Annotated in this window: 65 protein-coding genes and 1 riboswitch; of the genes, 55 read left to right on the plus strand and 10 right to left on the minus strand. The window is 71.3% G+C overall.

Annotation, left to right across the window (positions count from 1 at the left end; all coding sequences use genetic code 11):
* Window positions 1-59: 59 nt before the first annotated feature.
* The 38 genes from AC2CHG_RS07030 (at window position 60) to truA (ending at window position 24,156) form a co-directional block, all read left to right on the plus strand.
* On the plus strand, window positions 60-497 hold the full coding sequence (locus AC2CHG_RS07030; protein WP_484524406.1) for a hypothetical protein: 438 nt from the start codon (window positions 60-62) through the stop codon (window positions 495-497).
* 500 nt (window positions 498-997) lie between these two features.
* The gene (gene rpsL, locus AC2CHG_RS07035; RefSeq protein WP_007465318.1) at window positions 998-1,372 is read left to right on the plus strand and encodes a 30S ribosomal protein S12; all 375 of its coding nucleotides are present in this window, start codon (window positions 998-1,000) and stop codon (window positions 1,370-1,372) included.
* Window position 1,373: 1 nt separating this feature from the next.
* Window positions 1,374-1,844 carry a 30S ribosomal protein S7 gene (gene rpsG / locus AC2CHG_RS07040; protein WP_013288637.1) on the plus strand — a complete coding sequence of 157 codons (471 nt, stop codon included), beginning with the start codon at window positions 1,374-1,376 and terminating at the stop codon, window positions 1,842-1,844.
* Between the two features lie 75 nt (window positions 1,845-1,919).
* Window positions 1,920-4,016, plus strand: a complete 2,097-nt coding sequence (fusA, locus tag AC2CHG_RS07045) for an elongation factor G (protein ID WP_194801425.1) — start codon at window positions 1,920-1,922, stop codon at window positions 4,014-4,016.
* Between the two features lie 223 nt (window positions 4,017-4,239).
* Complete coding sequence (tuf, locus tag AC2CHG_RS07050; protein ID WP_013288635.1) at window positions 4,240-5,433, plus strand: elongation factor Tu; 1,194 nt, start codon at window positions 4,240-4,242, stop codon at window positions 5,431-5,433.
* Window positions 5,434-5,788: 355 nt separating this feature from the next.
* Window positions 5,789-6,097, plus strand: coding sequence for a 30S ribosomal protein S10 (gene rpsJ / locus AC2CHG_RS07055; protein WP_007073037.1), 309 nt, complete (start codon window positions 5,789-5,791; stop codon window positions 6,095-6,097).
* 11 nt (window positions 6,098-6,108) lie between these two features.
* On the plus strand, window positions 6,109-6,774 hold the full coding sequence (rplC, locus tag AC2CHG_RS07060) for a 50S ribosomal protein L3 (protein WP_120573086.1): 666 nt from the start codon (window positions 6,109-6,111) through the stop codon (window positions 6,772-6,774).
* Window positions 6,771-7,436, plus strand: a complete 666-nt coding sequence (gene rplD, locus AC2CHG_RS07065; protein WP_135242074.1) for a 50S ribosomal protein L4 — start codon at window positions 6,771-6,773, stop codon at window positions 7,434-7,436. The genes rplC and rplD overlap by 4 nt, the downstream gene beginning before the upstream one ends.
* Window positions 7,433-7,735: a 50S ribosomal protein L23 gene (gene rplW / locus AC2CHG_RS07070; protein WP_013288632.1), complete on the plus strand. Its 303-nt coding sequence runs from the start codon at window positions 7,433-7,435 to the stop codon at window positions 7,733-7,735. Before rplD ends, rplW begins: the two co-directional genes overlap by 4 nt.
* Before the next feature lie 12 nt (window positions 7,736-7,747).
* A complete protein-coding gene (rplB, locus tag AC2CHG_RS07075; protein WP_013288631.1) occupies window positions 7,748-8,587 on the plus strand; it encodes a 50S ribosomal protein L2 in 840 nt (279 codons plus the stop codon).
* A 12-nt stretch (window positions 8,588-8,599) separates the two neighbouring features.
* Window positions 8,600-8,881, plus strand: coding sequence for a 30S ribosomal protein S19 (rpsS, locus tag AC2CHG_RS07080; RefSeq protein WP_007073032.1), 282 nt, complete (start codon window positions 8,600-8,602; stop codon window positions 8,879-8,881).
* A gap of 40 nt (window positions 8,882-8,921) precedes the next feature.
* Window positions 8,922-9,371, plus strand: a complete 450-nt coding sequence (gene rplV / locus AC2CHG_RS07085) for a 50S ribosomal protein L22 (protein WP_013288630.1) — start codon at window positions 8,922-8,924, stop codon at window positions 9,369-9,371.
* A complete protein-coding gene (gene rpsC / locus AC2CHG_RS07090; protein WP_194801424.1) occupies window positions 9,371-10,243 on the plus strand; it encodes a 30S ribosomal protein S3 in 873 nt (290 codons plus the stop codon). Before rplV ends, rpsC begins: the two co-directional genes overlap by 1 nt.
* 3 nt (window positions 10,244-10,246) lie before the next feature.
* Window positions 10,247-10,672 (plus strand): 50S ribosomal protein L16, encoded by a 426-nt coding sequence (gene rplP / locus AC2CHG_RS07095; protein WP_007465292.1) that lies wholly within the window; start codon window positions 10,247-10,249, stop codon window positions 10,670-10,672.
* Window positions 10,672-10,908: a 50S ribosomal protein L29 gene (gene rpmC / locus AC2CHG_RS07100; RefSeq protein WP_013288628.1), complete on the plus strand. Its 237-nt coding sequence runs from the start codon at window positions 10,672-10,674 to the stop codon at window positions 10,906-10,908. The genes rplP and rpmC overlap by 1 nt, the downstream gene beginning before the upstream one ends.
* Window positions 10,905-11,180 carry a 30S ribosomal protein S17 gene (gene rpsQ, locus AC2CHG_RS07105; RefSeq protein ID WP_128137051.1) on the plus strand — a complete coding sequence of 92 codons (276 nt, stop codon included), beginning with the start codon at window positions 10,905-10,907 and terminating at the stop codon, window positions 11,178-11,180. Before rpmC ends, rpsQ begins: the two co-directional genes overlap by 4 nt.
* Before the next feature lie 98 nt (window positions 11,181-11,278).
* Window positions 11,279-11,647 carry a 50S ribosomal protein L14 gene (gene rplN, locus AC2CHG_RS07110; RefSeq protein ID WP_007073026.1) on the plus strand — a complete coding sequence of 123 codons (369 nt, stop codon included), beginning with the start codon at window positions 11,279-11,281 and terminating at the stop codon, window positions 11,645-11,647.
* Entirely contained in the window at window positions 11,644-11,964 is a 321-nt protein-coding gene (gene rplX / locus AC2CHG_RS07115; protein WP_013288626.1) for a 50S ribosomal protein L24, read from the plus strand. Before rplN ends, rplX begins: the two co-directional genes overlap by 4 nt.
* Entirely contained in the window at window positions 11,964-12,533 is a 570-nt protein-coding gene (gene rplE, locus AC2CHG_RS07120) for a 50S ribosomal protein L5 (RefSeq protein WP_013288625.1), read from the plus strand. The genes rplX and rplE overlap by 1 nt, the downstream gene beginning before the upstream one ends.
* 1 nt (window position 12,534) lies before the next feature.
* On the plus strand, window positions 12,535-12,720 hold the full coding sequence (locus AC2CHG_RS07125; protein WP_007073023.1) for a type Z 30S ribosomal protein S14: 186 nt from the start codon (window positions 12,535-12,537) through the stop codon (window positions 12,718-12,720).
* A gap of 98 nt (window positions 12,721-12,818) precedes the next feature.
* Window positions 12,819-13,226 (plus strand): 30S ribosomal protein S8, encoded by a 408-nt coding sequence (gene rpsH, locus AC2CHG_RS07130; protein WP_013288624.1) that lies wholly within the window; start codon window positions 12,819-12,821, stop codon window positions 13,224-13,226.
* Window positions 13,227-13,242: 16 nt separating this feature from the next.
* Complete coding sequence (rplF, locus tag AC2CHG_RS07135) at window positions 13,243-13,785, plus strand: 50S ribosomal protein L6 (protein ID WP_013288623.1); 543 nt, start codon at window positions 13,243-13,245, stop codon at window positions 13,783-13,785.
* Window positions 13,782-14,171: a 50S ribosomal protein L18 gene (gene rplR / locus AC2CHG_RS07140; RefSeq protein WP_013288622.1), complete on the plus strand. Its 390-nt coding sequence runs from the start codon at window positions 13,782-13,784 to the stop codon at window positions 14,169-14,171. Before rplF ends, rplR begins: the two co-directional genes overlap by 4 nt.
* A 33-nt stretch (window positions 14,172-14,204) precedes the next feature.
* Complete coding sequence (rpsE, locus tag AC2CHG_RS07145; protein ID WP_135242070.1) at window positions 14,205-14,819, plus strand: 30S ribosomal protein S5; 615 nt, start codon at window positions 14,205-14,207, stop codon at window positions 14,817-14,819.
* Window positions 14,819-15,001 (plus strand): 50S ribosomal protein L30, encoded by a 183-nt coding sequence (rpmD, locus tag AC2CHG_RS07150; protein WP_013473693.1) that lies wholly within the window; start codon window positions 14,819-14,821, stop codon window positions 14,999-15,001. Before rpsE ends, rpmD begins: the two co-directional genes overlap by 1 nt.
* Complete coding sequence (gene rplO / locus AC2CHG_RS07155) at window positions 15,001-15,444, plus strand: 50S ribosomal protein L15 (protein WP_018784561.1); 444 nt, start codon at window positions 15,001-15,003, stop codon at window positions 15,442-15,444. The genes rpmD and rplO overlap by 1 nt, the downstream gene beginning before the upstream one ends.
* A 237-nt stretch (window positions 15,445-15,681) precedes the next feature.
* On the plus strand, window positions 15,682-17,010 hold the full coding sequence (secY, locus tag AC2CHG_RS07160; RefSeq protein ID WP_194801423.1) for a preprotein translocase subunit SecY: 1,329 nt from the start codon (window positions 15,682-15,684) through the stop codon (window positions 17,008-17,010).
* The gene (locus tag AC2CHG_RS07165) at window positions 17,011-17,664 is read left to right on the plus strand and encodes an adenylate kinase (RefSeq protein ID WP_013288618.1); all 654 of its coding nucleotides are present in this window, start codon (window positions 17,011-17,013) and stop codon (window positions 17,662-17,664) included.
* Between the two features lie 97 nt (window positions 17,665-17,761).
* On the plus strand, window positions 17,762-18,616 hold the full coding sequence (map, locus tag AC2CHG_RS07170) for a type I methionyl aminopeptidase (RefSeq protein WP_484524407.1): 855 nt from the start codon (window positions 17,762-17,764) through the stop codon (window positions 18,614-18,616).
* Between the two features lie 82 nt (window positions 18,617-18,698).
* Entirely contained in the window at window positions 18,699-19,223 is a 525-nt protein-coding gene (locus AC2CHG_RS07175) for a DUF1707 SHOCT-like domain-containing protein (protein ID WP_484524417.1), read from the plus strand.
* Window positions 19,224-19,455: 232 nt separating this feature from the next.
* Window positions 19,456-19,677 carry a translation initiation factor IF-1 gene (gene infA, locus AC2CHG_RS07180; RefSeq protein WP_007073013.1) on the plus strand — a complete coding sequence of 74 codons (222 nt, stop codon included), beginning with the start codon at window positions 19,456-19,458 and terminating at the stop codon, window positions 19,675-19,677.
* A 90-nt stretch (window positions 19,678-19,767) separates the two neighbouring features.
* A complete protein-coding gene (rpmJ, locus tag AC2CHG_RS07185; protein WP_012184307.1) occupies window positions 19,768-19,881 on the plus strand; it encodes a 50S ribosomal protein L36 in 114 nt (37 codons plus the stop codon).
* A gap of 210 nt (window positions 19,882-20,091) precedes the next feature.
* Entirely contained in the window at window positions 20,092-20,472 is a 381-nt protein-coding gene (gene rpsM / locus AC2CHG_RS07190) for a 30S ribosomal protein S13 (RefSeq protein WP_013288614.1), read from the plus strand.
* A gap of 18 nt (window positions 20,473-20,490) precedes the next feature.
* Complete coding sequence (gene rpsK / locus AC2CHG_RS07195; RefSeq protein WP_013288613.1) at window positions 20,491-20,898, plus strand: 30S ribosomal protein S11; 408 nt, start codon at window positions 20,491-20,493, stop codon at window positions 20,896-20,898.
* Between the two features lie 14 nt (window positions 20,899-20,912).
* A complete protein-coding gene (gene rpsD / locus AC2CHG_RS07200; protein ID WP_018784565.1) occupies window positions 20,913-21,539 on the plus strand; it encodes a 30S ribosomal protein S4 in 627 nt (208 codons plus the stop codon).
* Window positions 21,540-21,634: 95 nt separating this feature from the next.
* A complete protein-coding gene (locus AC2CHG_RS07205; protein WP_007073009.1) occupies window positions 21,635-22,657 on the plus strand; it encodes a DNA-directed RNA polymerase subunit alpha in 1,023 nt (340 codons plus the stop codon).
* Between the two features lie 34 nt (window positions 22,658-22,691).
* Window positions 22,692-23,252 carry a 50S ribosomal protein L17 gene (gene rplQ, locus AC2CHG_RS07210; RefSeq protein WP_013288611.1) on the plus strand — a complete coding sequence of 187 codons (561 nt, stop codon included), beginning with the start codon at window positions 22,692-22,694 and terminating at the stop codon, window positions 23,250-23,252.
* A gap of 70 nt (window positions 23,253-23,322) precedes the next feature.
* Window positions 23,323-24,156 (plus strand): tRNA pseudouridine(38-40) synthase TruA, encoded by an 834-nt coding sequence (truA, locus tag AC2CHG_RS07215; protein WP_194801421.1) that lies wholly within the window; start codon window positions 23,323-23,325, stop codon window positions 24,154-24,156.
* 7 nt (window positions 24,157-24,163) lie between these two features.
* Here the strand turns inward: truA and AC2CHG_RS07220 are convergent, their stop codons facing one another.
* A complete protein-coding gene (locus tag AC2CHG_RS07220; protein WP_228532304.1) occupies window positions 24,164-25,372 on the minus strand; it encodes a hypothetical protein in 1,209 nt (402 codons plus the stop codon).
* 125 nt (window positions 25,373-25,497) lie between these two features.
* On the opposite strand from AC2CHG_RS07220, the gene AC2CHG_RS07225 reads away from it, so the two are divergent.
* From AC2CHG_RS07225 to AC2CHG_RS07240, 4 genes are read left to right on the plus strand one after another with little or no spacing between them, the layout of a single operon-like run.
* Window positions 25,498-26,103, plus strand: a complete 606-nt coding sequence (locus tag AC2CHG_RS07225; protein ID WP_194801420.1) for a class I SAM-dependent methyltransferase — start codon at window positions 25,498-25,500, stop codon at window positions 26,101-26,103.
* A 41-nt stretch (window positions 26,104-26,144) separates the two neighbouring features.
* Window positions 26,145-27,824 (plus strand): ABC-F family ATP-binding cassette domain-containing protein, encoded by a 1,680-nt coding sequence (locus AC2CHG_RS07230; protein WP_484524408.1) that lies wholly within the window; start codon window positions 26,145-26,147, stop codon window positions 27,822-27,824.
* Complete coding sequence (locus tag AC2CHG_RS07235) at window positions 27,821-28,627, plus strand: nucleotidyltransferase family protein (protein ID WP_484524409.1); 807 nt, start codon at window positions 27,821-27,823, stop codon at window positions 28,625-28,627. The genes AC2CHG_RS07230 and AC2CHG_RS07235 overlap by 4 nt, the downstream gene beginning before the upstream one ends.
* Before the next feature lie 21 nt (window positions 28,628-28,648).
* Window positions 28,649-29,611, plus strand: a complete 963-nt coding sequence (locus tag AC2CHG_RS07240; protein WP_484524410.1) for an aldo/keto reductase — start codon at window positions 28,649-28,651, stop codon at window positions 29,609-29,611.
* Between the two features lie 206 nt (window positions 29,612-29,817).
* Here AC2CHG_RS07240 and AC2CHG_RS07245 read toward each other — a convergent pair whose 3' ends face one another.
* On the minus strand, window positions 29,818-30,729 hold the full coding sequence (locus AC2CHG_RS07245) for a DUF559 domain-containing protein (protein ID WP_484524411.1): 912 nt from the start codon (window positions 30,727-30,729) through the stop codon (window positions 29,818-29,820).
* A gap of 118 nt (window positions 30,730-30,847) precedes the next feature.
* A riboswitch (TPP riboswitch) is annotated at window positions 30,848-30,959 on the plus strand.
* Here AC2CHG_RS07245 and thiE point away from each other — a divergent pair.
* The 7 genes from thiE to thiC all read left to right on the plus strand — a co-directional run bounded on the left by thiE (window position 30,957) and on the right by thiC (window position 36,829).
* Window positions 30,957-31,580 carry a thiamine phosphate synthase gene (gene thiE, locus AC2CHG_RS07250; protein ID WP_463839384.1) on the plus strand — a complete coding sequence of 208 codons (624 nt, stop codon included), beginning with the start codon at window positions 30,957-30,959 and terminating at the stop codon, window positions 31,578-31,580. Its footprint overlaps the riboswitch before it by 3 nt.
* The gene (thiO, locus tag AC2CHG_RS07255; protein ID WP_484524412.1) at window positions 31,577-32,662 is read left to right on the plus strand and encodes a glycine oxidase ThiO; all 1,086 of its coding nucleotides are present in this window, start codon (window positions 31,577-31,579) and stop codon (window positions 32,660-32,662) included. Before thiE ends, thiO begins: the two co-directional genes overlap by 4 nt.
* Complete coding sequence (thiS, locus tag AC2CHG_RS07260) at window positions 32,653-32,853, plus strand: sulfur carrier protein ThiS (RefSeq protein ID WP_013288601.1); 201 nt, start codon at window positions 32,653-32,655, stop codon at window positions 32,851-32,853. Before thiO ends, thiS begins: the two co-directional genes overlap by 10 nt.
* Before the next feature lie 5 nt (window positions 32,854-32,858).
* Complete coding sequence (locus AC2CHG_RS07265) at window positions 32,859-33,632, plus strand: thiazole synthase (RefSeq protein ID WP_484524413.1); 774 nt, start codon at window positions 32,859-32,861, stop codon at window positions 33,630-33,632.
* 38 nt (window positions 33,633-33,670) lie between these two features.
* Window positions 33,671-34,360 (plus strand): thiamine phosphate synthase, encoded by a 690-nt coding sequence (locus AC2CHG_RS07270; RefSeq protein WP_315985919.1) that lies wholly within the window; start codon window positions 33,671-33,673, stop codon window positions 34,358-34,360.
* A 79-nt stretch (window positions 34,361-34,439) separates the two neighbouring features.
* Entirely contained in the window at window positions 34,440-35,228 is a 789-nt protein-coding gene (gene thiD, locus AC2CHG_RS07275; protein WP_269697659.1) for a bifunctional hydroxymethylpyrimidine kinase/phosphomethylpyrimidine kinase, read from the plus strand.
* Window positions 35,229-35,245: 17 nt separating this feature from the next.
* Complete coding sequence (gene thiC, locus AC2CHG_RS07280; protein ID WP_269697658.1) at window positions 35,246-36,829, plus strand: phosphomethylpyrimidine synthase ThiC; 1,584 nt, start codon at window positions 35,246-35,248, stop codon at window positions 36,827-36,829.
* Window positions 36,830-36,876: 47 nt separating this feature from the next.
* On the opposite strand, the gene AC2CHG_RS07285 is transcribed toward thiC, so the two are convergent.
* The 4 genes from AC2CHG_RS07285 to AC2CHG_RS07300 all read right to left on the minus strand — a co-directional run bounded on the left by AC2CHG_RS07285 (window position 36,877) and on the right by AC2CHG_RS07300 (window position 41,844).
* The gene (locus tag AC2CHG_RS07285) at window positions 36,877-39,729 is read right to left on the minus strand and encodes a hypothetical protein (protein ID WP_484524414.1); all 2,853 of its coding nucleotides are present in this window, start codon (window positions 39,727-39,729) and stop codon (window positions 36,877-36,879) included.
* Window positions 39,730-39,803: 74 nt separating this feature from the next.
* Entirely contained in the window at window positions 39,804-40,112 is a 309-nt protein-coding gene (locus AC2CHG_RS07290) for a cupin domain-containing protein (RefSeq protein ID WP_013288595.1), read from the minus strand.
* On the minus strand, window positions 40,109-41,059 hold the full coding sequence (locus tag AC2CHG_RS07295; protein ID WP_262013266.1) for an LLM class F420-dependent oxidoreductase: 951 nt from the start codon (window positions 41,057-41,059) through the stop codon (window positions 40,109-40,111). The genes AC2CHG_RS07290 and AC2CHG_RS07295 overlap by 4 nt, the downstream gene beginning before the upstream one ends.
* Before the next feature lie 2 nt (window positions 41,060-41,061).
* Window positions 41,062-41,844: an ABC transporter ATP-binding protein gene (locus AC2CHG_RS07300; protein ID WP_194801410.1), complete on the minus strand. Its 783-nt coding sequence runs from the start codon at window positions 41,842-41,844 to the stop codon at window positions 41,062-41,064.
* Between the two features lie 284 nt (window positions 41,845-42,128).
* Here AC2CHG_RS07300 and AC2CHG_RS07305 point away from each other — a divergent pair, with 284 nt between their 5' ends.
* The gene (locus AC2CHG_RS07305) at window positions 42,129-43,157 is read left to right on the plus strand and encodes an ABC transporter substrate-binding protein (RefSeq protein ID WP_194801409.1); all 1,029 of its coding nucleotides are present in this window, start codon (window positions 42,129-42,131) and stop codon (window positions 43,155-43,157) included.
* Window positions 43,158-43,260: 103 nt separating this feature from the next.
* Window positions 43,261-44,091, plus strand: a complete 831-nt coding sequence (locus tag AC2CHG_RS07310; RefSeq protein ID WP_194801408.1) for an ABC transporter permease — start codon at window positions 43,261-43,263, stop codon at window positions 44,089-44,091.
* Window positions 44,092-44,263: 172 nt separating this feature from the next.
* Here AC2CHG_RS07310 and AC2CHG_RS07315 read toward each other — a convergent pair whose 3' ends face one another.
* Window positions 44,264-45,445 carry an ABC transporter substrate-binding protein gene (locus AC2CHG_RS07315; protein WP_194801407.1) on the minus strand — a complete coding sequence of 394 codons (1,182 nt, stop codon included), beginning with the start codon at window positions 45,443-45,445 and terminating at the stop codon, window positions 44,264-44,266.
* 447 nt (window positions 45,446-45,892) lie between these two features.
* Between AC2CHG_RS07315 and AC2CHG_RS07320 the strand changes: the two genes are divergently transcribed.
* From AC2CHG_RS07320 to AC2CHG_RS07335, 4 genes are all read left to right on the plus strand, one after another.
* A complete protein-coding gene (locus tag AC2CHG_RS07320; RefSeq protein ID WP_194801406.1) occupies window positions 45,893-48,946 on the plus strand; it encodes a sensor histidine kinase in 3,054 nt (1,017 codons plus the stop codon).
* Window positions 48,943-49,350 (plus strand): roadblock/LC7 domain-containing protein, encoded by a 408-nt coding sequence (locus tag AC2CHG_RS07325; RefSeq protein WP_013288588.1) that lies wholly within the window; start codon window positions 48,943-48,945, stop codon window positions 49,348-49,350. Before AC2CHG_RS07320 ends, AC2CHG_RS07325 begins: the two co-directional genes overlap by 4 nt.
* Window positions 49,351-49,412: 62 nt before the next feature.
* The gene (locus tag AC2CHG_RS07330) at window positions 49,413-49,775 is read left to right on the plus strand and encodes a DUF742 domain-containing protein (protein WP_013288587.1); all 363 of its coding nucleotides are present in this window, start codon (window positions 49,413-49,415) and stop codon (window positions 49,773-49,775) included.
* The gene (locus tag AC2CHG_RS07335; RefSeq protein ID WP_013288586.1) at window positions 49,756-50,373 is read left to right on the plus strand and encodes a GTP-binding protein; all 618 of its coding nucleotides are present in this window, start codon (window positions 49,756-49,758) and stop codon (window positions 50,371-50,373) included. The genes AC2CHG_RS07330 and AC2CHG_RS07335 overlap by 20 nt, the downstream gene beginning before the upstream one ends.
* An 11-nt stretch (window positions 50,374-50,384) precedes the next feature.
* On the opposite strand, the gene AC2CHG_RS07340 is transcribed toward AC2CHG_RS07335, so the two are convergent.
* The 3 genes from AC2CHG_RS07340 to AC2CHG_RS07350 form a co-directional block, all read right to left on the minus strand.
* Complete coding sequence (locus tag AC2CHG_RS07340) at window positions 50,385-51,473, minus strand: uroporphyrinogen-III synthase (RefSeq protein WP_194801405.1); 1,089 nt, start codon at window positions 51,471-51,473, stop codon at window positions 50,385-50,387.
* Window positions 51,473-51,820: a nitrite reductase small subunit NirD gene (nirD, locus tag AC2CHG_RS07345; RefSeq protein WP_484524415.1), complete on the minus strand. Its 348-nt coding sequence runs from the start codon at window positions 51,818-51,820 to the stop codon at window positions 51,473-51,475. The genes AC2CHG_RS07340 and nirD overlap by 1 nt, the downstream gene beginning before the upstream one ends.
* Window positions 51,817-53,207, minus strand: a 1,391-nt coding sequence (locus AC2CHG_RS07350; RefSeq protein ID WP_484524416.1) for a (2Fe-2S)-binding protein, incomplete at its 5' end; no start/stop codon positions are given. The genes nirD and AC2CHG_RS07350, both read right to left, overlap by 4 nt.

Consider the following 53,207-nt stretch of genomic DNA (forward strand, 5'->3'; position numbering starts at 1 on the left):
AGGCCGGACCGAGCGGAACGGCGAGCACGACGAGGGAGGCCCGTTCGAGGACGACGCGGATGTCGGCGGCGAAGGCCCCCCGCACGCCGGCCGAGACGCCGCGGCCGCCGAAGCGGGTCGACGCGGTGCCCGGTACGCCGTTCGGCGTGGTCCACCTCGACGTGCCGCCGGTCACCTCGGGCCTGGCGATCGGGTCGCTCGTCGCAGGCATCGCCGCGATCGGGGTGTCGCTGCTGGTGTTGTGCTTCGGCCTGGCCGGCCGCAACGTCGGCGGCGCCTGGGCGGCGGGCGCGTTCACCGTGCTGGGCGGGCTGATCGGCGTCGGCGCGATGGTGGCCGGGCTGCTCGCCCGGCGGCAGATCCGGCGGCCGGCGCCGCCGCCGTCGGTGCGCTTCACCGGCGCCGGCCTGGCCGTGGCGGGGATCTCCTGCGGGGCGGCGGGCCTGCTGTTCGGCCTGATCGGGCTCGCGCTGGCCCTGGTGGTGCAGATCACGTGACGCCGCGTCTGCGACGCCTGCGGCCGGTGACCTGCCTTGTGCGGTATGTCCGGGTGCCCGAAGGCCGGGCGGTGTCGGGGCCGCCGGGTCGCGCGGCGGACGAGCCGGTACACTTGTCACTGTAGGTGCCCATCACCGGCGCATCGGCGACCCGGAGACCGGGCGGCGGGCCGCACAGCGGTCCTTCCCGACCCATCCGTTTTGACCGGCGCGGCTGTGGTAGGTACTCTTTCCCCTTGTGCCCGGGCTCGCCCGGGCAATGCGTGCGTGCGCTGGAACCGGTCAGCCGGTGATCGCGCGGTCGCACCACCAAGACCAGAAGATCCGGTACGACGCGTCAGCGGCCGGCACCGGAACCGTGACTCGGGCGACACGCCCGACCGCGGGTGCTGGGGAGCCGTCAGGCGGCCCTGGTTGGAATGTAGGAGAGCCGCCCATCCGGACGGCTGGAGCAGACGGCGCGGTCGCCTCGCAGCGGCCGAAGGGAGCGGAGAAACCCGGTGCCCACCATTCAGCAGTTGGTCCGAAAGGGCCGTCAGGCCAAGACGACCAAGACCAAGACCCCGGCGCTCAAGGGGTCTCCCCAGCGGCGCGGCGTGTGCACCCGTGTGTACACCACCACCCCGAAGAAGCCGAACTCGGCGCTGCGCAAGGTCGCTCGTGTCAAGCTCAGCAGCCAGATCGAGGTGACCGCCTACATCCCGGGCGTCGGCCACAACCTCCAGGAGCACTCGATCGTGCTCGTGCGCGGCGGTCGTGTGAAGGACCTCCCGGGCGTGCGGTACAAGATCGTGCGCGGTTCGCTGGACACCCAGGGTGTCCGCAACCGCAAGCAGGCTCGCAGCCGCTACGGCGCGAAGAAGGAGAAGAGCTGACATGCCGCGTAAGGGACCCGCTCCGCGGAAGCCGCTGGTCGCTGACCCGGTGTACAACTCGCCCCTGGTCACCCAGCTGGTGAACAAGATCCTGCTGCGCGGCAAGCGTCAGCTCGCCGAGCGCATCGTGTACGCCGCCCTGGAGGGCTGCCGCGAGAAGTCCGGCACCGACCCCGTCGTCACGCTCAAGCGCGCGATGGACAACGTCAAGCCGACCCTCGAGGTGCGCAGCCGCCGTGTCGGTGGCGCCACCTACCAGGTTCCGGTCGAGGTCCGGCCGTCCCGTGCGACCACGCTCGGTCTGCGCTGGCTGGTGACCTACTCCCGCGCCCGTCGCGAGAAGACCATGGTCGAGCGGCTGATGAACGAGCTGCTGGACGCGAGCAACGGCCTCGGCGCCGCCGTCAAGCGGCGTGAGGACACGCACAAGATGGCCGAGTCGAACAAGGCCTTCGCGCACTACCGCTGGTAACACCTGAGGTTCCGGCGCCCACCGGCGCCGGAACCGCCACCAGTTGTGTCGAGACGACGATAAGTAGGGATTGAAGTGGCCGCCGCAGACGCGCTCGCCAACGTACGCAACATCGGCATCATGGCCCACATCGATGCCGGTAAGACCACTACCACCGAGCGAATCCTGTTCTACACCGGCATCACGTACAAGATCGGTGAGGTCCACGAGGGCGCCGCCGTCATGGACTGGATGGAGCAGGAGCAGGAGCGCGGTATCACCATCACTTCCGCCGCCACCAAGTGCGAGTGGAAGGGCCACACGATCCAGATCATCGACACGCCCGGCCACGTCGACTTCACGGTCGAGGTCGAGCGGTCGCTGCGTGTTCTGGACGGTGCGGTCGCGGTCTACGACGGCGTGGCCGGCGTGGAGCCCCAGACGGAGAACGTCTGGCGGCAGGCGGACAAGTACAACGTCCCCCGGATGTGCTTCGTCAACAAGCTCGACCGGACCGGCGCCGACTTCTTCCGCTGCGTGCAGATGATGATCGACCGGCTCAACGCCACCCCGCTGGTCCTCCAGATCCCGATCGGCGCCGAGTCCGACTTCATCGGCGTGGTCGACCTGGTCGAGATGCGTGCGCTGACCTGGCGCGGCGAGACCCAGAAGGGTGAGGACTACGCGGTCGAGGACATCCCGGCCGACCTCGCCGACTCGGCCGCCGAGTGGCGCGAGAAGCTGATGGAGACCCTCGCCGACGTCGACGACTCGGTGATGGAGAAGTACCTCGAGGGCGAGGAGATCTCGGTCGACGAGATCAAGGCCGCCATCCGCCGGGCCACCATCGCCGGCAAGGCCAACCCGGTCCTCACCGGTACCGCCTTCAAGAACAAGGGCATCCAGCCGATGCTGGACGCGGTCGTCGCGTACCTGCCCTCGCCGCTGGACATCCCGGCGATCGAGGGTACGGCCACCGACGGCGAGACCCCGCTGCAGCGGAAGCCCTCGGTCTCCGAGCCGTTCTCCGGCCTGGCCTTCAAGATCCAGACCGACAAGCACCTCGGCAAGCTGACGTACGTCCGGATCTACTCCGGCACGCTCGAGTCCGGTTCTCAGGTGATCAACTCCACCAAGGACCGCAAGGAGCGGATCGGCAAGATCTACCAGATGCACGCCAACAAGCGGGAGGAGCGCAGCTCCGCCCAGGCCGGCGACATCATCGCGGTGCAGGGTCTGAAGCAGACCACCACCGGTGACACGCTGTGCGACCCGGCGAACCCGGTCATCCTGGAGTCGATGACCTTCCCGGAGCCGGTCATCGAGGTGGCCATCGAGCCGAAGACCAAGGCCGACCAGGAGAAGCTCAGCACCGCCATCCAGCGGCTGGCCGAGGAGGACCCGACCTTCCGCGTCAAGCTGGACGACCAGACCGGTCAGACGGTCATCTCCGGCATGGGCGAGCTTCACCTGGACATCCTGGTCGACCGGATGCGCCGCGAGTTCAACGTCGAGGCGAACATCGGTAAGCCGCAGGTGGCGTACCGCGAGACCATCCGCCGCAAGGTGGAGAAGGTCGAGTACACCCACAAGAAGCAGACCGGTGGTTCCGGCCAGTACGCTCGCGTGATCATCAGCGTGGAGCCGCTGCCGCTGGGCAACGACGCCCCGACGTACGAGTTCGCCAACGCGGTGACCGGTGGCCGCATCCCCCGGGAGTTCATCCCCTCGGTGGACGCGGGTGCGCAGGACGCCATGCAGTACGGCATCCTCGCCGGCTTCCCCCTGGTGGGCGTCAAGCTCACCTTGGTGGACGGCCAGTACCACGAGGTCGACTCGTCGGAGATGGCGTTCAAGATCGCCGGCTCGATGGCGATGAAGGAGGCGGCCCGCAAGGCCGACCCCGCTCTCCTCGAGCCGATGATGGCCGTTGAGGTCACCACTCCTGAGGAGAACATGGGTGACGTCATCGGCGACCTCAACTCCCGGCGTGGCATCATCCAGGCGATGGAGGAGCGCAGCGGCGCTCGCGTCGTCCGGGCTCTGGTGCCGCTGTCGGAGATGTTCGGCTACGTCGGCGACCTGCGGTCGAAGACCCAGGGCCGGGCTAGCTACAGCATGCAGTTCGACTCCTACGCCGAGGTTCCGGCCTCGGTGGCCAAGGAGATCATCGCCAAGTCGACGGGTGAGTGACACTCACCCTCGGCTGATCCGATGACGCGAGGGCGGTCGCGGGAGGGTTCTCCCGCCCGCGGCCACCTCGATCGGGTTGCGTGAGACCGGGCCTGTAGGCTTCATCGCCGCAGAACCCACAAAAGCTCTCCGGCCTTCCGGCCGGAAAGGCTGTCGACAGAGTCCTAAGCGCCGAACGGCGCGCCGGGGCGAACGAACCAAGAAAGTCCACAGGAGGACACCAGTGGCGAAGGCGAAGTTCGAGCGGACTAAGCCGCACGTCAACATCGGCACCATTGGTCACATCGACCACGGTAAGACGACGCTGACGGCGGCCATCACCAAGGTCCTGCACGACCAGTACCCGGACCTGAACCCGTACACGCCGTTCGACGAGATCGACAAGGCGCCGGAGGAGAAGGCCCGCGGCATCACGATCTCCATCGCGCACGTCGAGTACCAGACCGAGGCGCGTCACTACGCGCACGTCGACTGCCCCGGTCACGCCGACTACATCAAGAACATGATCACCGGTGCCGCGCAGATGGACGGCGCGATCCTGGTGGTGGCGGCGACCGACGGCCCGATGCCGCAGACCCGCGAGCACGTGCTGCTGGCCCGTCAGGTCGGTGTGCCGTACATCGTCGTGGCGCTCAACAAGAGCGACATGGTCGACGACGAGGAGCTCCTGGAGCTCGTCGAGCTCGAGGTCCGTGAGCTGCTCTCCTCGCAGGAGTACCCGGGTGACGACCTGCCGGTCGTCCGGGTCTCGGCGCTGAAGGCCCTCGAGGGCGACCCGGAGTGGACCGGGAAGCTCCTGGACCTGATGAACGCCGTGGACACCGCGATCCCGCAGCCGGAGCGCGAGACCGAGAAGCCGTTCCTCATGCCCATCGAGGACGTCTTCACGATCACCGGTCGCGGCACCGTGGTCACCGGTCGCGCCGAGCGCGGCATCCTCAAGCCGAACGAGGAGGTGGAGATCGTCGGCATCCGTGAGAAGTCGATGAAGACCACCTGCACCGGCATCGAGATGTTCCGCAAGCTGCTCGACGAGGCCCGCGCGGGTGAGAACGTCGGTCTGCTGCTGCGCGGCATCAAGCGCGAGGACGTCGAGCGCGGCATGGTCGTCATCAAGCCGGGCACCACGACCCCGCACACGGAGTTCGAGGCGACGGTCTACATCCTCTCCAAGGAGGAGGGCGGCCGGCACACCCCGTTCTTCCAGAACTACCGCCCGCAGTTCTACTTCCGGACCACGGACGTCACCGGCGTCGTCACGCTGCCCGAGGGCACCGAGATGGTCATGCCGGGCGACAACACCTCGATGACGGTGAAGCTGATCCAGCCCATCGCCATGGAGGAGAACCTGAAGTTCGCGATCCGCGAGGGTGGTCGTACGGTCGGCGCGGGTCGCGTCACCAAGATCATCAAGTGAGCTGGGTAACCCCGATTAGCGTCGCCGCCGGTCGTGCGGCATACTAGTCAGGTTGCGTAACGACAGTCGGTCGCCTGCGTCCGGTTAACGCTGGACCTCCGGGAGTCAGACTGTCTCGCGTAGGGTGGTTGATCGCCATCGGCGGTCAACCACCCTCGCGCGGCGTCCAGGTCGCGGCCCCCGCGATCGGCGCCATGACCCACCGCGTGGTCAGAGAATCGCTCCGGAGTCCCCGGGCGGAGCCTGGCCCACGGGCGCGACACGCCCGACCGCGGGGGTCGGCGGAAGTGGGCCTGTGCCAGCCGGTACAGGCGCCCGCAACACAGCGGCATCGAGAGAAGGAACAGAAGCCACCATGGCGGGACAGAAGATCCGCATCCGGCTCAAGGCCTATGACCACGAGGTCGTCGACTCCTCGGCTCGGAAGATCGTCGAGACGGTGACGCGTACCGGGGCGCAGGTCGCTGGCCCGGTGCCGCTGCCCACGGAGATCAACCGTTTCTGCGTCATCCGCTCGCCGCACAAGTACAAGGACTCGCGCGAGCACTTCGAGATGCGTACGCACAAGCGTCTGATCGACATCATCGACCCGACCCCGAAGACGGTCGACTCGCTCATGCGCCTCGACCTGCCGGCTGGCGTCGACATCGAGATCAAGCTGTAGGGACCGGACAAATGGACAGGCAAGTCAAGGGGATCCTGGGCGCCAAGCTCGGCATGACCCAGGTCTGGGACAACAACAAGGTTGTGCCCGTGACCGTGGTTCAGGCCGGCCCGTGCGTCGTGAGCCAGGTTCGTAGCGCCGACAAGGACGGCTACTCCGCGGTCCAGCTGGCGTACGGGGTCATCGACCCGCGCAAGGTCAAGAAGCCGGTCGCCGGCCACTACGCCAAGGCGGACGTCGCGCCGCGCCGGCACATCGTCGAGCTGCGCACCTCCGACGCCGCGGACTACGCGCCGGGCCAGGAGGTCACGGTCGAGGAGTTCCCGGCCGGCGTCGTGATCGACGTGACCGGCAAGACCAAGGGCAAGGGCTACGCCGGCCCGATGAAGCGGCACGGCTTCCACGGTCTGCGTGCCAGCCACGGTGTCGAGCGCAAGCACCGCTCGCCCGGCTCGATCGGCGCCTGCGCGACCCCGGGTCGCGTCTTCAAGGGCACCCGGATGGCGGGCCGGATGGGTGGCGTGCGCTACACCGTCCAGAACCTGACCGTCCAGGCGGTCGACACCGAGAACAACCTCCTGCTCGTCCGCGGCGCCATCCCCGGCCCGAAGGGCGCGCTGGTCCTGGTCCGCACTGCGGCCAAGGCGAAGGTGAAGAAGGGCGGTGCGGCCAAGTGACCACCGTTGACGTCATCAACGTCGAAGGCGCCAAGAGCGGCTCCGTCGAGCTGCCGGCCGACATCTTCGACGCGCAGGCCAACATCGCCCTGATGCACCAGGTCGTGGTGGCCCAGCTCGCGGCGGCCCGTCAGGGTACGCACAAGACGAAGACCCGCGGCGAGGTCTCCGGTGGAGGCAAGAAGCCATACAAGCAGAAGGGCACCGGTCGTGCCCGCCAGGGCTCGACCCGCGCGCCGCAGTTCGCCGGCGGTGGCGTGGTCCACGGCCCGGTGCCGCGCGACTACAGCCAGCGCACCCCGAAGAAGATGAAGGCCGCCGCCCTGCGTGGCGCCCTCTCCGACCGGGCCCGCGCCGGCCAGGTGCACGTCGTCGAGGCGTTCGTCTCCGGCGAGAAGCCGTCCACCAAGGCGGCCCTGGCCACGCTGACCAAGCTCACCGAGGCCCGTCGGGTCCTGGTCGTGCTGAGCAGCACCGACGAGCTGAACTGGGTGTCGCTGCGGAACCTGCGCAACGCGCGGGACAGCCGGGTGCACCTGATCGAGGCCGGCCAGCTCAACACCTACGACGTGCTGGTGGCCGACGACGTGGTCTTCACCAAGGAGGCCCTGGACGAGTTCCTGGGCGTTCCCGCCGAGACCACCGAGGAGGATGGCAAGTGAGCACGATCGCCGATCCGCGTGACGTCATCGTCGCGCCGGTCGTCTCGGAGAAGAGCTACAGCGAGCTGAACCGCAACTGGTACACCTTCCTGGTGCACCCGGACGCCAACAAGACCGAGATCAAGATCGCTATCCAGCAGATCTTCAACGTCCGCGTCCTGACGGTCAACACGCTCAACCGCGAGGGCAAGCGCAAGCGGACCCGTACCGGGTTCGGCAAGCGCAAGGACACCAAGCGCGCGATGGTGAAGCTGGCTGACGGTGACCGTATCGAGGCCTTCGGCGGCCCGGTCAGCTGAGGGGTGTAGACAATGGCTATCCGTAAGTACAAGCCGACGACGCCGGGCCGGCGTGGCTCGAGCGTTGCCGACTTCGCCGAGATCACCCGGTCGACGCCCGAGAAGTCGCTGCTGGCTCCGCTGCCGAAGAAGGGCGGACGCAACGCCCACGGCCGGATCACCACGCGGCACCACGGTGGCGGCCACAAGCGCCAGTACCGTCTGATCGACTTCAAGCGGGTCGACAAGGACGGCGTGCCGGCGAAGGTCGCCCACATCGAGTACGACCCGAACCGCACCGCGCGCATCGCGCTGCTGCACTACGCCGACGGCGAGAAGCGCTACATCATCGCGCCGAAGGACCTGAAGCAGGGCGACCGCGTCGAGTCCGGTCCGGGCGCCGACATCAAGCCGGGCAACAACCTGCCGCTGCGCAACATCCCGGTCGGTACCACCATCCACAACGTGGAGCTGCGTCCGGGTGGCGGCGCCAAGCTGGCCCGCTCGGCCGGCGTCGGCATCCAGCTGCTCGGCCGTGAGGGCGCGTACGCGACCCTCCGCATGCCGTCCGGTGAGATCCGGCGCGTGGACGTGCGCTGCCGCGCCAGCATCGGCGAGATCGGCAACGCCGACCAGTCGAACATCAACTGGGGTAAGGCCGGCCGTATGCGGTGGAAGGGCAAGCGCCCGACCGTCCGTGGTGTCGCGATGAACCCGGTCGACCACCCGCACGGTGGTGGTGAGGGTAAGACCTCCGGTGGTCGTCACCCGGTCAACCCGCAGGGTAAGCCCGAGGGCCGCACCCGTCGTAAGGGCCAGCCGAGCGACCGGCTGATCGTCCGCCGCCGCTACGCCACGCGTAAGCGCGGCTGAGGGAGATAAGACATGCCTCGCAGCCTGAAGAAGGGCCCGTTCGTCGACGACCACCTGCTCAAGAAGGTGGAGACGCAGAACGACAAGGGCTCGAAGAACGTCATCAAGACCTGGTCGCGCCGCTCGACGATCATCCCGGAGATGCTGGGTCACACGATCGCCGTGCACGACGGACGTAAGCACGTCCCGGTCTTCGTGACCGAGGCCATGGTCGGGCACAAGCTCGGCGAGTTCGCGCTGACCCGCACGTTCAAGGGTCACGAGAAGGACGACCGGAAGAGCCGCCGGCGCTGACGCCGCGGGCATACGGATAGAGGAACAAGGGGTTACAGCGATGCCAGGAAAGGGCGACGCTCCGGTGCTTCCGGGCGCGCGGGCGGTTGCGCGGCACGTGCGCATCTCGCCGATGAAGGCGCGCCGGGTGGTCAACCTCGTCCGCGGCCTGCCCGCGAAGGAGGCGCTCACGGTGCTGCAGTTCGCGCCGCAGGCTGCGAGCGAGCAGGTGTACAAGGTGCTCGCGAGCGCGATCGCCAACGCGGAGAACAACGAGCGGCTGGACCCCGACGCGCTGCTCGTCAGCGAGGCGTTCGTCGACGAGGGCCCGACCATGAAGCGGTTCCGGCCGCGGGCGCAGGGCCGGGCGTACCGGATCCGCAAGCGCACGTGCCACATCACCGTGGCGGTCGAGGCGGTCGCGGCGGCCACGCCGAAGAAGTCGGCGAAGAAGGCCGCTCCGGCCAAGCCGGCCGCTGAGGAGCAGAGCACGACGGAGGGTGCCGAGTAATGGGTCAGAAGGTTCACCCGACCGGGTTCCGGCTCGGCATCTCGACCGACTGGAAGTCCCGCTGGTTCGCGGACAAGCTCTACAAGGACTACATCGGCGAGGACGTCAAGATCCGCCGCATGATGTCCAAGGGCCTCGAGCGCGCCGGCATCTCCAAGGTCGACATCGAGCGCACCCGTGACCGGGTCCGCGTCGACATCCACACCGCCCGGCCGGGCATCGTCATCGGCCGTAAGGGTGCGGAGGCCGACCGGATCCGTGGCGAGCTGGAGAAGCTCACCGGCAAGCAGGTCCAGCTGAACATCATCGAGGTGAAGAACCCCGAGTCGGACGCGCAGCTGGTCGCCCAGGGCGTCGCCGAGCAGCTGTCCAGCCGGGTCAGCTTCCGTCGGGCCATGCGCAAGGCGATGCAGTCCGCCATGAAGAACCCCGCCTGCAAGGGCATCCGGGTTCAGGTCTCGGGCCGTCTGGGCGGCGCCGAGATGAGCCGGACCGAGTTCTACCGCGAGGGCCGGGTTCCGCTGCACACGCTGCGGGCCAACATCGAGTACGGCTTCTTCGAGGCCCGTACCACCTTCGGCCGGATCGGCGTGAAGGTCTGGATCTACAAGGGCGACGCCGTCCCGGGCCGCGAGGCCCCGGCCGAGGCTGCCCCGTCGCGCGGCCCGCGCCGTGACCGTGGCGACCGGCCGGACCGGCCGCGCCGTGGCCGCTCGGGCTCGTCCGGTACGACCGCCGGTGGCACCGAGGCCGGCCGCGCTGCCGCGACCACCATCGCGCAGCAGGCGGAGACGCCGGCCGGTGAGCCGGTCGACAGCAGCGCTGTCGCCGCAGCCGCGACCCAGCCGGCAGAACAGCAGCAGGAGGGCTGACAGATGCTGATGCCGCGCAAGCCCCCGAAGGGCTTCCGCAAGCCGCACCACCCGGACCGCAGTGGCGCGTCCAAGGGTGGTAACCGGGTGGTGTTCGGCGAGTTCGGGATCCAGGCTCTCGAGCCGGCGTACGTGACCAACCGCCAGATCGAGTCGGCGCGTATCGCGATGACCCGCCACATCAAGCGTGGCGGCAAGGTCTGGATCACGATCTTCCCGGACCAGGCCCTCACCAAGAAGCCGGCCGAGACCCGGATGGGTTCCGGTAAGGGTTCGCCCGAGTGGTGGGTCGCCAACGTGAAGCCGGGGCGGGTTCTCTTCGAGATGTCCTTCCCCAACGAGCAGATCGCGCGAGAGGCGATGCGTCGCGCGATCCACAAGCTCCCGATGAAGTGCCGCATTGTTACGCGCGAAGTGGGTGAATCCTGATGGCAGCGGGCGTCAAGCCCTCCGAGCTGCGTGAGCTCTCCGAGGAGGAGCTGGTCACGAAGTTGCGCGAGGCGAAGGCGGAGCTGTTCAACCTCCGCGTGCAGGCCGCAACCGGGCAGCTGGACAACAACCGGCGGCTGCAGGTCATCCGCCGGGAGATCGCCCGGATCTACACGATCATGCGTGAGCGTGAGCTGGGTCTCTCGGCCGCGCCGACTGAGGTGACTGCATCATGAGTGAGAACACCACCGCCCCCGCGCGGTCCCGCCGCAAGGTTCGCGAGGGCCTCGTGGTCAGCGACAAGATGGACAAGACCGTCGTGGTCGAGGTCGAGGACCGCGTCAAGCACGCGCTGTACGGCAAGATCATGCGCCGTACGCGCAAGCTGAAGGTGCACGACGAGCAGAACTCGGCCGGCATCGGCGACCGGGTCCTGATCATGGAGACCCGGCCGCTGTCCGCCACCAAGCGCTGGCGGCTCGTGGAGATCCTCGAGAAGGCCAAGTAGCGAAGGCTCGAGCTCGGCCGGGTCTCGGTCGGGCGCAGGTTCCGCCAGGCTCCGGCCGCCCCGAGCGGCCGGAGAACCGGCAGACATAGGAGATAGACGTGATTCAGCAGGAGTCGCGACTGCGCGTCGCCGACAACACGGGTGCCCGGGAGATCCTGTGCATCCGGGTGCTCGGCGGCTCCGGTCGGCGCTACGCGAGCATCGGCGACGTCATCGTGGCGACCGTCAAGGACGCGATCCCCGGTGCCGGTGTGAAGAAGGGCGACGTCGTCAAGGCCGTCGTCGTTCGGACCGCCAAGGAGAAGCGGCGGCCGGACGGGTCGTACATCCGCTTCGACGAGAACGCCGCCGTCATCATCAAGGACGGTGGGGACCCGCGCGGTACCCGCATCTTCGGCCCGGTGGGCCGGGAGCTGCGGGACAAGCGGTTCATGAAGATCATCTCTCTCGCGCCGGAGGTGTTGTGACCGTGAAGGTCAAGAAGGGCGACACGGTCGTCGTCATCGCCGGCAAGGACAAGGGTGCCAAGGGCAAGGTCATCGCGGCCTACCCGCGGCAGGACAAGGTCCTGGTCGAGGGCGTGAACCGGGTCAAGAAGCACACCCGCATCAGCACCACCCAGCGTGGCGCCAAGACCGGTGGCATCGTCACCCAGGAGGCCCCGATCCACGTCTCGAACGTGATGGTCCTGGACTCCGACGGCAAGCCGACCCGCGTCGGCTACCGGATCGACGACAACGGCCAGAAGGTCCGCATCGCGCGTAGCACCGGTAAGGACCTCTGATGACCACGGCTACCGAAACCAAGACCCTGCCGCGCCTCAAGGAGCGGTACCGCAACGAGATCGTGGGCGAGCTGCAGAAGCAGTTCGAGTTCGCCAACCCGATGCAGGTGCCGCGGCTGGTCAAGATCGTCGTCAACATGGGTGTCGGCGAGGCCGCTCGCGACGCCAAGCTGATCGACGGGGCCGTCCGCGACCTGGCCACCATCACCGGCCAGAAGCCGCAGGTCCGGCGGGCCACCAAGTCCATCGCGCAGTTCAAGCTCCGCGAGGGCATGCCGATCGGCGCGAAGGTCACCCTGCGCGGCGACCGGATGTGGGAGTTCCTGGACCGGCTGCTCTCGATCGCGCTGCCGCGTATCCGTGACTTCCGCGGCCTGGACGGGCGCAAGCTCGACGGGCACGGCAACTACACGTTCGGCCTGACCGAGCAGTCGGTGTTCCACGAGATCGACCAGGACAAGATCGATCGCCAGCGGGGCATGGACATCACGGTGGTCACGACCGCCACGACCGACGACGAGGGCCGGGCGCTGCTCAAGCTCCTGGGCTTCCCGTTCAAGGAGAACTGAGATGGCCAAGAAGGCGCTGATCCTCAAGGCGGCCGCGAAGCCGAAGTTCTCGGTTCGCGCGTACACCCGCTGCCAGCGGTGCGGGCGTCCGAAGGCGGTCTACCGCAAGTTCGGTCTCTGCCGGGTGTGCATCCGGGAGATGGCCCACCGCGGTGAGCTGCCCGGCGTGTCCAAGGCTTCCTGGTAATAGCCCGGCGCGCTCCGGCGCGTCAGCTGAACTGTCTCTTCGCCGTAGGCCCCGGGCCTGGCCCGGGGAACCCCGGCGAGAAAGGTTGACGAGTTTTCATGACGATGACCGACCCGATCGCAGACATGCTCACGCGTCTGCGTAACGCCAACCAGGCGTACCACGACCGGGTGACGATGCCCTACTCGAAGATCAAGGCGAACATCGCCGAGGTCCTCAAGGCCGAGGGTTACATCGCCACCTGGTCGGTCGAGGAGCCCGAGGAGGGCGCCGTCGGCAAGCGACTGGTCGTCGAGCTGAAGTACGGCCAGAACCGCGAGCGGAGCCTGGCCGGCATCAAGCGCGTGTCCAAGCCCGGTCTCCGGGTGTACGCCAAGTCGGACGGGCTCCCGCGGGTGCTCGGCGGGCTGGGCGTGGCGATCATTTCGACGTCCCAGGGGCTGCTCACCGACCGGCAGGCCCGCAAGCGGAGCGTTGGCGGGGAAGTCCTCGCCTTCGTCTGGTAACGGGAGACAGGTAGAAATGTCGCGTATTGGACGTAAGTCGATCCCGGTGCCTGCCGGCGTCGACATCACGATCGACGGCCGGACCGTCAAGGTCAAGGGCCCCAAGGGCGAACTGAGCCACGTGCTGGCCGAGCCGATCACGGCGGAGCGGGGCGAGGACGGCGAGCTGCACGTCAACCGGCCCAACGACGAGCGCAAGGCCAAGGAGCTGCACGGCCTGAGCCGTACGCTGGTGGCCAACATGATCGTCGGTGTCACCGAGGGCTACCGCAAGAGCCTGGAGATCGCCGGTACCGGTTACCGCGTGACCGCCAAGGGCAAGGACCTGGAGTTCGCGCTCGGGTTCTCGCACCCGGTCCTGGTGCCGGCGCCGGAGGGCATCACCTTCACGGTCGAGAAGCCGACGCTGTTCCACGTGGCCGGCATCGACAAGCAGCAGGTCGGCGAGGTCGCCGCCAACATCCGGAAGATCCGTCCGCCGGAGCCCTACAAGGGCAAGGGCGTGAAGTACCAGGGCGAGGTCATCCGCCGCAAGGCTGGAAAGGCAGGTAAGAAGTGAGCGCCACGCTGCTCAAGCGCCGCCGCGGCGTCGCCGCCAAGCGTGCCGTCGGGCGTGCGCGTCGGCACTTCCGGGTCCGCAAGAACGTCAGCGGCACCGCCGAGCGTCCCCGCCTGGTCGTCACCCGCTCCCTGCGCCACGTGGTGGCCCAGGTCGTGGACGACACCAAGGGTCACACCCTGGCGTCGGCCTCGACCATGGACGCCTCGCTGCGCGGCGCCGAGGGCGACAAGAGCGCCCTGGCCGGCAAGGTCGGCGCCCTGCTCGCCGAGCGCGCCAAGGCCGCCGGCGTCTCGAAGGTCGTCTTCGACCGCGGTGGCAACCGGTACGCGGGGCGTGTCGCCGCGCTTGCCGACGCCGCCCGCGAAGCCGGGCTCGAGTTCTAGAAACCCCGTCACGAGAGAGAAGGAAGGCTGCTGATGCCAGGTCAACAGCGCCGTGGCGGCGGGTCCGGTGGCAACGAGGGTGGTCGCCGCGACAACCGCCGTGAGGGCGGCCGCGGAAACGCGCCCGTCGAGAAGACCCCGCACCTCGAGCGGGTCGTCGCGATCAACCGCGTCGCCAAGGTCGTGAAGGGTGGTCGTCGCTTCAGCTTCACCGCCCTGGTGATCGTGGGCGACGGCGACGGCACCGTCGGTGTGGGCTACGGAAAGGCCAAGGAGGTGCCCGCGGCGATCGCCAAGGGTGTCGAGGAGGCCAAGAAGCACTTCTTCAAGGTGCCGCGCATCGCGTCCTCGATCCCGCACCCGGTGACGGGTGAGGCGGCGGCCGGTGTGGTGCTGCTCAAGCCGGCCTCCGCCGGTACGGGCGTCATCGCCGGTGGCCCGGTGCGTGCCGTGCTGGAGTGCGCGGGCATCCACGACGTGCTCTCCAAGAGCCTCGGCTCGTCCAACCCGATCAACATCGTGCACGCCACGGTGGCGGCCCTGAAGGGGCTCGAGTCCCCGGAGCAGGTCGCGGCTCGTCGTGGTCTGCCGGTCGAGGACGTCGCGCCGGCCGCCATGCTGGCGTCGCGGGCGGGGGTGGCGTCCTGATGGCACGCCTGAAGGTCACCCAGGTCCGGTCCGAGATCGGGACCAAGAAGAACCAGCGTGACTCGCTGCGTTCGCTCGGTCTCAAGCGGATCAACGACGTGGTGGTCAAGGAGGACCGGCCGGAGATCCGCGGCATGATCTTCACGGTCAACCACCTCGTGAAGGTCGAGGAGGTCGAGTAATGACGATCAAGGTGCACCACCTGCGTCCGGCTCCCGGCGCCAAGACCGACAAGACCCGCGTGGGTCGCGGTGAGGGCTCCAAGGGCAAGACCGCCGGTCGCGGTACCAAGGGTTCCAAGGCCCGGAAGAACATCTCGCCGGCGTTCGAGGGTGGGCAGATGCCCATCCACATGCGCCTGCCGAAGATGAAGGGCTTCAAGAACAAGTTCAAGGTCGTGTTCCAGGTGGTCAACCTGGACCGGCTGGCCGAGCTGTTCCCGAACGGCGGCCAGGTCGGCCCGGTCGAGCTGGTCGAGGCCGGCGCGGTCCGCAAGGGTCACCCGGTCAAGGTGCTCGGCACCGGCGACCTCGGTGGCGTGTCTCTCCAGGTCTCGGCGCACGCGTTCAGCGCGTCGGCCAAGGAGAAGATCACCGCCGCCGGTGGCTCGGTCACCGAGCTGTAAGGCGATGTCCATGGCGCCCGTTCAGTTGTTCGCAACTGGGCGGGCGCCATGGTCTACCGGCCACATGTGCGCCGGGTAACATCGGATTCGGTTTATGTAGCCGGGCACATCTGCCCGGACCGGGGCCGGGCTGTTAGAGTCCGTTCCCAGCCATGGATACCGGACACTCCGTCCGGCACCACCCCGCCCCGCCAGGGACTCGTTCACCGGCGGCCCGCGTCGCGCAGGAGGAAGAAGTTGCTGTCCGCCTTTCTCAGTGCGTTCCGTACGCCTGACCTGCGCAAGAAGCTGCTGTTCACAGTAGGCATCATCGCGGTCTACCGGCTGGGCGCCACGCTGCCCAGCCCGGGCGTCTCGTACGGCAACGTGCAGAAGTGCCTCGACACGATCCAGGGTGGAAGCACCGGTGTGCTCAACCTGCTGGATCTCTTCTCCGGTGGCGCGCTGCTCCAGCTCTCGGTCTTCGCGCTGGGCATCATGCCCTACATCACCGCGTCGATCATCCTGCAGCTGCTGACGGTGGTGATCCCGCGCCTGGAGCAGCTCCGCAAGGAGGGCCAGGCCGGGCAGGCCAAGATCACGCAGTACACCCGCTACCTGACGCTGGGCCTGGGCATCCTCCAGTCCTCGGCGTTCGTGGCGCTGGCCCGCTCCGGGCAGTTGTTCAACAACCAGTGCGACCAGTTCCCGATCGTGCCCCAGGGCACCGGCATCCCGGACTGGCTGACCCTGACCATCCTGGTCATGACCATGACCGCCGGCACCGGCGTGGTGATGTGGCTCGGTGAGCTGATCACCGACCGGGGCGTCGGCAACGGCATGTCCGTGCTGATCTTCACCTCGATCGCGGCCCGGCTCCCCAGCGAGGGCTGGAAGATCAAGACCACTAAGGGCTGGGGGATGTTCCTCCTCGTCATCGCCCTGGTGCTGCTGGTCATCACCGCTGTCACCTTCATCGAGCAGGCGCAGCGCCGCATCCCGGTGCAGTACGCCAAGCGCATGATCGGCCGGCGGATGTACGGCGGTACGTCGACCTACATCCCGCTGAAGGTGAACCAGGCGGGTGTCATCCCGGTCATCTTCGCCTCGTCGCTGCTCTACCTGCCGCAGCTCGCGCTCCAGTTCTTCGATCAGAACGACCCGGGCAAGGTCCAGGCGTGGATCCAGAACCACATCGTGAAGGCGAGCGCGCCGGAGCACATCGCGATCTACTTCCTGCTGATCATCTTCTTCACGTACTTCTACGTGTCGATCACGTTCAACCCGACCGAGGTCGCGGACAACATGAAGAAGTACGGCGGCTTCGTGCCGGGCATCCGCCCCGGCAAGCCGACCGCCGAGTACCTCGACTTCATCCTCAGCCGGATCACCCTGCCGGGCGCGCTCTACCTGGGCATCGTCGCGATCCTGCCGAACTTCTTCTTCATCTGGCTCGACAACCAGCAGTTCCAGAACTTTCCGTTCGGCGGCACCGCTGTGCTCATCATGGTCGGCGTCGGTCTGGAGACCGTGAAGCAGATCGAGAGCCAACTCATGCAGCGGAACTACGAAGGGTTCCTGCGGTAGATGCGACTCGTTCTGGTTGGCCCGCCGGGCGCGGGCAAGGGCACACAGGCGGAGTTCGTCGCCGCGCACCTCTCGGTGCCGAAGATCTCGACCGGTGATATCTTCCGGGCGAACGTCTCCCAGGGCACGCCGCTGGGCGTCGAGGCCAAGCGGTACATGGACGCCGGCAAGCTGGTCCCGGACGAGGTCACCATCAACATGGTTCGGGACCGGCTCGCCGAGCCGGACGCGAGCGAGGGCTTCCTGCTCGACGGCTTCCCGCGGACCACTCCGCAGGCCGCCGCGCTGGACAAGCTCCTCGCCGACCTCGGCACCGCGCTGGACCTGGTGCTGGAGCTGGTCGTCGACGACGACGAGGTGATCCGGCGGTTGTCCGGCCGGCGCACCTGCCGCGGCTGCGGCAAGATCTGGCACGTCGAGTTCGACTCGCCGAGCCGGGAGGGCGTCTGCGACCGCTGCGGCGCCGAGCTGTTCCAGCGCGACGACGACAAGCCGGAGACCATCGCCGCCCGGCTGCGGGAGTACGCCGAGAAGACCGCGCCGCTCGTGGACTACTACGGCGCCCAGGGCAAGCTGGTCGGCATCGACGCGACCGGCCCGGTGGAGGACGTCACCGTCCGCGCCATCGACGCGCTGCGCTCGTACGGCGGCTGAGGTCCCACCCGCCACCCGGCGGATAGAGTGCGAACAGCGGGGTACGTGCGACGTGCCCCGCTGCTCCGCGTACGCGTGACGAAAGGTAACCACCACCATGCGCCGTCCCCAGCTGGACATCCAGCTGAAGACCCCCGAGCAGATCGAGCTGATGCGGGCCGCCGGTCTGGTCGTCGCCCGCGCCCTGCGCCGGATGCGGGAGGCGGTGGCGCCGGGCGTGTCGACGGCCGACCTGGACGCGATCGCCGAGTCGACCATCCGCGAGGCGGGCGCGGTGCCGTCGTTCAAGGGCTATCACGGCTTCCCGGCGTCGATCTGCGCGTCGGTCAACCGGCAGGTGGTGCACGCCATCCCGTCGGCGGAGCAGGTGCTGCGCGAGGGCGATCTGATCTCCATCGACTGCGGCGCGGTGCTGGACGGCTGGCACGGCGACGCGGCGGTCACGGTGCCGGTCGGCGAGGTCGACCCGGCGCTGCTGAGGATGACGGCGGTGGCCGAGGACGCCATGTGGGCCGGGATCGCCGCCGCGGCGCGCGGGGCGGCCTCGGGCAAGGGCCGGCTCACCGACATCTCCCACGCGGTCGAGACGGCGGTCCGTAAGGGCGGCCGGTACGGCATCGTCGACGGCTACGGCGGCCACGGCATCGGCACCGAGATGCACCAGGACCCGCACGTGCTCAACCACGGGCGTCCCGGCAAGGGGCCGCGCCTGGTGCCGGGCCTGGCGCTCGCCATCGAGCCGATGATCACGATGGGCTCGCCGCGTACGGTCGAGCTGTCCGACGGCTGGACCGTGGTGACCCGGGACGGGTCGATGGCGGTGCACGTCGAGCACTCGATGGCGCTGCTGGACGACGGCGTGTGGGTGCTGACCGCCGAGGACGGCGGACGGGCCCGTCTGGGTGACCTGGTGACCGCCCGGCAGACGTCCGTCGACTCTCCGGCGGCCTGAGCGGGCTGCCCCCGTACCCGGTCGAGTGCTGCCGCCTTGGCGATCGGGTGACATGCTTGCTCCCATGGAGGAGCGCAACCGCATGCGGGCGGCCGACGCGGACCGTGAGGCCACCGCGGAGCGACTCCGGGCGGCGCTGGCCGAAGGCCGGCTCGACCTGGGTGAGTACGACGACCGGCTGCGGCAGGCGTACGGCGCCAAGACCTACGGCGAGCTGGACGAACTGCTGACCGATCTGCCCGGTCCCCGGCCGGCGGAGAACTCCCTGCCGGCTCCCCGCGCGACCGGGAAGAGCGGGGTGGCCGAGCCGGGCCGGGCGGCCGTCAGCGCACGTAACGCCTGGCTGCTGGGGGTCTGGGGCCCCTGGCTGAAGGTGGCCCTGATCCTCACCGCGATCTGGTTCGTCTCGCAGCTGGGCGAGGGCGAGTTCGAGTTCGACGACTACTGGCCGCTCTGGGTGCTCGGCCCGTGGGGCGCGGTGGTGCTCTACCAGACCGTCCAGGGGCTGGCGTCCGGCGCGCCGGAGAAGGACGCCGAACGCCGGCGGCGCAAGCGGGTCGAGCGGGAGGCCCGCCGCCAAGCGAAGCGCGAACTGCCGGAGACGTGACCTGCGTCATATCCGAGCCGTCCGGGCGACTGTCGTGCCGGTCGGTTTGGCGAGCGCGTGCGGGTCGGCGTACACTTTCAGATCGGCGCACAGCGTCCACTCCGCCATGCCCACCCTGCGCTTCGGTGGGAGTCGGAGCCGCGGCTGGCGCGGGTTTCCTGATCTTGGTCAGTTCACCCGTGTAAGACGTTGTGGGCCGTCCGGAGTAACCGACGTCAGGACAGCGGAGGACATGCCGAAAAAAGACGGAGCAATCGAGATCGAGGGTCGGGTCATCGAGCCCCTGCCGAACGCCATGTTCCGGGTGGAGCTCGCGAACGGCCACAAGGTGCTCGCTCACATCAGCGGCAAGATGCGGCAGCACTACATCCGCATCCTGCCGGAGGACCGGGTCGTCGTCGAACTCTCGCCGTACGACCTGACCCGCGGGCGCATCGTCTACCGCTACAAGTAAGCCTGACGGCGGCCGGGAGACCCGTGTCCGTCTTCGACGTCCGGATCGCGCACCGCCGCGGCTCCGGGCCAGATGGGAAGTAAGGCAACCGTGAAGGTCAAGCCGAGCGTCAAGAGGATCTGCAACAAGTGCCGGGTGATCCGCCGGCACGGCCGGGTCATGGTCATCTGCACCGACCCGCGCCACAAGCAGCGCCAGGGCTGACGCCCCACACATCACCAGCTCGTCTCAGCCGCGGTCGGGTGCGCAGCGCGTACCCCTCGTGGTTGACCCCCGGTCGGAGGCCGGGGCCCGCTCGGGCAGCGACCGATCCCGGTCGCCGGCGTTCTTGACGCCGGAAGGACAGGGACGGCCGGTAGCGGGGTGGGACGGGTCCACACCTCCGCCACAACATCACGAGGAGTACGCCCGCACATGGCACGTCTAGTCGGCGTGGATCTCCCCCGCGAGAAGCGGATGGAGATCGCGCTCACCTACATCTTCGGGGTCGGTCGCACCCGCGCCCTGGAGACGCTCGCCGCGACCGGCATCTCGCCGGACAAGCGCGTTCGGGACCTCACGGACGAGGAGCTCGTCGAGCTCCGGAACCACATCGAGGGCAACTACAAGGTTGAAGGCGACCTGCGCCGCGAGGTCGCCGCTGACATCCGCCGCAAGGTCGAGATCGGCTGCTACGCCGGTATCCGGCACCGCCGCGGTCTGCCCGTGCGTGGCCAGCGCACCAAGACCAACGCGCGGACCCGGAAGGGCCCGAAGCGGACCGTGGCCGGCAAGAAGAAGCCCGGCAAGAAGTAACTAGGAGCGCACAGACTTATGCCACCGAAGGCTCGTGCCGGAGCCGCCGTCAAGAAGGTCCGGCGCAAGGAACGCAAGAACGTCGCCCACGGGCAGGCGCACATCAAGAGCACCTTCAACAACACCATCGTGTCCATCACGGACCCGACCGGTGCGGTCATCTCCTGGGCCTCCTCCGGCCAGGTCGGCTTCAAGGGCTCCCGCAAGTCGACTCCGTTCGCCGCGCAGCTCGCCGCCGAGGCCGCCGCGCGCCGCGCGATGGAGCACGGCATGCGCAAGGTCGACGTGTTCGTCAAGGGCCCCGGCTCCGGCCGGGAGACCGCCATCCGTTCGCTGCAGGCCGTCGGCCTCGAGGTCGGGCAGATCTCCGACGTCACGCCGCAGCCGCACAACGGGTGCCGTCCGCCGAAGCGTCGCCGGGTCTGAGAGGTTAGAGAGAGATGGCTCGTTACACCGGTGCTGACTGCCGCCGTTGCCGGCGGGAGAAGATGAAGCTGTTCCTCAAGGGCAGCAAGTGCGATGGTCCGAAGTGCCCGTTCGAGTCCCGGCCGTTCCCGCCCGGGCAGCACGGCCGCGGCCGCACGAAGGAGACGGAGTACCTGCTCCAGCTCCGTGAGAAGCAGAAGGCCCGTCGTGTCTACGGCGTGCTGGAGAAGCAGTTCCGCGGCTACTACGAAGAGGCCGTGAGCAAGGAAGCCAAGACCGGTGAGGTCCTGCTGCAGATCCTCGAGTCGCGGCTGGACAACGTGGTCTACCGGGCCGGCTACGCCAAGTCCCGGGACATGGCCCGTCAGCTGGTCAAGCACGGCCACTTCACGGTGAACGGCAAGAAGGTCGACATCCCGTCGTACCGCGTCAAGGAGCACGACATCGTCGAGGTGCGTGCCAAGAGCAAGGAGCTCACCCCGTTCCTCGTGGCGCAGGGTGAGGCCGGCTCGCGGACCGTTCCGGCGTGGCTGGAGGCGATCCCGAGCCAGCTGAAGATCCTCGTGCACTCGCTCCCGGCCCGCCAGGTGATCGACACCCAGGTCCAGGAGCAGCTGATCGTCGAGCTCTACTCCAAGTAAGGGCTCGTTGCGGTGGCCCGTCCTCCGGGGCGGGCCACCGGAACAGTTGTGTCGTGGGCGTCAAATAGCGGGCGCCCCGGAAGAGAAGAGAAAAGATGCTCATCAGCCAGCGACCGTCTCTCTCCGAAGAGTCGATCAACGAGACCCGCTCCCGGTTCACCATCGAGCCGCTGGAGCCCGGCTTCGGCTACACGCTGGGCAACTCGCTCCGGCGTACGCTGCTGTCCTCGATCCCGGGTGCGGCGGTCACCTCGATCAAGATCGACGGTGTGCTGCACGAGTTCACCACGATCCCCGGTGTCAAGGAGGACGTGGTCGAGCTCGTCATGAACATCAAGGAGCTGTGCGTCAGCTCCGAGCACGACGAGCCGGTCAGCATGTACCTGCGCAAGCAGGGCCCGGGCGACGTGACCGCCGGTGACATCCAGCCCCCGGCCGGTGTCTCGGTGCACAACCCGGACCTGAAGCTCGCCACCCTCAACGGCAAGGGCCGGCTCGACATGGAGCTGACCGTCGAGCGGGGTCGCGGCTACGTCACGGCGGCGCAGAACAAGCAGGCGGGCGCCGAGATCGGCCGGATCCCGGTCGACTCGATCTACTCGCCGGTGCTCAAGGTGACGTACCGGGTCGAGGCGACCCGCGTCGAGCAGCGGACCGACTTCGACCGGCTCATCATCGACGTCGAGACCAAGCCGTCGATGGGCCCGCGTACTGCGCTGGCCTCGGCCGGCTCGACGCTGGTGGAGCTGTTCGGGCTGGCCCGGGAGCTGGACGAGACCGCCGAGGGCATCGACATCGGGCCGTCGCCGCAGGACGCCCAGCTGGCGGCGGACCTGGCCCTGCCGATCGAGGAGCTGGACCTCACCGTCCGCTCCTACAACTGCCTCAAGCGCGAGGGCATCAACTCCGTTGGTGAGCTCATCGGGCGTACCGAGGCCGACCTCCTCGACATCCGCAACTTCGGTCAGAAGTCGATCGACGAGGTCAAGATGAAGCTCGCCGGGATGGGCCTGGGGCTGAAGGACTCGGCTCCGAACTTCGACCCGGCGCACGTCGTGGACGCCTTCGGCGAGGCGGACTACGACACCGACGACTACCGCGAGACCGAGCAGCTCTAGTCCGCGCTGCCGCCACACCTGAGGAGCACCAAGCATGCCCACGCCCACCAAGGGCCCCCGCCTCGGCGGCAGCCCCGCGCACGAGCGGCTGATGCTGGCCAACCTGGCCACTGCGCTGTTCCAGCACGGCAAGATCCAGACCACCGAGACGAAGGCCCGGCGGCTGCGTCCGCTGGCCGAGCAGCTCATCACCAAGGCCAAGCGCGGCGACCTCGCCTCGCGCCGCCGCGTGCTGGGCGTCGTCAAGGACAAGGACGTGGTCTACGCCCTGTTCGACCAGATCGCGCCCCGGTACGCCAACCGCAACGGTGGCTACACCCGGATCGTGAAGACCGGTCCGCGCAAGGGTGACGCCGCTCCGATGGCGATCATCGAGCTGGTGGAGGAGCTTCAGGTCGCCGAGCCGAAGGCGAACAAGAAGACCGCCGCCCGCAAGGCCGCGCAGCAGGACAAGGTCGAGGCCCTGGCCCCGGCCGAGGAGACCCCGCGCTCCAGCGCCGGTGACCAGGACGCCGAGGCGCCGGTCTCCGCGTCGGGTGACACCGCCGCCGCCCGTGAGGACAGCGACGAGGCCACCGAGAACGACAAGGCCTGACATCAGGCTCGACCGGGCCCGGCATCCCCTCGGGGGTGCCGGGCCCGTCGCCGTCGACAGGAGGTACGAGGTGGACGAGCGGACCCGGCTGCGGCTGGACGTCTCGTACGACGGCACCGACTTCTCCGGCTGGGCGCCCCAGCCGACCCGGCGCACAGTGGCCGGCGTACTCATGCAGACGCTGGACCTGGTGCTCGGCGCGGGCACGGCGACCGGCCTGACGGTGGCCGGGCGTACCGACGCCGGGGTGCACGCCACCGGGCAGGTCTGCCACCTCGACCTGCCGACTCCCGTGTGGCGGGAGCACGAGGGCCGGCTGCTGCGCCGGCTGGCCCGGCTCCTGCCGCCAGATGCCCGGGTACGCGCGATGACCGAGGTGCCCGCCGACTTCGACGCCCGGTTCTCGGCCACGTTTCGGCGCTACGAGTACCGGGTCACCGACGCCCGGTGGGGTGCCGAGCCGCTACGCCGCCGGGACACCCTGGCCTGGCCCAAGCCGTTGGACCTGGCGGCCCTGAACGCCGCCGCCGCCGGGCTGGTGGGCGAGCACGACTTCGCCGCGTACTGCCGGCGCAAGGAGAACGCCACCACGCTGCGCGAGGTGACCCGGCTGGACTGGCGGCGCGACCCGGACGGGATCCTTGTCGCCACCGTGCAGGCCGACGCGTTCTGCCAGAACATGGTACGCAGCCTGGTCGGGGCGATGCTGGTGGCCGGCGACGGGCGGCGGCCGGTCCAGTGGCCGGCCGGCCTGCTGACCCGGCGTGAGCGCTCCAGCGAGGTGACAGTGGCGCCGGCGCACGGCCTCGCCCTGGTCGCTGTGGGCTACCCGGCCGACCCGGCCGAGTACGCCCGCCGGGCCGAGGCGACCCGCCGGTTGCGGGTGCCGGTGGCCGAGGGCTGAGCCCGGCTCAGTCCGTGCCCCGCTGACCGGCGCTGTCCCCGGCCGATTCGGCGTCGGGCTGCCCGGCCGTGCCGGCCGCCGCGCGACGGTCCAGCACACTCCGGTTGAGGTGCAGCTCGACCATGTCGAACATGATCTCGCGGGCGGTCGCGTCGTCGCTCGGGATACGTTCCCCGTCGGCGCGGGTGACCAGGCAGTAGGCGACGTAGTGTCCGCGTACCTGCCAGGCGACCCGGGCCGCGGCCCGTTCCACCGCCTCGGTGTCGTCGCCGGCCGCCATGCCACGGAACCGTCCCTGGCGCGCGTCGAGCAGCGGCCGGATGCGGTCGCGTACCCGCTGGGCGGTGGCCACGTCGGTGAGGTTGAACAGACCGGCGGTGATCAGGTGGTCGCCGTCGGGGGAGCGGAGCGTGCCCCGCACGACCTGGTTGCAGCCGAGCCGGACCAGCAGGTCGGCGATCTCGCCGGTGGCCGCTACCTGGCACTTCGGGCTGGCCTGGGTCTTCAGCACCCGGTATGCGGGCTTCCCGTCGGTGACCACCAGATCCTTTGTCGGGAAGACCTCCTTGGCGGTGAGTGACGCCTGGTCGGTGTCCCGGGAGTCCAGGTCGGTGCCGCCGGACGGGGTGCTGGACTCGGTCGGCTGCGGGGTCGGCTGGCCAGCCGGGGGCGTGGCGGTGCGTTCGTCGAGCAGAGCCGCGACGGCGAGCCCGGTGAGCGAGAGCAGCAGCAGGACGGCGGCGCCGCCGACGAGCGTCTGCCAGAACCGGCCGCCGCCGCGGCGTTCGGCGCGCCGGGTCCGGGGCAGCTCGGAGACGTCGGCGGCGCGGGCGGTGGGGCTGGCCGGGATCGGCACCGTCGGCCGGTCCACCGCCGCCGGTACGGGCGCGGGCATGGGCGGCGCGGGCTGCGGCACCGGGGAGGGCTCCCGTGGTGGCGCGGGCCGTCCGGGTGCCGGCGCCGGGGCCGGTGGTGCCGGAACGGGTGCGCGGGCGTCGTCTGCCACCGCCTGCCCGTCGGGGATGGCCTGCTCGGCCGTGCCGGCCGGCGGCAGCGCCGGTTGCGGGCGCGGCGGCGGGGGCAGCGACGGCGTGGGGAACCGGGAGCGTGACGGACCCGCGGGCGGCGGCGTCGTGGCTGCGGGCCCGTTCGGGGCCGACCCGGGATTCGGGTACTCCAGGAAGGCGTCCTCATCGGACTCGTACCGGTACACCATGTGGCATAGAGTAGGACTGATTGTCCCTTTCAGGGGTAATATCGGGAAATTCTGGCGGAGTGGCGTCCGGCTCCGCCGGTGACACCGTCGCCGGAACCGCCCCGGCCCGGTGCGAGAATGCCTGCGTGACCGGCGACCACTACTTCACCGCTGAACCCTCGGCCCCGGCCCGCCCGCGCGAGGTCGAGTTCACCGTCGCCGGGCGCGACTACACACTCGGCTCGGCCGGTGGCGTCTTCTCCGCCGACCGGCTCGACCCGGGCACCGCCGTGCTGCTGCGCAAGGCCGACCTGCCGGCCGCCGACGTCACCGGCGCGCTGCTCGACATCGGCTGCGGCTTCGGCCCGATCACCTGCGTCCTCGCCACCGTCGCGCCGAAAGCCACCGTCTGGGCCGTGGACGTCAACGAGCGCGCCCGCGCCCTCACCACCGACAACGCGGTAAGGATCGGCGCCGCCGACCGGGTACGCGCCGTCGCGCCGGACGAACTGCCGGACGACGTCACCTTCACCCAGATCTGGTCCAACCCGCCGATCCACATCGGCAAGCCGGAACTGCACGCCCTGCTGCTGCGCTGGCTGCCCCGCCTCGCCCCGGACGGCGTGGCCTGGCTGGTCGTCGCCCGGCACCTCGGCGGCGACTCGCTGCACCGCTGGCTGGTCGAGCAGGGCTGGTCCGTCGAGCGGCACGCCAGCCAGAAGGGCTACCGGGTGCTGCGGGTCACCCGGTAATCCGGTGTCGTCCACCGACCCGGCTCGGGCAGGATGCCCGCGTGGGATACGTGGACGTGGCAGGAGTGGGGCACATCCTCCCGGACGGGCGTGAGCTGTTCAGTGACGTCTCGTTCCGGGTCGGTGAGGGTGCCAAGGTGGCGCTGGTCGGCCCGAACGGCGCCGGCAAGACCACGCTGCTGCGGATGGTCGCCGGTGACCTGCCGGTGAAGACCGGCGCGATCGCCCGCTCCGGCGGGCTGGGCGTCATGCGGCAGTTCATCGGCATGATCGGCGACGAGTCCACGCTCGCCGACCTGGCCCTGTCGCTGGCGCCGCCGGCACTGCGCGACGCCGGGCGGCGGCTCGCCGAGACCGAGGCGGCCATGCGGGCGGCCGAGGTTCGCGGCAAGTACAGCTCCGCCGCCGCGAAGACCCAGCTCGCGTACGCCGAGGCGCTCGCCGCCTGGGGCGAGACCGGCGGGTACGACGCGGAGGTCCTCTTCGACACCGTCGCCACCATCGTGCTGGACCTGCCGTGGGACAGCGCCCGGGAACGGCCCGTGCGCACGCTCTCCGGCGGCCAGCAGAAACGCTTCGCGCTGGAACTGCTGCTGCGCGGCCCGGACGAGGTGCTGCTGCTCGACGAGCCGGACAACTTCCTCGACGTACCCGGCAAACGCTGGCTGGAGGCGCGTCTGCGCGAGTCGGGCAAGTCGGTGCTCTACGTCTCGCACGACCGGGAACTGCTGGCGCAGACCGCCGACCGCGTCGTCGCGGTGGAGGGCGGCAGCGCGTGGGTGCACCCGGGCGGCTTCGCGAGCTGGCACGACGCCCGGGTGGCCCGGCACGCCCGCCTCGACGAGCTGCGCAAACGCTGGGACGAGGAACACCAGAAGCTGCGCGAGCTGATGCTGATGTACAAGCAGAAGGCCGCGTACAACGACGGGATGGCCTCCCGCTACCAGGCCGCGCAGACCCGGTTGCGCAAGTTCGAGGAGGCCGGGCCGCCGCCCGTACCCCCGAAGGACCAGGACATCCGGATGCGCCTGACCGGCGGGCGGACCGGCAAGCGCGCGGTCATCGCCGAGCAGCTGGAGCTGGACGGCCTGACGTACCCGTTCGACCTGGAACTCTGGTACGGCGACCGGGTCGCGGTGCTCGGCGCGAACGGCACCGGCAAGTCGCACTTCCTGCGCCTGCTGGCCCGCGGCGGCACCGACCCGGAGCCGGGAAACACCCCCGTCGACGGTGCCGGCGCGCTCGCACCGGTCGCCCACGGCGGCGTGGTGCGGCTCGGCGCGCGGGTCCGGCCCGGGCACTTCTCGCAGACCCACGACCGGCCGGAGCTGATGGCCAAGACGCTCGTCGAGGTGCTGTGGCGCGGCGACGACCACCGGGCCGGCATGGACCGGCACGCGGCCATGGCGGCGCTGTCCCGGTACGAGCTCGCCGGCCAGGGCGACCAGCGGTTCGGCACGCTCTCCGGCGGGCAGCAGGCCCGCTTCCTGGTGCTGCTGCTGGAGCTGTCCGGGGCGACGCTGCTGCTGCTCGACGAGCCCACGGACAACCTCGACCTGGCCTCGGCCGAGGCACTGGAGGCCGGGCTGACCGCGTTCGAGGGGACAGTGGTCGCTGTGACACACGACAGGTGGTTCACCCGTACCTTCGACCGGTTCGTGCTGTTCCGGGGCGACGGCGACGTGGTGGAGACGCCGGAGCCGGTCTGGGACGTGGGGTGATTGACCGGGAGCTGGCCGACCGGCTGTGCGCGGTGGACGGCGTGGTCGCGGTGGCGCTCGGCGGCAGCCGCGCCCGCGGCGACCACCGGCCCGACTCCGACTGGGACCTGGGCCTCTACTACCGGGGTACGCCCGACCTGGCCGGGCTGCGCGCGGTGGCCGCCTCGATCGCCGACGGGCCGGTGGACCTCACCGCTCCGGGCGGCTGGGGACCGTGGGTCGACGGTGGCGGCTGGCTGCGTGTCGGCGGCGTCGCGGTGGACTGGATCTACCGCGACCTGGACCGGGTGCACCGGGTCTGGGCGGACTGCCGGGCCGGCCGCTACACGGTCGAGGTGCAGGCCGGGCACCCGCTCGGCTTCTACTCGCACGCGTACGCCGGGGAGGTGGCGCTCGGACGGGTGCTCGGCGACCCGAGCGGCGAGCTGACCGCGCTGCGGGCCGAGACCGTCGACTACCCGCCCGCGCTCGGCGCCGCGCTGGTCGCCGGCGGCTGGGAGACCGGGCTGCTGCTCGACGGCGCGGCGAAGGGCGCGGCCGGAGGCGACGCCGGCTACGTGGCGGGCTGCCTGTTCCGGGTGGTCGGCGTGCTGGTCCACGCGCTGCACGGCCGGGCCGGACGGTGGCTGGTCAACGAGAAGGGCATGATCACGTCCGCCGGACGCCTGCCTGGTGCGCCGCCGGACTTCGCCGAGCGGGCGCAGGAACTGCTGGGCGCGGTGGGGCGTACCCCGTCCGAGCTGGCGGCGACGATCGCCGCCGCCCGGACGCTGGCCGCCGAGGTGCTGCCGCTGCCCGGATGACACCCGGGCAGCGGGCATAGGGTGGATCTCGTGAGTGAGATGACCTATCGCCGGCTGGGCGACTCCGGGCTCGTGGTGTCAGTGGTCGGTATCGGCTGCAACAACTTCGGCCGCAAACTCGACAGCGACGGCACCCGGGCGGTGGTGGACGCCGCGCTCGACGCCGGGATCAACTTCTTCGACACCGCCGACATCTACGGCGAGCCGCAGGGCGCCTCCGAGGAACTGCTCGGCCAGGCGCTCAAGGGCCGCCGCGACGACGTGGTGGTGGCCACCAAGTTCGGCATGGACATGCACGGCGCGAACGGGCCGGACCACAGCGCCCGGGGCGCCCGCCGCTACATCGCCCGCGCGGTCGAGGCGTCGCTGCGCCGGCTCGGCACCGACCACATCGACCTGTACCAGATGCACGAGCCCGACCCGGGCACCCCGATCGACGAGACGCTCGCCGCGCTGGACGACCTGGTGACCGCCGGCAAGGTGCGCTACCTGGGCAACTCCAACTTCGCCGGCTGGCAGATCGCCGACGCCGACTGGACCGCGTCGTCGCAGGGGCGTACCCGGTTCATCTCCGCGCAGAACCACTACTCGCTTGTGGAACGCGGGGTGGAGGACGAGGTGATCCCCGCCTGCGAGCGGTTCGGCCTCGGCATGCTGCCGTTCTTCCCGCTCGCCAACGGGCTGCTCACCGGCAAGTACAAGCGCGGTGAGGCACCCCCGGCTGGCAGCCGACTGGCCGGTGGCGGCCGGTACGCCGAGCGGCTGGCCGCCGCGCGCTGGGACGTCATCGAGGCGATCGAGGCGTACGCGGCCGAGCGCGGCATCACCATGCTCCAGGTGGCCATCGGCGGCCTGGCCGCCCGTCCCGCCGTGACCTCCGTGATCGCCGGCGCGACGACCCCCGAGCAGGTGAAGGCGAACGCCGAAGCCGGGACGTGGCAGCCCAGCGACGAGGACCTCGACGCCTTGGACGCCATCCTCTGACCGTCCCCGCCACCGACGGCCCGCCCTTACCTCGGGCACCCAATCCCCTCCCCCCAGAGGCAGCGCTCACGACGAGTGGAACACCATGGGTGTCAAGAGGGCCTTGAGACACCCATGGTGTTCCACTCGCGGCTGATTCTGACGATGAGTGGAACGCCATGGGTGTCTGCGGGCGGCGGGTGGCGGGCCGGGGCTGCGGGCACGGATCAGTGGTTCGTCTCGATGGCGCGACGTTCTGCCAGGGCCTGGCGCACCAGGGCCACTGTGGCGTCGGGGCGGCGTAGCACGTCGTCGGCGGTGAACCGGAGCACGACCCACCCGGCCGCGCGGAGCGCGTTCAGGCGCGCCACGTCCCGCCGGAAGTGCGCCCGCTCCCGGTGGTGGTCACCGTCGTACTCGACCGCGAGGCGGAGAGCCGGCCAGGCCAGGTCCACCCGAGCCACGAAGCGTCCGCCGGTGCGTACCTCGTGCTGTGCGACGAGCGGGCCGAGGCCGGCGTCGAGCAGGAGCAGCCGCAACCGTGTCTCCATCGGGGACTCGCTCAGCGGCTCGGCCACCGCCAGTACCTCGCGCAGCAGCGGAGCACCCGGCCAACCCGGCCGGTCGGCGGCGTAGGCCCGCAGGGCGGGCAGCATCACGACCCGGCGACGCAGCAGCGCGTCGACGGCGACCAACGCCTCGACGCGGGTGCCGTGGCGGCCCAGGTCGAACGCGGTACGCAGCGGGGTGGTGACCGGTAGCCCGCCGACGAGGGTGCGGTCCCGCGCCGCCATCGGCGACCGGACCACCCGCAACCGTGGGTGCGGTCGCAGTCGAGCAGCAGGCGGCAGCACCACTGTGACCGGCGCGTCGCGGGTGAGCACGTCCACGCCGTACACCCAGGCGGCGCTGCGCCCGGCAAGCACGGCATCCGGCGGCAGACGCAACGTCACCGCCTCGCACCACATCCGGTGGTCGTCGGCGCGGTATCCGTCCCGGTGCACGTACACGTCCGGCAGCAGGCGGATCCACGCCGGCCCGCGCAGCATCGTCCAGGTGAGCAGCCCTTCGGAGACGACACTGCCGCCCCGGAACGGCACGATCGCCAGGCGGCGCGGAACGCGGGCGGGAACGGCCATCCCGGCAGCGTGTCGTGACGGGACGGTCACCCGCTGCCCCGATCCGGCGGACGGCTGGTTCCTGGGAAAAACCTCACCCGGGCTTCCGTACGGGCGGGAGGCGTCGTACGGTAGGCCGCAAGTGACCCACGGGAGCCCGGTGCGGACCGGGCTGAGAGGGGGGCTGGGAGCCCCCGACCGTCGAACCTGATCCGGGTAATGCCGGCGCAGGGAGGAGCGTTGCCGTGCTGTCCCTGGGACGACTGCATCTCATCACCGACACCCGGCCGGGGCGTGACCCGCTCGCCGTGCTGCGTGCCGCCCTGCCCGTCGCGCGCGCCGACCTCGTCGTGCAGGTGCGCGTGGAGGACGACGCCACCGACCGGGAGGCGTACGAGCTGGCGTGCCGGGTGACCGAGGCGTGCCGGCCGTACGGAGCGCGGTGCCTGGTCAACGACCGGCTGCACGTGGCGCTCGCGGTGGACGCCGCCGGGGGCCACGTCGGCGCGGACGACCTGCCGGTCGCAGCCGCCCGCCGGGTACTCGGCCCGGACGCGGTGCTCGGCGCGACCGCCCGGGAGCCGGTAGGCGCCCGCGCGGCGGTGGACGCGGGCGCGAGCTACCTGGGCGTGGGCCCGTGCCACGCCACCACCACCAAGTCCGGCCTGCCGGACCCGATCGGCCCCGACGGGGTACGCGCGGTCGCCGAGGCGGTGAGCGTGCCGGTGATCGCGATCGGCGGGGTGACCGCCGCGAGCGTGCCGGCGTTGCGGGCGGCCGGGGCGTACGGGGTGGCGGTGGTCGGCGCGCTCAGCCTGGCCGCCGATCCCGCGCACGCCACCGCCGAACTGCTGCGGGCGCTGACGCGATGAGCCCGGCCGACGTGGCGGTGGTGGGCGCCGGGCCGGTGGGACTCGCGATCGCGTGGCGGTGCGCGCAGCGCGGACTGCGCGTGGTCGTGCACGACGACCGGCCCGGGTCGGGTGCGTCGTCGGTGGCCGCCGGGATGCTGTCGCCGGTCGCCGAGGCGTACTTCGGTGAGCACGAACTGACCGCGCTCCTCGTCGAGTCCGCCGCGCGTTGGCCCGGTTTCGCCGCCGAGCTGGCCGGGGCGAGCGGCGTCGACCTCGGCTACCGCACCGAGGGCACGCTCGTCGTCGGGCTCACCGCCGACGACCTGGCCGAGGCGGGGCGGCTGTGGTCGTACCAACGGGGTTTGAGACTGCCGATCACGCCGCTGCGCCCCTCGGAGCTGCGCGACCGCGAGCCGGCGCTGGCGCCGCGCGTGCGCGGCGGCGCTGTCGCGCCCGGCGACCACCAGGTCGACCCGCGGCGGCTGGTCGTCGCGCTGCGCACGGCCGCCGAGCGCGCCGGGGTGGAGCTGCGTCCGGCCCGCGTCGGCGCGCTGTCCGAGGTGGACGCAAGGATCACTGTGGTCGCGGCCGGATGCGGCGCGGCGGCGCTGACCGGCCTGCCGGTCCGGCCGGTCAAGGGCCAGGTGCTGCGGCTGCGCGCGCCGGGTGGCGGTCCGCCGGGCTTCCGGCACGTGATCCGGGGGTACGCGGACAGCGAGTCGGTCTACCTGGTGCCCCGGGACAGCGGAGAGGTCGTGGTCGGGGCGACGGTCGAGGAGCGCGCGGACACCGCTGTCACCGCCGGTGGCGTGCTGACACTGCTGCGCGCCGCCGCCGAACTGGTGCCGGAACTCGTCGAGTACGAAGTGGTGGAGGCAGTCGCCGGGCTGCGTCCGGGTACGCCGGACAACGCGCCGATCATCGGGCCGCTGCCCGGGCAGCCGGGCGTGCTCGCGGCGACCGGGCACCACCGGCACGGCATCGTGCTCACCCCGGTCACCGCCGACCTGGTCACCGAGCTGATCGTCACCGGCGAGCCGGATCCCGCGCTCGCCCCCTTCACCCCGGACCGCTTCGGGAAGGAGCGCACGTGGAACTGATCGTCAACGGCACCGGCCGGACGCTGCCCGAGGGCGTCACCGTCGCCGAGGTGGTCCGCACCGTCACCGACCGGGAGCGCGGGCTCGCCGTAGCGGTGAACGGCGAGGTGGTGCCGCGCGGCGGCTGGTCGGCGAGCGTCCTGCGCGACGGCGACCGCGTCGAGGTGCTCAGCGCCACCCAGGGCGGGTGAACGGCATGTCCACGCTGGAGATCGGCGGGGTCGCGTTCGGCTCCCGGCTCGTCCTCGGCACCGGCGGCGCGGCCAACCTGCACGTGCTGGAGCAGGCGATCCGCGCTTCCGGCACCGAGCTGGTGACGTTGGCGCTGCGCCGGGTGGACACCACACCCGGCGGGTCGGGCGGCCTGCTCGACCTGGTGGAGCGGTGCGGTGTACGGCTGCTGCCGAACACGGCCGGCTGCCGTACCGCGGTGGAGGCGGTGAAGACGGCGCACCTGGCCCGGGAGGCGTTCGACACCGACTGGGTGAAGCTGGAGGTGATCGGCGACGAGCGCACGCTCCTGCCCGACGGGGTGGAGCTGCTGCGCGCCGTCGAGGAACTGGTGGCCGACGGGTTCACAGTGCTGCCGTACACCTCGGACGATCCGGTGCTGGCGCGGCGGCTGGCCGACGTGGGCTGCGCGGCGGTGATGCCGGCCGGGTCGCCGATCGGTTCCGGGCTGGGCATCGGCAACCCGCACCACATCCGGCTGATCCGCGCGGCCGTGGACGTGCCGGTGGTGCTGGACGCGGGCATCGGCACCGCCTCCGACGCCGCGCTGGCGATGGAGCTGGGCTGCGACGCGGTGCTGCTGGCGAGCGCCGTGACCCGGGCCGCCGACCCGGTGGCGATGGCCACGGCGATGCGCTACGCGGTCGAGGCCGGCCGCCTGGCGTACGGCGCGGGCCGCATCACCCGCCGCTTCCACGCCTTGCCGTCCACCCCCGACGAGGGACGGCCCGACCTGTGACCGCCGTACGCGCTGCGGATCCTGGTACGGAGGCGCCCGTGGAGGGACGGCCGCGTAACAAGATCTACGCCGGTCCGACCGGGGTCGTCGTGCTCACCGATCGACGGGTCGCTCGGGGACCGCTCGTCGACGTGGTCGCTGGTGCCGTCGGCGGGGGAGTGCGGTGGGTGGTGCTGCGGGAGAAGGACCTGCCCCGCGCCGAACGCCTCGCGCTCGCCGTCGACCTGCGCGCGATCCTCGCCGAGGCAGGCGGCACGCTCGTCGTCGCTGGACCGGACCCGCTCGACGGGGACGCGGTGCACCTGCCCGCGGCCGGCCCGTACCCGCCGCCCGCCGTCGGACTCGTCGGCCGCTCCTGCCACGACACCGCCGAGCTGGCCCGGCTCACCACCGAGCACTACGCGACGCTGTCCCCGGTCTACGCGACACAGACAAAGCCCGGCTACGGCCCGGCGTTGCGACCGGACGGATTGAGCGAGCTGGTGAAAGCCAGCCCGGTCCCGGTGCTCGCCCTCGGCGGCATCGAAACGGCAGCTCAGGTAGCGGCCTGCGTTGAAGCGGGCGCAACAGGAGTAGCAGTCCTGGGAGCCGTCATGCGCGCCAACGACTCCACCGAAACCGCCACCACGCTTGGCAGAGCCTTCCAGGAGGCGGCCACCCGTGTGGCGCGCACCCACCCCGCGCGATCCGACGAAGGCCCACACGAGAAGGGCTGCGGCCGACCGTGACCACGGAGGGATCAAGCCTGACCGCCCGGAGTGGGCACGGTCGGCCGCAGCCCTGAACCGCAACCACCGGAGAAGACAAGTGACGCCGAAAACAGTTCTGAGCATCGCCGGCTCCGACTCCGGAGCGGGAGCGGGCATCCAGGCCGACCTCAAGACGTTCGCCGCGCTCGGGGCGTACGGCACGACAGTCCTCACCGCAGTCACCGCGCAGAGCACCAGGGGCGTGGACGCCGTCCTGCCGCTGCCGCCGCAATCGGTGCGCGACCAGATGGACAGCGTGCTCGGCGACTTCGACGTGCGCGCCGTGAAGACCGGGATGCTCGGCACCCCGGCGGTCGCCGATGCGGTGGCCGAGGCGGCAGGGGCCGGGCGCCTGCCGCACCTGGTCGTCGACCCGGTGCTGGTCGCCACGAGCGGGCACCGGCTCGGCGTGGTGGAGGCGGTCGAGCGGCTGCTGCCGTACGCGGAAGTGGCGACACCGAACTGCGCGGAGGCCGCGGCCCTCACCGGAGGCCCGGTGGGCACCGTCGAGGAGATGGTCGCGGCGGCCGAGGCGCTGGCGGCGCGCGGACCGGCGTTCGTGGTGGTGACCGGCGGCGACGTGGACGCCGACGGCGAGTCGGTGGACGTGCTCGCCGGCGGCGGGACGACCCGCCTGCTGCGCGCGCCCCGGGTGGACACCCGGCACAACCACGGCACCGGCTGTTCGTTCTCGGCCGCCGTCGCGGTCCGGCTCGCCACGGGCGACGCGGTGCCGGTCGCGGTGGCCGCCGCCAAGGAGTACGTCACCCGCGCGCTGACCGGCGCGCGGACCTGGGAGCTGGGCGCGGGACGCGGCCCGCTGGACCACTTCGGCTGGTCCGCATGAGCGACAGGGAGGCTGTCATGCAGGCACGTCGCAAGGTGTACGTGGAAGGGTCACGCCCGGACATCCGGGTGCCGTTCGCCGAGGTGCCGCTGACCGGGGACAACCCGCCGGTACGGCTCTACGACACCTCCGGTCCCGGCTCCGACCCGGAGGTGGGGCTGCCCGCACTGCGCGGGCCGTGGATCGCCGAGCGCGGCGACGTGGCTCCGGTGCGCGGTGCCGGCACGCCGCTGGCCGGAACCCGTCCGACCCAGCTCGCGTACGCCCGGGCCGGAATCGTCACGCCGGAGATGGAGTTCGTGGCGATCCGCGAGTCGGTGTCGCCGGAGTTCGTGCGGGACGAGATCGCGGCCGGCCGGGCCGTGCTGCCGCTGAACGTGAACCACCCGGAGTGCGAGCCGGCCGTCATCGGCAAGGCGTTCCTGGTGAAGGTCAACGCCAACATCGGCACCTCGGCCGTCACCTCGTCGGTGGCCGAGGAGGTGGAGAAGCTGACCTGGGCCACCCGGTGGGGCGCGGACACCGTGATGGACCTGTCCACCGGCAAGCGCATCCACGAGACCCGCGAGGCGATCGTGCGGAACGCTCCGGTGCCGATCGGCACGGTGCCGATCTACCAGGCGCTGGAGAAGGTCGGCGGCGACCCGGTGAAGCTGAGCTGGGAGGTGTTCCGGGAGACGGTCATCGAGCAGGCGGAGCAGGGCGTCGACTACATGACCGTGCACGCCGGGGTGCTGCTGCCGTACGTGCCGCTGGCGGTGGACCGGGTCACCGGGATCGTGTCCCGGGGCGGCTCGATCATGGCGGCCTGGTGCCTGGCACACCACGAGGAGAACTTCCTCTACACGAACTTCCGGGAGCTGTGTTCGCTGCTCGCGAAGTACGACGTGACGTTCTCCCTCGGTGACGGCCTGCGCCCCGGTTCCATCGCGGATGCCAACGACGAGGCGCAGTTCGCCGAGCTGCGCACGCTCGGTGAGCTGACGAAGATCGCCTGGGAGTACGACGTGCAGGTGATGATCGAGGGCCCCGGGCACGTGCCGATGCACAAGATCAAGGAGAACGTGGACCTCCAGCAGGAGTGGTGCCACGAGGCGCCGTTCTACACGCTCGGGCCGCTGACCACCGACGTCGCGCCCGCGTACGACCACATCACCTCCGCGATCGGCGCGGCGATGATCGGCATGTTCGGCACCGCGATGCTCTGCTACGTCACCCCGAAGGAGCACCTCGGGCTGCCCGACCGCGACGACGTGAAGGCGGGCGTGATCGCGTACAAGATCGCGGCGCATGCGGCCGACCTGGCCAAGGGGCACCCGGGCGCGCAGGCGTGGGACGACGCGCTGTCGAAGGCCCGGTTCGAGTTCCGCTGGGAAGACCAGTTCAACCTGGCGCTCGACCCGGAGACCGCGCGGGCGTACCACGACGCGACGCTGCCCGCCGAGCCCGCGAAGACGGCGCACTTCTGCTCGATGTGCGGGCCGAAGTTCTGCTCCATGAAGATCACCCAGGAGCTGAAGGACTACGCGGCGCGGGGCATGCGCGGCAAGTCCGAGGAGTTCGTCGCCTCCGGATCGCGGGTCTACCTGCCGCTGGCGTGAGCGGGGCCGGGGCGGGCCGTTTCGACCCGGTCCGCCCCGGCCGTCGTTCAGTCGCGGTGGTGCCGTCCGGTCCGCAGCGAGCGGGCGTCGTCGGCGTTGTCGTCCGAGGCGAGACCGGCCACCCAGTCCACGTACTCGTCGTCGGCAGCGGTGGTCGGCTCGGCCGTACGCTCGGCCGGCTCCGGCTCGTCCTTGGCCCGGTTGCGCCGGAACAGGCCGCGCCGGGGCTTCGACTTCCCGCCGGACGCGTCGGCGTCGTCCGGTCCGGCGTGCCGCCCGCGCCGGGAGTCCGCCTCCGTCTCCGTGGCGGTGGCCTCCCGCAGTGCGGCGGTGGTGTCCGGCAGTGCGGCACCCGCCTCGCCCGGTGCGGCGGTCGTCGCGGGCCGGGCGACAGGCTTCCCCGCCTCGGGCCGGGTGAGCGGCCCTGCCGGGCGGGCGTTCGTGGCGAGCGCGTCCCATCCGGTGCTCGCGCCCGGCTCGGGCAGACCCCGGTGGCGGGGACGCGGCGCCGGCTCGGCCGGGACGTTCGCCTCCGCGGCGTCCCGAGCCGGTGCGTCCGGTTCGGTGGTCGCGCGGTGCGGGCGGCCCGCCGGGGTGATCGGCCAGGCCGGGCGCACCTCGCCGGGCGCCCCGGTCACGTCCTCGAACATCGGGAACCGGGGCCGGGGCGACGGGACCGGCGCCGGGTCGTCGAAGAAGAAGTTGCGTCCGGTACGCCCCGGCGACGCGACCTCGTTGGAGTCGGCACGGGGAGCCGGGCTGCCGAGGGAACCGTCAGGCGCGCCAGAGTCCGTGCGGTCCGGTGCCGAGACGGCGCTCGCGTCGTTCCGGGCGGGGTTCGCGGCCTGGGGGATCGGGGCGGTGTCGGTGGCGTCCGGTGCCGGCCGGGTCCGGCGGCCGGTCGCCGTCGGCGCGGCGTCGGACGAGCCGTCCTGGGCGCTGGTCTTCGTCGGCACCGCTTCGGCCTGCCCGCCCGCCGTCGTCGGTGCGGCGTCGGCCGGGTCGGACTCGGGAGTGGCCGGGCCGGTGGCGCGCGGTCCGGCCTTCGAGGCGCGGGGACGCCGGGAGCGGGTGGAGCGGCCGGTGGCTTCGGCCGGCGGCGCGGCCGGGGTGGCGCTGCCCGCGTCGGTAGTGGCTGGTCCGGCGGGGACGGCGCTGTCCGTCTCGGCCGCGACCGGTCCGGCGGGTGCGCCGCCATCCGTACGCGGGCCGGGCACCTGGCCCTCGGCGGTGGCCGGTGACGTCTCGTTCGAGGTGGTGCCCGCACCGGCGCTCGGGGAGGAGACGTCCGCGGGGCGAGGTGCGGTGATGCCGTCGGCGCGTGACGCCGGTCCGTCGATCGGCTCGGCGGACCGGCCGGCGCGGGTGCGGCGCGGCCGGGTCACCCGGGGCGCGGTCGCCGCCGCTTCCGGTGCGGCACCGTCGGTCCCGGCTGCGGAGCCGGAGCCGGTGGCCGACGTGGTGGAGACGGCCCCGCTGTCGGTCGGTGCGGCTGTCGCCTGCCCGGACGCTCCATCGGCGGGTTCGGAACCGGCGACGGCCGGGTCGAGAGCGGTCGCACGGTCCGTGGTGGCCGCCTCGCCGGTGCTGCCCGCGTGGCCTGTGCCCGTGCCGGGACCCTCGACCGTGCCCGTGCCCGTGCCCGTGCCCGTGCCCGTGCCCGTGCCCGTGCCCGGGACCGGGTCGGGGCGGCCCGCGGCGAGGACGTCGATGGCCGAGGTCCGGCGGCCCGGGGGCAGTAGACCCGGCATGGGCTGGCCGTGGCCCGTGTCGGCGACGGCCGAGCGCTCGCCCACCGGCCGTTCCGCAACTGCCGGCTGATCGACGGCGGGCAGATCCGCGAGGGCCGGCCGGCCGGCGGCGGGAAGATCGGTGCCGGCCGTCGCCGTGGCCGAGCCGCCGGGCTCCGGCCAGTTCCAGTGCGCGGGCGCGGCGGCGCCGCTCGTCACCGGAGGCTCGGGCGGGGCGGCCGGGACGCCCGGCGCGGACGAGTGCGGCAGCGGCGCGAGGATGTCGGTGGCCTCGACCGCGTCGGGGTCGCCGGTGGCGGTGACCGGGCGGGGCAGCACGGTGGTGGCGGTCGAGCCGAGCGCACCGGCGATCACGGCGATCAGCGCGCCGTAGTAGGGCGCGACCTGGTAGCGGTCGGTCGCCGAGCCGGGACCGGCGGTCAGGTAGGCGAACGCCACGAGCACCGGACCGGCCGCCCCGGCCGCGCCGCCGACCAGTGGCGGCCATTCGGCCCGGCGCGCGAGTACGCCGACCGCACCGCCGGCCAGCAGAGCGAGCACCGGCAGCAGCAGCATGGACAGGCGTTGGGCCGCCTCCGGATCGAGCCAGGAGGGTTCGAGGACGCCGAGCCGTACCGTGGCGAGCGGGCGGTTGGCGACGATCGTGGGTGCGACGGAGAGCAGCGCCAGCAGCCAGACGATGCCGGCGGTGATCGCCACGCCCCAGCCGAACGGCGGCTTGAGCAGGACGGCGATCGCCGCGCCCGCCCCGACGACCGCGCCGAGGGCGGCGCAGATGCCGGCGGCCCAGACCGGGTCGACGGATCCGCCCAGCTCGGCCGCGCGGGCCGGTTGCATGCACAGCGGGGCGACCACCATCGCGCCCAGCGCGCTGATGCCGGCGATGGAGAGCAGTTCGGTGGTGCCGCCGGGACTGTCGTCGCGGCGGGCGAAGCGCTCGGTGAGGACGGCTCCGGCGACCGTGGCGACAGCGGCGAACCAGCCCACCCAGACGAGCTGGGCGGGCCACCGGTTGACCGAGACGTCCACGAACGCGCCGTCGAGGCGTACGACTCCGAAGCCGTACGCGATCCCCAACTGGCCGGCCCCGGCCAGTACGCTCACCCCGAGCGCCGTGAGCAGCAGCCTGCCCCACGTCCGAAAGGCCATGTCGGGCACGTTACGGCCCGGTGACCCCGATCGCCACCTTGCCGCCGCGCGGCGCGGCGAACCCGCCGGTGTGGCTACTTCAGCTCGACCAGGCGCGCGAGGTAGGTGGTGTCGCCGACGTTGGTGAGCATGTGCACCGCGCCCGGGTCGCGGTAGACCACGCCGCCGGTCGGCTCGTCGGCGTCGATGGTGGTGCCGTCGATCGTCTGCACCACGTTCTTGGCGCCCTGGATGGCCACCACCAGGTACGGGTGGTCGTGGCGGTGCAGCGGCTGCCGCTCACCCGGCTCCAGCCGGATGTGCCAGACGCGTACGCGGTCGTTCTCGTACACGATCTCCTGGCCCACCGGGCCGAGTTCGAGGTCGGCGGAGAGTTCGGTCATCGTGGTCCGTCCAGTCGGGGGAGCACCTCGGCGGCGATGAGCTCCACGTGGTCGAGGTCGTCGAAGTCGATCAGGCGCAGGTGCACCCGGGTGGCCCCGATGGCGGCGAACTCGCCGATCCGGTCGACCAACTGGGCGGGGGAGCCGACCACCGGGTCCTCCGGCGGCAGCGCGCTGGAGACGTGCAGCGGCGCGGCCCGGCGCTGCGCCTCGGCGTCGGTGCGTCCGATCGCCACCACGATGCCGGCGGAGAGTGTCAGCGGCGCGCGGCCGGAGGCGTCCCGCCCGGCGCGGTCGCACGCCTCGCGTACCCGCTCGTACGCGGCGGCGGTCTCGGCCACGCTCTTGAACGGCATGTTGAACTCGTCGGCGTAGCGGGCGGCCAGCTCGGGGGTGCGCTTCGGTCCCCGGCCACCGACGATCACCGGCGGGCCGGGCTGCTGCACCGGCTTGGGCAGCGCGGGCGCGTCGACCAGCCGGTAGTGCTCACCGGTGAAGCTGTACGTCTCGTCGGCCGGGGTGCGCCACAGGCCGGTGACGATCTCCAGCTGCTCGGCGAGCCGGTCGAATCGCTCGCTGACCGGCGGGAACGGGATGCCGTACGCGGTGTGCTCGCGCTCGTACCATCCGGCGCCGATGCCCAGCTCGACCCGGCCGCCGCTCATCCGGTCGACCTGGGCGACCATGACGGCGAGCGGCCCGGGGAGCCGGAACGTGGCGGACGTGACGAGCGTGCCGAGGCGGATCCGGGAGGTCTCCCGGGCCAGCGCGGCGAGCGTCAGCCAGGCGTCGGTGGGGCCGGGCGGCGCCGGTTCGTCCCCCATGGCCCGGTAGTGGTCGGCCCGGAAGAAGCCCTCGAAGCCGGTCTCCTCGACCAGCCGGGCGAACCGGAGCTGGTCGTCGTAGTCCGCACCGCGGTGGGGTTCGGTGAACACCGAGACCCGCATGGTCACCGGCCTCCGACGGGTACGCCGGGGGCGTCCCGCTCCATCAGCAGTTCGTGCAGCTCGGCGCTGATCCGCGCGACGTCTTCCAGGTGTTCGTGGCGGCCCAGCGTGCGCGGCCGGGGGACGTTCACCTCGACCACCTCGCGGATGCGCCCGGGGCGCGGGCTGAGCACGACGACCCGGTCGGCGAGCAGCACCGCCTCGTCGATCGAGTGGGTGACGAAGACGATCGTCGCCTTCGTCTCCATGTGCACGCGCTGGAGTTCGCCGGAGAGTTCCTCGCGGGTGAGCGCGTCGAGCGCGGAGAACGGCTCGTCCATGAGCATCACCCGGGGCGAGCCGACCAGCGACCGGCACAGCGACACGCGCTGCTGCATGCCGCCGGACAGCTCGTGCGGGAGGCGCTTCTCGAAGCCGCCCAGCCCGGCCATCTCCAGCAACTGGCGGGCCCGGTCGCGGTGCTCGGCGCGGCGCCAGCCGAAGATCTCCACCGGCAGCAGCACGTTGTCCAGCACCGAGCGCCAGGGCAGCAGCGCCGGCCGCTGGAACAGCATCGCCACGTCGCGGCGGGGCTTCGTGATCGGCGTACCGCCCACGGTGATCTCACCGCCGGTGACCGGGAGCAGGCCGGCGATCATGCGCAGCAGCGTGGACTTGCCGCAGCCGGACCGGCCGAGGACGGCGACGAACTCGCCTTCGGCGACGTCGAGGTCGATGCCGCGCAACGCCTCCACCCGCCCCGAACGGCCGTCGAAGGTGCGGGACACCCCGGACAGTCGGATCATCTTCCGCCGGCTCCCTTCCACATCGTCCGAATGCGAGCCGGGCTAGCGTAGCCGACCGTGCTTATAGCACCGTCCGGGGTGGACGTCAGTCCGCTTTCCGTCACGCAACTTCGTTTCCGTTCCGCAACCGGGACGGCGGCGGCAGGTCATCTGGCTTCTCGTACGCTGTTGCGCGCGAAGAGTCCCCTCACGACGGTCCAGTCGGCCGAACCCACGTGCCGACCCCGTCGGACCCACGACCCGACCGGCGAAGAAGTCCTGGTCGGAAAGGACATGGTGCACTGATGAGAAGGCTGACCCGCACGGTCGCCGCCGCGGCTCTGGCCACCGCCCTCGCCCTGGTGGGCGGCTGCAGCAGCGACTCGGACAAGTCCGAGAGCGGCGGCGGCAACGGCGCGGCGCTGGAGAAGGTGACGTACCTCACCTCGTTCGGCAACTTCGGGCGTGACTCCTACGCCTGGGTGGCGAAGGACAAGGGCTTCTTCAAGGAGGCCGGTTTCGACGTCGACATCAAGCCCGGTCAGGGCACCGGCTCCGTGATCCAGACCATCACCGGCGGCCAGGCCGACTTCGGCCCGATCGACCTGACCGGTGGCATCCTCCAGCTCGGCAACGGCCAGGCGAAGGACTTCGTGGCGGTGGCCGCAATTCAGCAGCGCACCATGGCCGCGATCGTCACGGTCGAGGGCAAGAACATCGCCACCCCGAAGGACCTCGAGGGCAAGAAGCTCGCCGACACCCCGACGTCCGTCGTGCGCAACCTCTTCCCGACGTACGCGCGGCTCGCCGGCATCGACGGCAGCAAGGTGACCTGGGTCAACGGTGAGGCGCAGGGCCTGATCGGCATGCTCGGCTCGGGCTCGGTGGACGGCATCGGCCAGTTCGTCGTCGGCCAGCCGACGGTGGAGACGGTGACCAAGAAGAAGCCGGTCGTCCTGCCGTACAGCAACGTGATGCAGGACCTCTACGGCAACGCGCTGATCACCTCGTCGAAGATCGCCAAGGAGAAGCCGGAGATGGTGAAGAAGTTCACCGCCGCGCTGCTCAAGGGCCTGGAGTACTCGCTGGCCCACCCGGACGAGGCGGCCGAGATCCTGAAGAAGAACGTGCCGGCCGCCGTCCCGGCCGCGGCGTCCGCCGAGCTTCAGCTGATGGCCGCGTACGTGCGGTCGAGCAACTCCGGCACCGCGATCGGCACGCTGGACAGTGGCCGGGTGGCCAAGAGCATCGCGCTGCTGCAGGGCGCCGGTGCGCTGAAGCAGAACCTCACCCCGGACCAGATCATCGACTTCAACCTCGCGCCGAAGGCCTGACCGGCCCGCTCGGGCCAACGGGGGTGCGACCCGCCGGACACCCCGGTGGGGCGCACCCCCTTCGCGTGCCGGTCACACCGACCGGCGCAGAGAGGAGGACACGTTGACACAGTCGACCGAGGCCCGGCCGGAGGCGCCGCCGCGCCCGGCGGTCCGGCGCGGGATCGCCGTACGCCCGGCGGCGGTCGGGCTGCCGGCGCTCGGCCTGGTGATCGCGGTGGCGGCCTGGTGGCTGGTCACCTCGGGCCTGAACCTGGTGCACCCGGCCGCGCTGCCCCCGCCGCAGGCGGTGGGGAAGTCCCTCGCCGGCACCACCGAGGTGCTGCTGCCCGCGCTGGGCATCACCACCTGGATGACGGTGTTCGGCTTCCTGCTCTCGTCGGTGGCCGGGGTGCTGATCGGGATGGCACTGGCCGCCTCCAGCCGGGTGGAACGGATGTTCGCGCCGCTGCTGGTGGCGGTGAACGCGGTCCCGAAGATCGCGTTCGGGCCGCTGCTCGTGGTAGCCGTGGGCTGGGGGCAGAAGCCGATCCTGACCATGGTGTTCCTGCTCTGCTTCTTCCCGATCGTGCTCTCCACCGCGACCGGACTGACCACCACCCCGGCGGACCTGGCGGAGCTGGGCCGGTCACTCAACGCCTCGTGGTGGCAGTCGTTCCGCAAGGTGCGCTTCCCGGCGGCGCTGCCGCAGATCTTCGTCGGTCTCAAGGTGGCCATGCCGCTCGCCGCGATCGGCGCGGTGATCGGGGAGTTCTACTCGGACCGCCCGGGCCTGGGTTACCAGATCCTCCAGTACAACGGCGTCGGCGACACCGCTACCGCGTGGGCGGCGATCGTGCTGGTGGCGCTGATGAGCATCGTGCTCTACGCCGCACTGAGCCTGGTCGAGCGCCTGGCCCTGCCCTGGGTGAAGGCCACCACCTCAGCCCGCTGACACCCCGAGACGAAAACCCGACGTCGACCGAGCACCCAGAAGGAAACCTCAACCCGCGGGTGCCGGCGGCCCACGACAGGTTTGGCCCCACCGCAACCGGCGCAGGGATCAAGCTTGACCGCCCGGAGCCGGTTGCGGTGGGGCCACACCCCCACCGCAACCGACCAAGCGATCAGCCGGCCAGCCGCCAACGACCACCACGGGCCACCAGCGTCGTCAACGCCTGCGGCATCAGCCCGGAGTGGTTGTCCGGCGTCATCCGGATCGGCCCGGAGAGCCCATCGAGCTGCGACGTCTCCAGCACGTCGCGCAGCCCGTCCCGGTCGACCTTGCCCGGCTCGCCGCCGGCCTGCAGCTCGGCGTCGGCGATCAGCTGGACCGCGTCCGCCGCGAAGGAGGAGAAGCCGTTGTAGCCGCCGAACCGGGCGGTGTAGTCCTGGAACCACTGCCGTCGCGCGGCCTTGGCCGGGGTGGTGGCGATCACGTCGTCGATCACCATGGTCTGGGTGAAGATCAGCGTGGCCTCGTCCGTGGAGCGGGCCGAGGGGCCCAGGAAGAGGTCACCGGCGGCCGTGGCGTCGAAGAACAGCGACCCGCGGAACTTGCTCTGCCGTGCCGTGGTGGCGGCGAGCATCGCCTGCTCCGGCGTGGTCCACAGGACCAGTGCCTGCGGCTTGCGGGCGACCAACTCGTTGATCTGCGTGCCGACCTCGGTGTCGGTGACCCGCACCGACTCGTTGGCGACCAGCTTCACGGAGGTCTTGCTCAGCTCACGGCGCAGGGCGGCGAGCCCTTCCTGGCCGTAACCCTCGGCGCTGTGCAGCAGCGCCACCTTGCGGATCTCGCGCCGCTCCAGTTCCGCGGCGAGCGCGGCGGCGCTGTCGGTGGCGTTCGGGGCGAGCTTGAAGACATATCGGCGCTCGGCCACCGGCTCGGTGATGTCGCTGGACGACCCCAGTGCGATCGTCGGAATGCGCTTCTCGCCGATCGTTCGGGCCGCGCCGACGGCGCATTCGTTGCAGCCGCCCATGATGACCGCGCTCACGCGTGAGTCACCGCTGAAATCATTGATGTTCCGCAAGGATTCCGCGGCATCCGAGCGGTTGTCCTTGACCCGCAGATCGATCTTCCGGCCGCCCAGTGCGCCGGAGGCGTTCAACTGCTCGACCTTCAGTTGCAGAGCCCGTTGGTAGACCTTGCCGACCGGCGCCGACGCGCCGGAGAGTTCCAGGTCGGCGGCGATCACGATCGGGCTGGTGTCCTGCGGTTCCCCGCCGATCCCGCAGCCGGTGAGCGTGGTGGCCAGCACGGCCGATGCGAGCGCCGCGATGCTCGCGGAGCGGATGGGGCTCAACTCAGTCCTCCAGGTGCGGCGCGGGCCGACGCCCGATCACCGCCGCTCGTCCGTCCTCAGTGGAGGAACGGGATTGGTTTGCCGTACGGTGTGCGCGAAGCCTGCAAAACCTTGCCAATGCCGGGGCCTGTGGTCAAGCCGGGCTGACGAGTGCTGTTTCGGGACAGCCATCCCACATGCTGGGGACACGGAACATTAACTGACAATTACTGCACAGATGCGCGTGACCACTCTGGAGTGACATCCCCTGTTCAGGGGGTTGGAGAAAAGAAGGTATTAGGTGATCGGATCCCGGGATGCGTCGGCCGCGACCGTTTCCTGCCTCACTGCGGCTTCCCAAACAGGATCTCGTCTGATGAAATCGCGGCCGTGCCGCGCGTGGCGCTGGCCGCTGCACCAGGCACGGGTCAGCGGGTCGCGCGTGGAAGAAACGACGGAGGCGATGTCGTGAGCACCGGACCTACGACCCTGCCCGGGAGCCCCAACGCCGAACAGCGGAACCGGCGCCGGCGCCTGCCCAGGCTGCGCGACGCGCGGATCCGCTCCAAGCTCGCCCTCATCCTGGTCGTTCCGGTCGCCGCTGTCATCGCACTGGCAACTATCCGACTCGTTTCGGTCGGCGAGGGCGCGTACGAGGCGGACCGGGTCCGGTCGCTGAGCGCGGTGTCCGTCGACATCGCGGCGCTCACTCAGGACCTGCACAAGGAGCGGATGGCGGCGGCGGTCTTCCTGGCCGACCCGAACCAGAAGCCGGACGCGTACAACCTGCGGGTGCGCCAGACCGACGAGCGCATCGCGGCGTACCAGGACGAGCGCGGCAAGCTCGGCGACGTGTCCGGCGCGATCAGCAACCAGCTCAAGGTGATCGACGCCCACCTGTCCACGTTGAACGGCACCCGCCAGGAAGTGCTGGACCGGCTGCAGATGCCGGTGGCCGAGGCGAGCCTGCGCTACGGCATCGTGCTCGACGACCTGGTCGCGTACAGCGACGCGCTGGCCCAGCAGCCGGGCGCGGACAGCCTGGCCGACGCCCGCCGCGCGGTGGCCGCGTTCGCCCACGCCAAGGCCCAGGTGGCCGAGGAGCAGGCGGTGGCCTTCACCGCCCTCGACGGCGGGCAGGTCGGCGAGGAGCAGTTCTCGTCCTTCGTGGCCACGCTCACCGGTCAGCAGGAGGCGCTGCTCACCTTCTCCCGGACCGCGACGCCGGGCCAGCGGGCCCTGGTGGACCGCACCGTCTCCGGTGACGCCGTCCAGCTCGCCGACCGGGTCGCCGGCGACGTCTCCCGGTCCATCGGGCGTCCGGCGCTGGTCACCCGCGACGAGGCGTCGGCCGCCATCGGCGCGGTCGACGACCTGATGCGGTGGGCCGAGATCCAGCTCCTGGACGAGATGCTGGCCGACGCCGACGAGGCACGCGCCGACGTGATCCGGCAGGCGATCGTGGAGAGCCTGCTCGTGCTGCTCACGCTCGCGGTCGCGGTGACGCTCGCCGTGGTGCTGGCCCGCTCGCTCAACGACTCGCTGCGCCGGCTGCGCGAGGGCGCACTCGCCGTGGCCAACCACGACCTGCCGGACGCGGTGAGCCGGCTGCAGAACGTCAACGCCATCGGTGACGGCGGTGTGGACGAGATCGTCCAGCAGGTACGGGACCCGATCAAGCTGAGCAACCGCGACGAGGTCGGTCAGGTGGCGGTGGCCTTCAACGTGGTCCACCGCGAGGCGGTCCGGGTCGCGGCCGAACAGGCCGCGCTGCGGACGAGCGTCTCGGCGATGTTCCTCAACCTGGCCCGCCGCTCGCAGAGCCTGGTCGACCGCATGATCGGCGAACTGGACGCGATCGAGCGGTCCGAGGAGGACCCGAAGCGGCTGGCGCAGCTGTTCGAGCTGGACCACCTCGCCACCCGGATGCGCCGCAACGACGAGAACCTGCTGGTGCTCGCCGGCGCCGACTCGGCCGTGCCGCGCCGCGACGACGCGCTCCTGGTCGACGTGCTGCGCGCCGCGCAGTCCGAGGTCGAGCTCTACAACCGGATCGAGTTCGGCACCGTCGACACCGACATCTCGGTGGCCGCGCACGCCGTCAACGACGTCGTCCGGCTGGTCGCCGAGCTGCTCGACAACGCAACCCGGTTCTCGCCGCCGAACACCACTGTGGTGGCCGACGGCCGCCGGATCCGCGACTATGTGCTGATCCAGATCGAGGACCGCGGTCTGGGCCTCAGCGACGACCAGCTCGACTCGCTCAACCGGCGCCTGGCCGCGCCGCCGACCGTCGACGTGGCCGCGTTCCGGCTGATGGGTCTGGCCGTGGTCAGCCGGCTCGCGTCCCGCTACGGGATCCGCGTCGAGCTGCGCCGCAACGTCGAGGGCGGCACCGTCGCCCAGGTCACGCTGCCGAACTCGACGGTGGTGCTGCCGGCCAACCGGGGCCAGGCACCGCTTACCCGGCCGCGTCAGCCGCTCGCCGTCGAGCAGTCCCCGCTCAGCCAGGTCGGCGCCGGTGACGCGCTGGCCGGAGCCGGGCGGGGCGCTGCCACCGCGACGCTCGCCGACCAGTGGCGCGGGGCGACCACCGCCCCGCCGTCCCGGTGGCAGACGCCCGCCGAGACGCGCGACACCACTCCCGCCGTACAGCTGGGTGGGGCGACCGGCGCGCTGCCGACTGTGGCGGCGCCCGCCCCGGTGGCCGCGGCGCCCGCCGCGCCGGCTCCGGTCTCCGGAGCGGGCTGGTCGGCCGGCGGGCCGACGGTGGCGTACCCCGCGCTGGACCCGCTGCCCAAGCGGACGCCCGGTGTCGAGTCGGCGCAACCCGCGACCCAGGCCGCACCTCCGGCCTACCAGCCGCTCGCCGCGGCGCCGGCGGTGGAGAGCACCCCGGCGACGCCGGTGGTGGCCCGGCCCGAGCAGCGGGCCGAGGCGCCGATATTCCGTGAGATGGAGGCGGTCTGGTTCCGTTCGCACGGAGAGGACGAGACCACCATCTTCACCCGTCCCACGTTCGACGAGCCGCCCGCGCCGGCACAGCCGGCGGTGGCGCCCCCCGCGGCGTCGGCGCGTCCGAAGCTGCCCACCCGTACCCCGGGGGCCCAGGCGTCGGGGCTGACCACGTCGACGACGCCGCCCGCGTACAGCCCGCCGGAGGTTCCGTCCACGCCGCCGGCGGCCGCGACGCCGCCCCCGACGCCACCCGCCGCCGAGCCCGCGCCCGCGCCGTCGATCGACCCGGAGGCCTGGCGTACGGCGGCCGACGAGGGCTGGTCGCGGGCCAGCCGTGCCGCGGAGCCCACCACCGGCGGGACCACCCGCTCCGGCCTGCCCAAGCGGGTTCCGCAGGCCCAGCTCGTGCCCGGCGGAATAGAGCCGAAGAGCGGCCGGGACCGCAGCCGGCGCACGCCGGACGAGGTACGCGGTCTGCTCTCCGCCTACCACCGTGGCGTCCAGCGGGGCCGTACGGCCGGCGCCGACCTGAACAGCACCTCGACCAAGGAGACGAACCGATGAACAGGCCGGCGGCCATGCAGGACATGGGGTGGCTTCTCACCAACTTCGCCGACAGCGTTGCGGGCATCGCGCACGTGGTGGCGGTGTCCGCGGACGGGCTGCTGCTCGCCTCCTCGCGGGATCTGCCCGGCGACCGGGCCGACCAACTCGCCGCGATCACCTCCGGCGTGGTGAGCCTGACCGAGGGCGCGGCGCGGATGTTCAGCGCCGGTGGGGTGCTGCAGACCGTGATCGAGATGGACAGCGGCTACCTGTTTCTGATGTCCATCAGCGACGGTTCGTCGATGGCCGTGCTCGCGGCGCGCAGCTGCGACGTCGGCCAGGTGGGTTACGAGATGGCACTGCTGGTGGAGCGGGTCGGCCAGGCACTGGTCCCGCTGCCGAGGGACGCGGTCCGGTCCTGATCGGAGCGGGGAGCTGACGACCGGAGCCGGTGCGGCTCCGAACGAGGGGAGGTGATCGCGAGATGGACCCGCGACGTGATCCACGTGGCGCGCTGGTGAGGCCGTACGCGGTCACCCGGGGCCGCACCGAGCCGTTGCAGAACATCGCGCTCGAAGCGGTGCTGTCGAGCACGCCGACGCAGTCGGCCGAGGCGCGCTTCGCCGGGCACGACAAGTACCGCATCTCCTCGGTCTGTGAGGGCCGGGCGCAGTCGCTTGCGGAAATCGCCGCTTACACCCGGATGCCGCTGGGCGTCACCCGGGTGCTGGTCGCCGACATGGTGGCCGAGGGCCTGCTGACGCTACACACTGCCGCTCCCGCGACGGGTTTCGCGGCGCGGATGAACCTGCTTGGAAGGGTGCTAAGTGGACTTCGCGAACTATGACCCCGACGGGGTGAACCGCGGCCGGGAGATCATCTCCGCGAAGATCGTGATCGCGGGTGGCTTCGGCGTGGGTAAGACAACGCTCGTCGGGGCGATCTCCGAGATCCAGCCGCTGACCACCGAGGCGCTGATGACCGCGGCCGGCGTGGGAATCGACGACGCGTCGAAGGTGCCGGGCAAGGAGACCACCACGGTCGCCATGGACTTCGGCCGTATCACGATGGCCGAGGACCTGATCCTCTACCTGTTCGGCACACCGGGCCAGACCCGCTTCTGGTTCATGTGGGACGAGATCATCAGGGGCGCGGTGGGTGCGGCGGTGCTCGTGGACACCCGCCGGATCACCGACGCGTTCGCGCCGCTGGACTACTTCGAGAACCGCAAGCTGCCGTACGTCGTGGCGTTGAACCGCTTCGGCGACGCGCCGCACTACGAGCTGGAGGAGGTCCGGGAGGCGCTCGCCATCTCCCCGGACGTGCCGATGGTCCTGTGCGACGCCCGCCAGCGGGACTCGGTCAAGCAGGTGCTGGTCACCGTGGTGGAGCACGCCATGCTCCGCCTCCAGGCCGAGCACGGCTACCCGGCCTCCGTGGGCTGACCGCCTGCGGGTCAGTCGACCCGCAGGCGGTACCCCCGCTTGACCACCGTCTGCACCACGCGGGGCGCCTTCAGCCCGGCTCGCAGGCGGGCGACAGCCATCTCCACCGCGTGCTCGTCGGCGCCGCGCGGCAGCGTCCGCAGCAGCGCGGTGCGGGAGAGCACCTTCCCCGGTGACGCGGCGAGTGCCCGCAGCACCGCCATCGGCGCCGGCGCCAGCTGACGCAGCTCGCCGTCCACCACCGCGGCGTGCCCGCGCAGCGTCAGGACGTGCCCGGCCGCCTTCACCGAGACGGTACGCCGGGGCAGTTCCTCGACGATGGTGCGGACCAGCGCGCCCAGCCGGGCCCGGCTCGGTGCGCTCACCGGCACCCCGCGGCGGACCAGCGGCTCGGCGGTGACGGTGCCGACGCACCCGGCCAGCACGTCACCGCGCAGCGCCTCCAGCACCGTCTCGGTACGGTCCCCGGCCGCCCGCAGCAGCGCCTCGGCCGCCGGGGCCGAGGTGAACGTGACGGCGTCGACGAGCCGCCCGGCCACCAGGTCGATGAGCCGGTGCAGCGGCGCCGGGTCGGCCGGCGGCGCCCACCGGTACACCGGCACCTCGATCACCGTGGCGCCGGCCGCCACCAGCGCGTCGGCGCACTCGGGCTGCCGCTCGCCGTGCAGTTGCATCGCCACCACCTGGCCGGCCACCCCGCGCCGGACCAGGTGCTCGACCACCTCGTCGCAGCTCTCCGAATCCGGTGACCAGTGCTCGCGCAGCCCGGCGGCACGGATCGCGCCGGTCGCCTTCGGGCCGCGGGACACCACGTAGGCGCGGGCGAGCGTGCTGCGCAGCGGCTCGGCCAGCCCCCAGCCCTCGGCCGCCTCCAGCCAGCCGCGCATGCCGATGCCGGTGTTCGCCATCAGCACGTCCGGCGGCTGTTCCAGGCAGGCCCGGGTGGCCTCACGCAGGTCGGTGTCGTCGGCCAGCGGGACGATCCGTAGCGCCGGGGCGAGCACCACCCGCGCCCCACGCCGCTGGAGCAGCGCGGCCAGTTCGTCGCGCCGCCGGTCGGCGGTGACCCCGATGGTGAAGCCGGCCAGCTCGTCCCGCATCATTCCTCCTGCCGTAACCGCACCTCGACCAGGCCGTCCCGGCAGCGCACCGGATGCCGGCGCAGCGTCACGCCCGGTAGGTCCAGGCACCGTCCCGTGGTGAGGTCGTAGACCTGCTTGTGCAGCGGCGAGGCGAGCGTGGGCACCCCGCCCCGGCTGCCGACCAGCCCCCGGGACATGACGTACGCGCCGCCGACCGGGTCGAGGTTGTCCACCGCGTACAGCCCGTCCCCGGTGCGGAAGACCGCCACCTGGACGCCGTCGACGAGCGCGGCCACGCCCCGGCCGGGGTCGAGCCGGTCCAGCGGGCAGACCGGGGTCCAGTCCAGCGTGACGACGGGGCTCATCGGCGTACCTCCGGCAGGCCCAGCACGACGGGCTGGCGGCGGTGTCCGCCGTCCGGGGGCGCGCCCCGGGCCGGCACCGGCTGGCCCCGTTCCTGGGTGAACGTGATGGACGGGTCGGGTACGTCCGGCGCGTTGACGAACGAGGTGAAGCGGCGCAGCCGGTCCGGGTCCTCCAGGACGTCGCGCCACTCGTCGGAGTAGCTCGCGACGTGCCGGGCCATCGATGCGTCGAGGTCGGCGCAGAGCCCGAGCGAGTCGTCCACGAGCACCGACCGGAGGTGGTCCAGGCCGCCGTCCATGGCCTCGATCCAGGCGGCGGTGCGCTGCAACCGGTCGGCGGTGCGGATGTAGTACATGAGGAACCTGTCGATGAGCGTGACCAGCTCCGCCGTGCTCAGGTCGGTGGCGAACAGGTCGGCGTGCCGGGGCCGGAAACCGCCGTTGCCGCCGACGTACAGGTTCCAGCCGCTCTCGGTGGCGATGATCCCGAAGTCCTTGCTCCGGGCCTCGGCGCACTCGCGGGCGCAGCCGGAGACCGCCGACTTGAGCTTGTGCGGCGCGCGCAGGCCCCGGTAGCGCAGCTCCAGCGCGACGGCGAGCCCGACCGAGTCCTGGACGCCGTAGCGGCACCAGGTGTCGCCGACGCAGGACTTCACGGTGCGCAGCGCCTTGCCGTAGGCGTGACCCGACTCGAAGCCCGCGTCGACGAGCCGCCGCCAGATCTGCGGCAACTGGTCGACCCGCGCGCCGAACAGGTCGATCCGCTGCCCACCGGTGATCTTCGTGTAGAGCCGGAAGTCCCGCGCCACCTCGCCGATCGCGATCAGCTTCTCCGGGGTGATCTCCCCGCCGGGGATCCGGGGCACCACCGAGTAGCTGCCGTCGCGTTGCAGGTTGGCCAGGAAGTGGTCGTTCGTGTCCTGGAGCGACGCCGCCTCGCCGTCGAGCACGTGCCCGGTGCCGAGCGAGGCCAGGATCGAGGCCACCACCGGCTTGCAGATGTCGCACCCGCCGCCGCGCCCGTGCTCGGCGACGAGCCGGGAGAACGTGCTGATGCCCCGCACCCGGATCAGGTCGAACAGCTCCTGCCGGCTGTGGTCGAAGTGCTCGCACAACGCCGTCGACTGGCGTACCCCGGCGGCGTCCAGCAGCTGCTTGAGCATCGGCACGCAGGAGCCGCAGCTCGTACCGGCCCGGGTGCACGCCTTCAGCGCCGGCACGTCGGTCGCCCCGCCGGCGATCGCCGCGTCCAGGTCGGCCCGGGTCACCGCGTTGCAGGAGCAGACCTGGGCGGCGGCCGGCCGTTGAGCAGCACCACGTGCGGGACGCCCGCCGCCCAGGTGGTCAGCCAGATCACTATCAGGGTGGCCTCGGGTCCGCTGACCTC

This window comes from Micromonospora sp. ATLC20, from assembly GCF_057196585.1.

What these genes read in the sequence shown, in the direction of transcription:
- AC2CHG_RS07305 (WP_194801409.1), top strand. Translation starts at nt 42,129, where the DNA reads ATGAGAAGGCTGACCCGCACGGTCGCCGCCGCGGCTCTGGCCACCGCC.
- infA (WP_007073013.1), top strand. Translation starts at nt 19,456, where the DNA reads ATGCCGAAAAAAGACGGAGCAATCGAGATCGAGGGTCGGGTCATCGAG.
- rpsD (WP_018784565.1), top strand. Translation starts at nt 20,913, where the DNA reads ATGGCTCGTTACACCGGTGCTGACTGCCGCCGTTGCCGGCGGGAGAAG.
- AC2CHG_RS07300 (WP_194801410.1), bottom strand. Translation starts at nt 41,844, where the DNA reads ATGATCCGACTGTCCGGGGTGTCCCGCACCTTCGACGGCCGTTCGGGG.
- AC2CHG_RS07175 (WP_484524417.1), top strand. Translation starts at nt 18,699, where the DNA reads ATGCGGGCGGCCGACGCGGACCGTGAGGCCACCGCGGAGCGACTCCGG.
- AC2CHG_RS07340 (WP_194801405.1), bottom strand. Translation starts at nt 51,473, where the DNA reads ATGCGGGACGAGCTGGCCGGCTTCACCATCGGGGTCACCGCCGACCGG.
- AC2CHG_RS07030 (WP_484524406.1), top strand. Translation starts at nt 60, where the DNA reads ATGTCGGCGGCGAAGGCCCCCCGCACGCCGGCCGAGACGCCGCGGCCG.
- AC2CHG_RS07295 (WP_262013266.1), bottom strand. Translation starts at nt 41,059, where the DNA reads ATGCGGGTCTCGGTGTTCACCGAACCCCACCGCGGTGCGGACTACGAC.
- thiO (WP_484524412.1), top strand. Translation starts at nt 31,577, where the DNA reads ATGAGCCCGGCCGACGTGGCGGTGGTGGGCGCCGGGCCGGTGGGACTC.
- rpsH (WP_013288624.1), top strand. Translation starts at nt 12,819, where the DNA reads ATGACGATGACCGACCCGATCGCAGACATGCTCACGCGTCTGCGTAAC.
- AC2CHG_RS07165 (WP_013288618.1), top strand. Translation starts at nt 17,011, where the DNA reads ATGCGACTCGTTCTGGTTGGCCCGCCGGGCGCGGGCAAGGGCACACAG.
- rplE (WP_013288625.1), top strand. Translation starts at nt 11,964, where the DNA reads ATGACCACGGCTACCGAAACCAAGACCCTGCCGCGCCTCAAGGAGCGG.
- AC2CHG_RS07125 (WP_007073023.1), top strand. Translation starts at nt 12,535, where the DNA reads ATGGCCAAGAAGGCGCTGATCCTCAAGGCGGCCGCGAAGCCGAAGTTC.
- AC2CHG_RS07245 (WP_484524411.1), bottom strand. Translation starts at nt 30,729, where the DNA reads ATGGCCGTTCCCGCCCGCGTTCCGCGCCGCCTGGCGATCGTGCCGTTC.
- rpsJ (WP_007073037.1), top strand. Translation starts at nt 5,789, where the DNA reads ATGGCGGGACAGAAGATCCGCATCCGGCTCAAGGCCTATGACCACGAG.
- nirD (WP_484524415.1), bottom strand. Translation starts at nt 51,820, where the DNA reads ATGAGCCCCGTCGTCACGCTGGACTGGACCCCGGTCTGCCCGCTGGAC.
- AC2CHG_RS07330 (WP_013288587.1), top strand. Translation starts at nt 49,413, where the DNA reads ATGGACCCGCGACGTGATCCACGTGGCGCGCTGGTGAGGCCGTACGCG.
- rpsS (WP_007073032.1), top strand. Translation starts at nt 8,600, where the DNA reads ATGCCTCGCAGCCTGAAGAAGGGCCCGTTCGTCGACGACCACCTGCTC.
- map (WP_484524407.1), top strand. Translation starts at nt 17,762, where the DNA reads ATGCGCCGTCCCCAGCTGGACATCCAGCTGAAGACCCCCGAGCAGATC.
- rpsC (WP_194801424.1), top strand. Translation starts at nt 9,371, where the DNA reads ATGGGTCAGAAGGTTCACCCGACCGGGTTCCGGCTCGGCATCTCGACC.
- rplP (WP_007465292.1), top strand. Translation starts at nt 10,247, where the DNA reads ATGCTGATGCCGCGCAAGCCCCCGAAGGGCTTCCGCAAGCCGCACCAC.
- AC2CHG_RS07205 (WP_007073009.1), top strand. Translation starts at nt 21,635, where the DNA reads ATGCTCATCAGCCAGCGACCGTCTCTCTCCGAAGAGTCGATCAACGAG.
- rpsM (WP_013288614.1), top strand. Translation starts at nt 20,092, where the DNA reads ATGGCACGTCTAGTCGGCGTGGATCTCCCCCGCGAGAAGCGGATGGAG.
- AC2CHG_RS07285 (WP_484524414.1), bottom strand. Translation starts at nt 39,729, where the DNA reads ATGGCCTTTCGGACGTGGGGCAGGCTGCTGCTCACGGCGCTCGGGGTG.
- rpsG (WP_013288637.1), top strand. Translation starts at nt 1,374, where the DNA reads ATGCCGCGTAAGGGACCCGCTCCGCGGAAGCCGCTGGTCGCTGACCCG.
- rplQ (WP_013288611.1), top strand. Translation starts at nt 22,692, where the DNA reads ATGCCCACGCCCACCAAGGGCCCCCGCCTCGGCGGCAGCCCCGCGCAC.
- rplB (WP_013288631.1), top strand. Translation starts at nt 7,748, where the DNA reads ATGGCTATCCGTAAGTACAAGCCGACGACGCCGGGCCGGCGTGGCTCG.
- AC2CHG_RS07325 (WP_013288588.1), top strand. Translation starts at nt 48,943, where the DNA reads ATGAACAGGCCGGCGGCCATGCAGGACATGGGGTGGCTTCTCACCAAC.
- AC2CHG_RS07265 (WP_484524413.1), top strand. Translation starts at nt 32,859, where the DNA reads ATGTCCACGCTGGAGATCGGCGGGGTCGCGTTCGGCTCCCGGCTCGTC.
- rpsE (WP_135242070.1), top strand. Translation starts at nt 14,205, where the DNA reads ATGCCAGGTCAACAGCGCCGTGGCGGCGGGTCCGGTGGCAACGAGGGT.
- rpmC (WP_013288628.1), top strand. Translation starts at nt 10,672, where the DNA reads ATGGCAGCGGGCGTCAAGCCCTCCGAGCTGCGTGAGCTCTCCGAGGAG.
- rpmD (WP_013473693.1), top strand. Translation starts at nt 14,819, where the DNA reads ATGGCACGCCTGAAGGTCACCCAGGTCCGGTCCGAGATCGGGACCAAG.
- thiC (WP_269697658.1), top strand. Translation starts at nt 35,246, where the DNA reads ATGCAGGCACGTCGCAAGGTGTACGTGGAAGGGTCACGCCCGGACATC.
- rpsQ (WP_128137051.1), top strand. Translation starts at nt 10,905, where the DNA reads ATGAGTGAGAACACCACCGCCCCCGCGCGGTCCCGCCGCAAGGTTCGC.
- rplF (WP_013288623.1), top strand. Translation starts at nt 13,243, where the DNA reads ATGTCGCGTATTGGACGTAAGTCGATCCCGGTGCCTGCCGGCGTCGAC.
- AC2CHG_RS07220 (WP_228532304.1), bottom strand. Translation starts at nt 25,372, where the DNA reads ATGGTGTACCGGTACGAGTCCGATGAGGACGCCTTCCTGGAGTACCCG.
- AC2CHG_RS07290 (WP_013288595.1), bottom strand. Translation starts at nt 40,112, where the DNA reads ATGACCGAACTCTCCGCCGACCTCGAACTCGGCCCGGTGGGCCAGGAG.
- rplC (WP_120573086.1), top strand. Translation starts at nt 6,109, where the DNA reads ATGGACAGGCAAGTCAAGGGGATCCTGGGCGCCAAGCTCGGCATGACC.
- rplV (WP_013288630.1), top strand. Translation starts at nt 8,922, where the DNA reads ATGCCAGGAAAGGGCGACGCTCCGGTGCTTCCGGGCGCGCGGGCGGTT.
- rplO (WP_018784561.1), top strand. Translation starts at nt 15,001, where the DNA reads ATGACGATCAAGGTGCACCACCTGCGTCCGGCTCCCGGCGCCAAGACC.
- rpsK (WP_013288613.1), top strand. Translation starts at nt 20,491, where the DNA reads ATGCCACCGAAGGCTCGTGCCGGAGCCGCCGTCAAGAAGGTCCGGCGC.